The sequence below is a fragment of the Larkinella insperata genome (assembly GCF_026248825.1).
Taxonomy (GTDB): domain Bacteria; phylum Bacteroidota; class Bacteroidia; order Cytophagales; family Spirosomataceae; genus Larkinella; species Larkinella insperata.
On record NZ_CP110973.1, the window covers coordinates 5,368,018 to 5,425,688 of the forward strand.

Genomic DNA, 57,671 nt, shown 5'->3' on the forward strand with positions numbered 1-57,671 from the left:
TTGAATCCGACGAGGTTGAAGCAGAAAACAGCTTTTTGATTCGCGGGGTTATTATGATTCAGACGGGGTTTTCGGCGCCAAACGGCCACTCCCCGGGCGAGTACAACAGGCGTAAAACCGACCACACAGGAGCATGAATGAAGAATTTGAAAATCCGATATCGGTTGACAAAGTAACCGACCGGCCCGGCCTGCTCGAATACGCGCACTCCGTCGGCAGTGCCATCATCAAGCCCGAAGACAAGGGTAAAATGAAAGGCCGCGCCGTGACGGCCATGCGGGAACAAACCGATCTGCAACTCTCACAGTTATACCGGCAAATGCAGTTGCTGGCCGAGCAAGCCACCGCCATCCGCAACCGGGTGGAAGTATCGGAACGGATTTATAACGCGCAGATGGGCTTTGAGCCGATTGTTGGCCACACCTATTATTTCTACGAGAAAAAAGACGGTACCGATGTGCTGTCAATGATTGCCCCCCACGAATGGGGTCGCGTTAATCCGTTCCGACGCTGCGTCGCCACCGTACGCATGATGGCCGACCACACCTGGGACGTTGCCTATCACGACAGTGACTATTCGGAAGAATAAACGGCGGGATTGAGACTTTATCTAGCCAACCGATTGATGCCGAGCTCACACGGCTTTAACCAATTCAACCATCCAACGACTTGAACCATTAAATTTCATACGCACATGCAGAGTAAGTATCCCTGGGAAACCATTAAAGAATACCGCGAGATTTTGTTTCAGTATTACGAGGGCGTTGCCAAAATCAGCATCAACCGGCCCGAAAAACACAATGCATTCACGCCTTTGACGGTCAAAGAGATGAGCGAAGCCATGGAACTGGCCCGGCAGGACGAGCGCGTGGGTGTGGTTATCCTGACCGGCGAAGGAGGCAAGGCGTTCTGCAGCGGGGGTGACCAGTCGGTGCGGGGACACGGTGGCTACGTGGGTGAAGATAGCGTACCGCGCCTGAACGTGCTCGACCTCCAGATGCAGATCCGGCGTATTCCGAAGCCCGTCGTGGCCATGGTGGCGGGTTGGGCCATCGGCGGAGGCCACGTCCTGCACGTCATCTGCGACCTGACCATTGCCGCCGAAAACGCCCGCTTCGGACAAACCGGCCCGAAAGTCGGAAGTTTTGACGGGGGTTTTGGTGCTTCGTACCTGGCCCGGATCGTTGGGCAGAAAAAAGCCCGTGAAATCTGGTACCTATGCGACCAGTACGACGCCCAGGAGGCCCTGGACATGGGACTGGTTAACAAAGTAGTGCCGCTGGAGCAACTGGAAGAAACCACGCTGGAATGGTGCCGCAAAATGCTGGAGAAGAGCCCGATTGCACTCCGGATGCTGAAAGCCGCCTTCAACGCCGAACTGGACGGCCAGGCGGGAATCCAGCAACTGGCGGGCGATGCTACCTTACTATATTATTTATCCGATGAAGCGAAAGAGGGTAAAAATGCGTTTCTTGAAAAACGTAAACCCGATTTCGGTCAGTTCCCTAAATTTCCTTAAACCGTAACTATGATTGATCTGCACATTGAATCGCAGTCGAGCGTTCCCAAATACCGTCAGATCGTTAACGCGGTGATCAACGGCATTGAAATTGGTACTTTGAAAAGAGACCAGCAATTACCGTCGATTAACGAGCTGAGTGAAGAATATTACCTGGCCCGCGATACGGTCGAGAAAGCCTATAATTACCTCAAAAAGGAAGGCATTATTCAGGCCGTGCAGGGCAAAGGATTTTTTATTCGGCGCGACGGCCCCGGGCAATTGCGCGTGTTGCTGCTGATCAACAAATTCAGCGCTTACAAAAAAATTATCTATTACGCGATGGTGAACGCGCTGGGTCCCAATGCCGTAGTCGATCTGCGCATTCACCACCACAGCGCCCAACGGTTTAAAAAGTTATTGGAAGAAAACCTGGGGCAATACCATTATTACGTGGTGATGCCCCACTTCTACGAGGAAACGGAGCAGGTGAACGTCGTGAAGCTGCTTGAACAGATTCCGGCCAACGAACTGATTATTCTCGACCGCGAAGTTCCGGAGCTAAAAGGCGAATACTCCGTGGTTTACCAGCAATTTGACCGCGACATTTATGAAGCGCTGGAATCGGGACTAGATGTCCTGGAAAAGTACCAGAAAATAACGCTGGTTTTCCCGAAGGAAGTGTATTACCCACGGGATATTGTGCGCGGGTTCCGCAATTTCTGTGTTCACTACCAGAAAGAATTTGAACTGCTCGACACGCTGATGGGCCGCGAACTTCAGCCCGGCACAGCGTATATTGTGCTGGAAGACGGCGATCTGGTTGAACTGGTCCGGCAGGCTAAACAGCGCGGCTGGCAACTGGGCCAGGACATTGGCGTGCTGGCCTTTAACGAAACGCCCCTGAAAGAAGTTCTGGCCGATGGCATTGCCGTGATTTCAACGGATCACGAAAAAATGGGTGAAACTGCCGCCCGGTTGATTCAGGAGAAACGGCACGAAAAGGTTAAAAACCCGTTTCAGTTGATCCGGCGGGCATCGCTGTAAGCCATCGTTGGCGGTACGGTTTCTTTCAACCGCGCCACCCGAATGCCCGAAAACTGCGGGTTTCTTTTGATGTACTCGGCCAGCGGCTGCTCCGAAATGGCCACTTCGCCGTATTGTGACGAAGCGTGCAACAGGTGCGCCCGGCGCGTACCGTCCTCGTCCGTTTGCCAGACCACCATGCCGACGTGTTTCATGTCCAGGCCGGGCCGGGCCGCCATCATCATAACAATATCGCCTTCTTGGAGGCAATTTTCAATGGTCCGAATCTGCCCTCTGGGAATAAACCAGTACCGCTGCTGGCTTATCGCCAGTTCGACCTGCGCGATTTGCTTCCGGATTGCCGGTTTTGCAAGCTGCGGGTATTTGTAGGTATATTGGGTCATGTAGGAGATCGGTTTCTTCACCCGGATTCCGCCAATCTGACCGGTTACATCTTCAACAATGCCTTTCTGCTCATTATCCAACAGCCATTCCGAGAAATAATGCAGGCGGCTGGCAAACCCATCGATCTGGCCGTTGCGGTACCGGATGCGCGTCAGATTCTCCCGGAAAAGCCGGTCAAACTGGGCGGTATCTTTTTCATTCGTTAGCTGATGCCGCGACAGGGCCAGCGCCAGGGTGGTTTCCAGAAACGTGGTGCAGTCGAACGCCCGAAAATCGACTACGAGCTGTTCGGTCTCGTTCTCGTCAAGCGTGTTGCCCGCATAGGGCCGACCCTGGAATGACTTGCTGATGGCCACGGCGGTTTCGGCCGGGGTTGGTGCGGGCGCTACCTTTACCTGACGGAGCGAAAAATCGGTAATCGAACGCTGGGCAAATGTATGGGTAAATGGTATGACAGCAACCAGACAGGTAAACAGTTTCTTCATTCAGCTACGGTGGTTAAGAAGGCCGTAAGATTAACCGTGAAAATACGAAAAAACGTCAAAGCCTGCAATTTTCTCCTATGTTACGACCCAGAAAGCCAGTTCAAGTCACATCCGAACGGAAGCTTTTCCTTGCTGCCCGCTGCCGGACCGGTACCAAATCAAATAAGCTGGCTCGTTGCCCTCCGGTTTTCCGTCGACACCCCGTTTGCTGCTGAAATTCACCGGCTCTTATTTGATCTCCAGCACAAGCACGCTCAGTGGTGGCAACTCCACCGGCACTCCGGCATTGGCAGCTGCTTTCAACTTGGTCTTGGTCCGGAAAATATCCGTGAAGGAATAGTTTTTTGTGCCGTCCAACTTCATGGTTTTCCAGGCTTCGATGGGAATGCGGACCGTCGTTTTTGCCGGTTTCTCTTTGTCAAAATTACAGACGATCAAGAGCTTTTGCTTGTCCGAATGCCGCAGGTAGCTATATAACCGCTGCGGATTGTAGCCCGCACTCTGGCCGTTGTTATTAACGTATTGAAGGTCGTAAAAAGCCCCGGTCCGGATGGCGTGACTGCCGTTAACCAACTGGTTGAGCTGCTGGTAGAATTTGCGCAGCTCCTTCTGGTTGTCGGTCAGTTTGCCGCCGTTGAACAGGCCGGGTTTGCCTTCGCTGCCGTTGGTCCAGGCCTGGTATTCCGGAATGCCCCAATAATCGAAAATGGTTGTGCGGCCGTCTTCGCCCTGAAAACCCTCGGCCTGCGTCGGGTTCACGCCCAACTCCTGCCCGAAATAAATCATCATCGGGCCGGTATGCAGCGTGGCCGACAGGGTCATGGCCGGAACCGCCGTCCACGGATCGTGGGCGAAAAAGCGGGACGCAATGCGCTGTTCATCGTGGTTTTCCAGAAACCGCAGCATGTGGTTTGCGTAGTCGCCCGATTCCTGCTGCCACACACGGGTGATGTTCTCCGTTGTGCCCTTGCCCTCCATGAGTTCCCGAACCGCATCGTACAGCCCGACTTTGTCGTAGAGGTAATCGAACTTGCCGGTAAAAATATAGTTGCGGTATTGCTGCGGATTGTAAATTTCGGCGATAAAAATGATGCCCGGCCTGGCGGCTTTTACCTGCGGAATGGCCCAGCCCCAGAATTCGACCGGCACCATCTCGGCCATGTCGCACCGAAAACCATCGACACCCTTTCCGGCCCAGAACAACAGAATGTCCCGCATTTTGGTCCAGGTCGACGGCACGGGCTCGAAGTGGGCCTGGCGGTTGTTGAGGTAATCGACGCCGTAGTTGAGCTTGGTGGTTTCAAACCAGTCGTTGATGCCCGGTTGGGCACTAAATACGTCGTTACCGGTCGCTTTGGCCGGGTTCTCCCCGTAGGGCGCATCCGGCGTTTCGGGCGTAACGACACCCGCCGGAACCTGAAACGGTTGACCGGGCAGGTAGTAAAAATTATTCTGCGGATCGAACGCTTTGCCCGCATCGTCTCCCTCGCCCAGATCCTGAACCCCCGCGGGTTTGGCATCCGAATAGTACTGCCGGGCCACGTGGTTGGGCACGAAATCAATAATAACCTTCAGATCGTTGGCGTGCGAACGCTTCAGCAAATCTTCAAACTCCTGCATCCGGTTCTTAACGTCAACGGCCAGATCGGGATTGACATCGTAGTAATCCTTGATGGCGTACGGCGAACCGGCCCGCCCTTTCACCACCGCCGGATGGTCTTTCCGAATCCCGAAAGCCGAGTAGTCGGTCATCAGCGCGTGTTCAACAATGCCGGTGTACCACACGTGCGAGACGCCAAACTTTTTCAGTTCCTGCAGGGCTTTGGCCGTGATGTCGTTGAACTTCCCAACACCGTTTTCATCCCGACTGCCCCAGGGCTTGTTGGTCGTGTTCTGGTTGCCGAAAAGACGCGTGAAAATTTGGTAGATAACGAGTTTGTCTGATTTCTCTTCTTGCGGTTCGGAGGTATCCATGCGAAACAGAATGGGTTCATGAGCCAGGCCCGCAACGGTTTGCAGCAGGCCCGTGGCAACCAGCGCGGAGGTAAACGTCCGTCGGTTGATGGTTAACGATTGGTCGACCGGTTTACGGGTCTTCATGGTCAAGATACAAATTTGTGCCTAGCTCCCAGACCCGTCTGGTCGGATTCGGTTGCAAATTCGAAAACTACTGGCAAAATGAAAAGAATTCCTTTATTTTGACATATTGTTGGCCTAATTGCCAACACCTGCTAACCGTATGAATCGTTTTTTTATCGCCCTTTTTTTCCTTACTCTGCTAGCCATTGCTGGCTCCCGCGCCCAAACCGCATCCATTCAGCGCATCGATCCGACCAATTGGTGGGTGGGCATGAAAAACCAAAATCTACAACTGATGGTCTACGGCCCCCAAGCCGGGGCCATGACGTACACCATCAACTATCCGGGCGTCAAACTGATTAAAACGCACAAAGCCGAAAACCCCGATTTTGCCTTTCTGGACGTGGTAATCTCCCCGACTGCCAAGCCCGGCACGTTTCGGGTAACCGGAAAAAACGGCTCTCAAACCGTATCCCGCCCGTATGAACTGAAACCCCGGACTACCGGCCCCAAAGGTCAGGGCGTTTCGGCCGCGGATTTCATCTACCTGATCATGCCCGACCGCTTTGCCAACGGCGACCCCTCTAACGATGCCTTTCCCGACATGCTCGACCCGAAAGCCGACCGGTCGGTCCCCCACCTGCGGCACGGTGGCGACTTGCAGGGCATTGCCAACCACCTCGACTATTTGCAGGATCTGGGCGTCACGGCGGTCTGGATGACGCCAGTGCTGGTCAACGACGAATCGCTGAAGCAGGAAGCTCCCGACCGGATGCAGGCTGGCTACCACGGTTACCATTTTACGGATCATTACCAGATCGACAAGCGGTTTGGCGGCAGCGAGGGCTACCGGAAGTTCGCCCAGACGCTCCACCAGCGCGGCCTGAAACTCGTGCAGGATGCCGTCTACAACCACGTCAGCGACGACCACTGGCTCTATAAGCATCAACCGTTCAAAGACTGGTTCAATCAGTGGCCCGGCTACACCGGCAGCTCACACAAGGAACAGGCGCTGTATGACCCCTACGCATCAGCTGCGGACCGTAAACTGCTCCTTGATGGCTGGTTTACCCCGTTTCTGCCCGATTTGAACCTGCGCAATCCGTTTCTGGCCACGTACCTGATTCAGCACGCCATCTGGTGTACGGAGCTGTTTTCGCTGGATGCCTGGCGGGTTGACACCTACAAATACAACGATCTGAACTTCCTGAACCGCTGCAACCAGGCTTTAATGACGGAATTTCCCCGAATCCACATTTTTGGTGAATCCTGGGTGGGCAGCCCGGTTGCGCAGGCGTTTTTTGTCAAAAATAAAATTGACCAGCCGTTCAAATCCAATCAGCCGGGCGGCCTGGATTTTGTGCTGTACGACGCAACCCATGCCGCCCTGCGCGAAGAGTTTGGCTGGGATACGGGCGTCAACCGGTTTTATCAGGCCCTGACAACGGACGGTTTGTACGCCGATCCACAGAAACTGGTTACCTTCCTGGAAAATCACGATACCGACCGGTTTTTGTCGGTGATTGGGGAGGATCTGGAAAAATATAAAATGGGCGTGACCTGGCTGCTCACCACCCGCGGAATTCCGTCCTGGTATTACGGCACGGAGGTGCTGATGAAAAACACCAAGAATCCGTCGGATGCGGAGGTGCGCCGGGATTTTCCGGGCGGTTTCCCCGGCGACAAAGAGGATAAGTTTACCGTTGCCGGACGGAATAAAAGGGAAAACGAAGCCTTCGACTTTGTAAAAAAACTGGCGAATTACCGGAAGACCACCCCGACGCTGCAAACCGGCAAACTGATGCAGTACGTTCCCCAGTTAGGGACCTACGTCTATTTCCGGTACGACAACGCCAAAACCGTTATGGTTGCGACCAATTCGACCCATCAGGAAATTGAACTGGATACGAAACGGTTTGCCGAGCGGATGACGGGCTTTACCAAAGCGCGCAACGTGCTAACCGATGAAACGATTGACAACCTTTCGTTCGTGAAATTACCCGCCAGAACGGCGGTGGTGCTGGAATTGAGCAAATAAGAAGGCCCTGATAAAAAGTGTGAACGGGATTTGAAAGTCTGTTTTTATCACTTTATTGCGGCATTCAACCTGAACGAACCACAAATGCCCATAAAAGCCTTACTGTTTGACCTTGACGGCGTCATTGTCGATACCGCCATTTTTCATTACCAGGCCTGGCGACGCATGGCCAACAGCCTCGGATTTGACATTACGGAGGAATTCAATGAACAGTTGAAGGGCATCAGCCGCACCGAATCGCTGGACATTATTCTGGCGCACGGCGGACTGGTACTTTCCGACGAGAAGAAAGCCGAACTGGCCGCCCAGAAAAACGAGTGGTACCTCGAACTGGTTTCGCAGATGACCCCCGCGAACATTCTGCCGGGGGTGACGGACTTCTTCGCCCAGGTCAAAGCCGCCGGGCTGAAAACGGCCCTGGGGTCGGTGAGCAAAAACGCCCGGCTGATTCTGGAGCGCATCGGAATGCTCGACGACTTCGACGCCATTATTGACGGTACTAAGATCAGCCGCGGCAAACCCGACCCCGAGGTGTTTCTGAAAGGTGCCGCCGAAACCAAGGCGCAGCCGGACGAATGCGTGGTGTTTGAAGACGCCGTAGCCGGAATTGAAGCGGCCAAACGGGGCGGTATGCTGGCCGTAGGCATTGGCGAACCAGCGGTTCTGACGTGGGCGGATCTGGTCGTTGGCTCCCTGGCGGACCTTACCCTGGACGAAGTGTTAACGCTAGCGCCCACGCATCGCTAGCGGTATCAAAAGAAACGAAAACCATGCAAAAACTCGAAACGGCCCAACAGCTTCAGGAGCGAATCAGGGCGGTTCTGGCGACCGTTGAGCGGGAGTTTCGGCCCCTGAGCGACGAGCAACTCAACTGGAAACCGGATACGCGGCAGTGGAGCATTACCCAGTGTTTGCAGCACCTGAACCTGGCCGAACGGTTTTACATCCGCAACCTCCAGAAAAAAGTCGACGACCTGGGTCTGATCCAAACCAACCCGACCGATCAGGCGCTACAAGCCGGTCTGGCGGGCCGGTTGCTGCGCTACGCTGTCGATCCGAACACCACCATGAAATTGCCCACGGTTTCGTTTATGAAGCCCCGCCATGATCTGAACGCCCGGGACGTAATGCAGCAGTTTATCGAATTGCAGCAGCTCTTGCACGATTTACTCGATAAAGCCACGTACCTCGACTGGAACCGTGAAAGGCTGATGACGCTGTTTGGCAACTGGCTTAAAATCAACCTGGGGGATGCCTTTCTGATGCTTGTTGCCCACAGCGAACGGCACATCAATCAGGCCCTGCGGGTGAAACAACAGGCCGCCGGAACCTCATCAAACTAGTCGTTGAACGTGCCGATTGGCCGCTAAATTGCAGAATACCGTCTATGGATGGCTTGTCACCCAAAGATTTTATAAACCCAGTATTCGGATGAAACAGTATTTGAAGCACGACCCCTGGTTAATTATTGAAGAAGATTTCCACCGCAACTACAACGAAATCACGGAAAGCGTCATGAGTCTAGGCAACGGACGCATGGGCCAACGGGGCAATTTTGAGGAACATTTCTCGGGTAAAACCTTGCAGGGCAACTACGTTGCGGGCGTGTATTACCCCGACAAAACCCGGGTGGGCTGGTGGAAAAACGGATATCCCGAATACTTCGCCAAAGTCCTGAACGCGGCCAACTGGATCGGTATCGACATCACGGTTGAATACGAAACCCTCGACCTGAACACCTGCGAAGTGCGCGATTTTCGGCGGGTGCTGAACATGCGGGAAGGGTACCTCGAACGGTCGTTCGTGGCGATTCTGAGGAGCGGAAAAGAGCTTCAGGTGAACGTTAAACGGTTTTGCTCGATTGTCGACGACGAAGCCGGGGCCATTCGCTACAGCCTGACGCCCCTGAACTTTGACGCCAAGATTACCGTCGAACCGTACATCGACGGCAACATCCGCAACCGGGATTCCAACTACGACGAGACATTCTGGGACGAGGTGCGGAAGGAAACCGCCTACGGTGAAGGCTACATCGAACTGCGCACCCGCAAAACCGGCTTCCACGTCTGCTCGGGCATGTGCGTCGAAATTGAGCAGGACGGCGTTCGGATTGATTTTCAGTCGCAGCCCATTCGCCGGGAAAAATACGTGGCCAACCGCATGACGCTCGATTGCCAGCAGGGCCAGGAAACCGTTCTTTATAAATACGCCGTCAACCTGTCGTCGCTCAATTACGATTCGGATTATATTGTTGCCGAGGCCCACAAATCCATTCAGCGCATCACCCGGAAAGGGTTTGACCGGATGCTGCTCGATCAGCAGCAGGCCTGGGCCGACAAATGGAAGACGAATGACATTACCATTGAAGGGGACGCTGCGGCCCAGCAGGGCATCCGGTTCTGCATTTTCCAGCTCAACCAGACGTATACCGGCGAAGACGAGCGTTTGAACATCGGTCCGAAAGGCTTCACCGGCGAAAAATACGGCGGCTCCACCTATTGGGACACCGAAGCCTACTGCCTGCCGTTCTACCTGTCTACCGCCGATCAGAAGGTGAGCCGTAACCTGTTGCGGTACCGGTACAAACACCTGGAAAAAGCCATCGAGAATGCCCGCAAGCTCGGATTCAAAGCCGGGGCTGCGCTTTACCCGATGGTGACGATGAACGGCGAGGAATGCCATAACGAGTGGGAAATCACGTTCGAAGAGATTCACCGCAACGGAGCCATTGCCCACGCCGTTTATGATTACGTGCGGTATACGGGCGATGAGAATTACCTGGTTGAATACGGTCTGGAAGTGCTGATTGCCATCAGCCGGTTCTGGAGCCAGCGCGTTAACTGGTCGGAAGCCAAGCAGCAGTACGTGATGCTGGGCGTTACCGGCCCGAATGAGTACGAAAACAACGTCAACAACAACTGGTACACCAACTACCTGGCCGCCTGGACGTTGCGCTACACCATCGAAACCGTCGGCCGCGTGAAGGAACTGAACCCTGAGAGGTTCAACGAGTTGTGCGACCGGATTCACTTCCGTGAAGAAAAGGAAATTGCGACAGCGAAGCACATCATCGACCACATGCACTTTCCCTACGACGAAAACCGGCAGGTGTTTCTGCAACAGGATTCGTTTCTGGACAAGGAACTGATGACCGTCAGCGAGATTCCCAAAGGCCAGCGGCCGCTCAACCAGCACTGGTCGTGGGATCGGATTCTGCGCTCGTGCTTCATCAAACAGGCCGATGTGCTGCAAGGCATTTACTTTTTCGAGGACGATTTCGACGAGGAAACCATTCGCCGGAACTTCGATTTCTACGAACCCATGACCGTTCACGAATCGTCGCTTTCGCCCTGCGTCCACTCGGTGCTGGCCTCGAAGCTGGGCATGAAAGACAAAGCCTACGAAATGTACCTGCGCACGGCCCGGCTGGACCTCGACGATTACAACAACGATACGGAAGACGGCTGCCACATAACCTCGATGGCCGGAAGCTGGCTGGCCGTGGTAAAAGGCTTCGGCGGCTTGCGGATCAAGGACGACCAGGTGGTGCTTACCCCCTACTGCCCGGACAATTGGGAATCACTGGCCTTCAAAATTCGCTTCCGGGGCGCTTTGCTGGAAGTGAAAGTAACGCAGAACGAGGTGTCGGTGGAGAATTTTTCGGGCCAAACGGCCGAGATTGTCGTCTTCGGCGAATCGATGTCGCTGGCCGGCAAGAGTCAGAAAGCGTTTAAACGATCGGCCCTCGCACCGGAATCGAACTAGTTTTCTTTGTGCTATTTTTCAATCATGCCCCCGGCGGTCACCCATCCGGGGGCATTTTATTTTAGCGACGAACCGGCAATGAATGCATCCTGACAGCTGGGTACGTGCGAGCGGCTTCAACGGTTTGGCAAGAAACAGACCCGCGAAATCCAGCGTACTTGTAACGCCGTGTTTTAGGCGCAGGGCCGTCTTTTCAGACCGACACGTGGGTTTGCAGCCGGAAACAACACCCCCGTTTTTACCTATGCATTCCGGTATTCTGTTTACTTTGCGGCCTGTCCGGCTGGCAATACCCATCCTACCAGGCAAGGCGACTTTTACCTAAACCGTCCGATGCGCATCTCATTTTTCCTCCTGACCACCCTGCTGTTTAGGGGTTTGTCCTTCATCTCCTCCCCCGATTTCGCCCAACCGCCGGTACCGGTTATTCTGGACACCGACATGGACTCGGATGTAGACGATGTGGGTGCACTGGCCATGCTCCACGCTTACGAACGGGCCGGGAAAGTCAACATACTGGGCGTGATTGTCACCAGTGACGAAGTAAACAGTGCCGCCTGTACGGACGCCATCAACACTTTCTTCGGACGGGGTACTCTTCCCATTGGGGTCAGTCAGCGGGATTCCCTGAAGAGTTTTTCGAAGTATACACAGGCCGTTGCGCAGGCGTTTCCGCATCAGATAACGAACCGCACGGCCGAAGCCGCCACGAGCGTGTACCGGCGTTTGCTGGCGGCCCAGCCCGACGGCAGCGTGGTCATCATCACCATTGGCCACCTGACGAGTCTGAGCCGGTTGCTTCATTCCGGCCCGGATGCCGCCAGTCCGCTGGATGGTCGGGCGCTGGTGGCTCGGAAAGTAAAACGTTGGTCGTGCATGGGTGGTCAGTTCCCCAACGGCAAGGAAGCCAACTTTTACCGCCCCGACCCCGCTTCGACCGTCGACTGCTTGAGTACGTGGACCCTGCCCGTAACGTTTGCGGGGTGGGAAGTGGGTCAGCAGATCGTGACCGGCGGCTCGGCTTTTCGGGAACGTTGCTCCGCTCAAAGTCCCGTTTACCGGGGATACGAACAATACAACGGTTTTCAGGGCCGGGCCAGTTGGGATCAGGTCGCCGTGCTGGAAGCCGTCGAAGGTCTTGAACCCTATTTTTCAGCCGAAAACGGGCAGTGCGTCGTGGCTGCGGACGGCAGCAACCAATGGCAGCCCACGTCCCAAACTAACCACCGGTATTTAAAAATTAAGGGTTCACCCGAAGCGATTCAAAAACGAATCGAAACGCTGATGCTGGGGGGGTGGTGACCGTCTCCTTATTTCTTCAACGAAGTATTTTTTGCCAGTTTTCCCAACACAACCCCCAACGTCACTTGAACGGAGGGCCGCCAGCCTTTCCGAAAGTTAGCCGTGACATTCCGCTTGTAATCCCAGGTCTGGTTGTCGTTCGTCCAGTAATACCCATTCCAGTAATCCGGATGTTGGGTAATGTTTTGGGTCGAGAACAGTTTAGCAATGGATTGAAACCCCAAGGCCCCGGCCAGCGTGACCCGCCGGAAAAGGTAAAATTTACCGCCCACTGAGAAATCGGCGGCCAACGAAAAACCAGCCGCGCGCAACGAGTCAGCGGGAATCGCATAACGCGGAACCTGTTCCAGTTGCAAAACCGAATAATCTCCCAGAACGCGCACGGAAGCAAACAAATCGAGGATGTTATTTTGCAGGTCGTAATACCGTCGATAACCGATTCCCAGTTTGGTAGCACGAAACCGGTCCACTCGGGGCGGCAATAAAAGGGCGTGACCGTGCTGGCTGCTGTTGTGATAGGCTGATATCACCACACTGTTCAGACGTCCAAGGTACCGTTCGTACTGAACCACCTGAAATTTTGGGTGAACAAATCCTACCGGTGAAACGGAAATTTCCTGACGCTGGGCCTGTGCTCCCCTTAGGGTCGCCACCAACAACAGGAGAATCAAGGAAAAATTCTTCATCATTCAAAAGGTAAGTGGATCGTTGAGCGCAACTTACGGTTTACGCCTGTCTTCCCAAACCAACATCGGGTTTTCGGCTTCTTTGGAAAACTCCGGGCAGCGACCATCCCCTTTGCCCGAAAAGCCGCCGTCGGGCGCACAAAGCGTGTCGCAGTTGGCAATCACCACGCCTGGAATATCGCAGCAGCGGGGCGGAATGTAATACACCTCCTGGCCTTTGAACGCATAGCGATAGACCTGCGCCGGAGGGTTCCAGACAGGCTCCTGCTTAATTTTTTCGATTACCTGCTGAATACAATCCGGGACCGTCTCCGGAGCGGGATTTTTATCCTCACAGCCGAGAATTAGCGTCAAAATGAGTATACTCACAAAGGTTTTCATGGCGCCTGCCGTTTTTCCAGTATAGACTCAAAATGAACCCGGAACGTTGGAGAGAATTTAGGATAAATTGCCTTAAATCATTTTTAGCTTTATTCCCTCTGCTCCTCTTTTCTTGTGAAAAACCAACGCCCAAACAACTAACACCCGCCTTTTATTACTGGCAGACCACTTATCAGCCCACGCCTGCCTACCTCCACTTGCTCCGGCAGATTCCACTTCAAAAACTTTATATACGGTATTTCGACGTGGACTGGGACGCGGCAACCCAATCGCCCAGGCCCAAAGCCGTGATTGAGTTTGTCCGGAAACCCACTGGCCTGACGGTGGTACCGGTCGTCTTCATTACCAACCAAACCCTGCTTCAGTGCCCTACCTCGCAGATTCCGGCCCTGTCGGAAAACATCTTCCGAAAAATCAGCCAGCTTAGCCAGCGGAACGGTATCTCTTTTCGGGAACTGCAACTCGATTGTGACTGGACCTCCCGCAGCCGCGATCGGTATTTTCAACTGCTTCGGGAAGTTAAAAACCGGTTTCGGGGTACGGTTTCGGCCACCATCCGGCTGCATCAGATTAAGTACCCCGAGCAGACCGGCATCCCGCCCACCGACCGGGGCATGTTGATGTTTTACAACATGGCCGACTGGAAACGGCCCGAAACCCGGAACTCCATTTTTGACCTGACGGTGGCGGGGCGGTATTTGGACCGACTCGAACACTATTCCCTGCCGCTGGACGTTGTATTACCGTTGTTTCGCTGGACGGTCGTTTACCGCAACAACCGGTTTCTAACCCTGCTCAACAACGTCGATCAACAAACGCTGACGGCGCTTCCGTTTTTGAAACCCGAAGGCGAAAACCGTTTCATGTCAATCCGGGACACCGCAGCGCTGGGCTTGTCCTTCCGCCGGGGCGACCTCTTGCGGGCCGAAGCGTGCCAACCCGACGACCTGACGCGAGCAAAAGAACTGTTGTTATCAAAAATTAGTAACCAAAAACTTACATTTGCCCTCTATCATCTCGACTCTACCGTTATTTCGCCGTATTCCAATGCGTTTATCCAGTCTCTTTTCCGTTCGTCTCCGTAGCCTCCTGCTGTCACTTGCCATCCTGATCGGTTTCGCCTGCGGTCCGAGCACTTACGATATCAATGAGTTCATGAGCTTTTTCATGCCGGAAAGCAGTCAGGCTTCGGCTCGCGATCAGATTTATCATTTTACTCCATTGCTGTACCGGTACGAGGACGGTTTTGGTCCGAAAAAAGATTCGCTGCAACCCGACCCGAACGTACTGTCCTGGGAAACGTACACGCAGCATAAGGTACCGCAACCCGAAATCGTCAACGCGCTTTACAACCGCGATATGAAAACGTCGAACGGACTGGTGCGCTGGGCTTCGACCTCCAATCCCGCAGCTTTGGTTTATCTGAACCTGGCCTGGCGGGTTGAGGAAGCCGCCCCCAAACCCCGCAATAGCTGGGAAACCGATACAACTCCACCGGACACCTCGACGGCTCCGCTAACGGCTCTGCTGAAGGAAGCTCGCACGGGATATTCTGCCACGCGGGACGGTTTTCTGAAAGAACGGTACGCGTTCCAAGCCGTTAAACTGGCGGCCCTGGCGAAAAAGTTTGAGCAGAGCCGCGACTTATATGATGAGCTGGTTCGTCCGCTGTCGAAAAAAACGTTTCTCAGTGATTGGGCCTACAGTCGACACGCCGGGGCGACGCTGGCCCTGGGAGACACGGCCCGGGCGATTTACGAATTTGCCCAGGTTTTCGATCGCTGTCCCTCGCGTCGGCGGGAAGCGGAAGCCAGCCTGCGGATTCACGGAATCCGGTTTCGGGAGAAAGCCCTTGAGTATTGCGCCAACAACCGCGAAAAGGCCGCGGTGTACGCCCTCTGCGCCATTCAGCCGAAGCAGGATGCCCTGCCTTTTCTGAAGGAAATGACACGGCTGAATCCGGAAAATTCATTGATTGAACTGGTAATGGCGCGGGAAATTAACCGCAATGAATACTTTTTCTTTCAGGATGGCGCGCCCCTATACGGGTACGACGATGCCAGCCGGGCCGACTCCCTCCGGTTCATAAACCGCCAAAAAGAAGCTCCTGATTATTTTGAACAGCTGAGAAGTTTCGCACTCGAATCGGCGGAAAACAAAGCGTTGAAAAATCAGGCCTTCTGGTATACGGCCACCGCTTACCTGGATTACCTCGGGAAAGCATACGATCAGGCCAAAACGCACCTGGATTTAGCCAGCCAGCAACCGACGGCAAATCCGATCTTGAAAAAGCAGATTGCCCTCCAACAAATGCTCCTGCTGACGGCTCAAACCGATGCCATCACACCGGAAGCTGAAAGTCAACTTATCGGCTATCTCGAAAAGTTTGGCAATTCGCTGAATTTTTACATGACGAATGCCTTTGTGGAAACCTGCAAGCAATGGGCGGCCAAATACGGTTACAGAAAGGAATCGACCAAAGAATCGGGCGGCTTTCTGGCCGGCTGTTTCCGCTCGAAAAGCTCTTCTGTGGACGAAAACAACCTGGCCAAAGCGTTCCTGCTGACGGCTTTAACTTCGTCGCAACTCAACAAAAACGAGATTTACTTTAACAGCCATTCGGATTTATACGACATCGAAGATACCACATCGGCGGCCACCGTTCGAGGAGTTGTTGAGTTTGCGTCCCGGGCCAACCCGACTGATTTTGACAGACGGCTGCTCCGGCTGAGCGGTTTTACGCCCGATGCGTTGAACGTTCTCTACGGCAGAAGGTTACTGGCGGAAAATCAATATGCCCAGGCCGCTGAAGCGTTCGCCAAAGTCGATCCGAAAGTGTGGCAAAATGAGCCGTTTAAAACGTATTTCAACGAAGACCCTTTTGTTGTAAACCTGATCGGCAAAAAAACCAGTACCCCTACCGCGAACCCTTACACTCCGGTGACATTTCTTCAGAAGCTGGTAGCGCTGGAAAAACAGGCACAAAACGCATCCGGCGACGCGGCCGCCAACCTGTATTATCAGCTAGGCTGCGGAACGTTTAACCTGAGCTGGTTTGGCAACGCCTGGATTCTGGAACGCGCGCGCTGGAGCCGGGCCGAGCCTACTTTATACCAGTATACCTACCATCAGGTCCAGAATCCACAACGGAATCAGACGCTCGATTCGTTGAATAAACAGGTTTATTACACCACCGCCGACGCCAAGGCTTATTTTGAAAAAGCCATTTCAGCGGCACAAAATCCGGAACTAGCCGCCAAAGCCTGTTATATGGCCGCCCGTTGTGAGCAGAACGCGTTCTGGACACGCCAGGAAACCGAACTATCCAAACGAGGGTACTCAGCCGACCCGGAACCGTTCAACGCCGAAATGAAAAAGCTCCGCCGGTCGGAATACACCAACTATCTATCAAAATTATCGCAGCAATACCGCCAAACCCAGTTTCACCGGGATGCCATTCGGGAGTGCGCAACGTACGCGGACTTTTTAGCCGGAAAGTAATTTTGAGCTTATCGTTTCTTGAAACGTTCGCCGAAATAGCAATTTATACCAACGGCCAGATAGCCCCATTTATCGGAGCTATTTTTGCCGTAATGATTTCCTTCGGTAAAGGCCAGGCTGCCCGGCTGCATAATTTGGTTGTTGCCATCCAGGGTGGCATCCAACTTGTCGGTCCGAACGAAATTAAACCGGATGTCGCCAAACACGCTCATTCGCCGGGCTAGGGCCGTCGACACCCGAATGCCCGTCAGCCAGACCAGCTCGTGCGTATTTCGGATGCCCGATTTTCCGCGGGGTTCAATGCCGTCGCGGCTCCGGTGGCTGTTCTGGTTGTTGGTCAGCCGCTGCAACGCCCCCGTGGTCAGATCATGCGCTTCAGCCCGAAAAAACAGCAGACCGGTCCCCGCATAAGGACGTACCTCCACCAGTCGCTGCTCCTGGCGAAACCAGGGCAAAACATCCACCGAAACGGCCAGGGCCACCTGGGTAAACCGGGCGCTGGATGCTGAATGATAAAATTCATCCTGCTGTGCTTTCAACGTTCCAAAATCAAACGGAACTTCAACCGATACAGTTTGGGTAACGGGAATCACCAACGAAGCCCCTAAAAAGGGCGTTGATTGCAGGTCTTTGAGATCGCCAAACAGTTGGGTTAGACCGCCCCGGATCGCCAGGCTGGCGGGCTGCGAATTTTCCCAGCGGCTTTGCGGACGACGCTGAGCCGATGCGGTCAGTGTGGTGAGAATTGTAAAAAGCAAACTGAACCCAAAGCGTACTTTCCTGTTCATTATGTGGTGTGGATATAGATTTCACGTTAGACGGCCCTTTGCTTAAAAAGTCATCCCCCATCCCACTTTTTTCACGCATGGCGAATCAACCAGTCGTTGACAACGGTTTCGACAGCATTGCTCCTTTTTACGATGCCCTTTCCCGGCTTGTGTTCGGGAACGCGTTGCGGAAGGCGCAGGCCTGCTGGCTCAACCAGATTCCACCAGGAGCCGAGATTCTGGTGTTTGGTGGCGGTTCGGGCTGGCTGTTAGCACGTCTTTTGGCCGTTTGCCATCCGCGTCACGTTAGTTACATCGACGCTTCAGCGGCCATGATAACGTTGGCGCGCCAAAAGGTAGATAACGACAGTCGCGTTGACTTTCGGACGGGCACGGAACTTTCCATCCAGCCGGGTGATAAAGTGGATGTGGTGATCACGCCCTTTGTTCTAGACCTGTTTGCGGAAGAACGCCTAAAAATCGTTGTTCTTCCCCGCTTATTTTCCAGTTTGAAACCCGGCGGACTATGGCTCTGCTGCGACTTTCTGGAGCCTCGTTGGTGGTGGCAAAAAATTCTGCTCTGGAGTGAATACCGATTTTTTCGTGCGATCAGCCGCATTGAAGCCGATCATTTGCCTAACTGGCAACATCTATTGGAAACGCATCTTCCGCTCAACCCCGGTCAGATGACTACCTTCTTTGGAGGGATGATCGGCAGTGGTTACTGGCGAAAGTAGTACCTGGATACGAATAGAAGTCGGTTCATTCGTAACGCATGAAACTTCCTCAATTTTAATAGTACATTTGGAATTTCATCTTTACCACCCAATTTTATTAGCCTAATCATAGCCACTAGTTTCTAAACCAATTCCCATGTGGAAGTTTTACCTTGGCTCCTCGCTTCTGGCCTCCGTTTTTTGCACCGCCTGCCTGATAACGTCCGGATCTTTCCCGCGGCCTGTCAACCAAACCCGGCCCGATACACTGGCTTGGCCGAAAACGTTTGGATTTGGCAAACCAGTAACCACTCAACAGCTTACCCGCCTGGATACTGATGTTCGTCCGGACGGTAAAGGTCTACCCGCCGGAAGCGGTACCGCCCGGCAGGGGAAGCCCATTTATGCGGCAAAATGTGCAAGTTGCCACGGCCCAACCGGAGTGGAAGGCCCGAATGATCAGCTCGTCATTATCAAGGGGTTGACAGATCCAGCTGCCAAGGCAAAAAACAAAGTCATCGGCAATTACTGGCCTTATGCAACAACCGTTTTTGATTACATCAAACGGGCGATGCCGTTCAATCAGCCGGGCTCGCTGAGCGATCCGGAGGTCTACAGCCTGACGGCTTTTCTGCTGCACGCCAACGGCATAATCAAAGAAACCGATGTGATGAATGCCCAGACCTTGCCCAACATTCAAATGCCCAACCGCGGCTCGTTCGTTCCCGATGATCGACTGAGCACCCCGGCGGTTCGTTAACAAAAGCCGTATTCCAATGACTACTAACGATAAAGACGAAGCTTCCCAACCTTCTAAAAAGATTCACCGGCGCACTCTGCTGGGCGGAATGGCAACGGCTGCGGTGGTGCTGGCCCAGACGGCGCACGGCAAGGCATTCCAGGCAGGTATTTCCCGCTCCGAATGGGTCAGTCCCGAAGACCCCACGAAAGTTCTCGGTGTTCCGCCCGGCCTGGTCGGCACCCGGTCACCGCACGTCAGGCTGGCCAAATTGCCTTCAGAAATATCTTCTCGAACACCCTTACAGGATTTATTCGGCACCATTACCCCCTCAGACCTCCATTTTGAACGGCACCACAACGGCGTACCGGCCATCGATCCGGCCCGGTACGAACTGGTTATCCACGGTATGGTTGCCCGGCCGACGACGTTCACCCTGGCCGATCTTAAACGTTTCCCCTCGGTTTCGCGCATCTGTTTTCTGGAATGTTCGGGCAATTACCGTGGCCAGGATGATGGGAAAATCGCGCCCCAGCAAATCTGCGGGCTCACCAGCCAGAGTGAGTGGACTGGCGTTAAGCTTTCCACCTTGTTTCGGGAAGTGGGGGTTGATCCCAAATCAACCTGGTTTCTGGCCGAGGGCGGAGATTCGGCGGTCATGACCCGCAGCATTCCGACGAGCAAGGGTTGGGAGGACGCCATTCTGGCTTATGCTCAAAACGGCGAAGCCGTGCGTCCCGAGCAGGGCTACCCGGTCCGGTTGCTGCTTCCGGGCTGGGAAGGCAACGCCAACGTAAAATGGCTGCGACGCCTTGAATTATCCGACCAACCTTACCATACCCGGCAGGAAACGTCTAAATACACGGAAGCCATTGGTGGCGGGAAAATTCGTCAATTCAGTTTTGTGATGGACGCCCGGTCAATTATTACCTACCCGGCTTACCCGGCGAAAGTGGAAAAGGGATGGATCGAAATTCGGGGCATTGCCTGGAGCGGCCGGGGCAAGATTGCCAGGGTGGAAGTTAGCGTTAATGCGGGCAAAACCTGGCAAACCGCCGAACTCCAGGAACCGGTTCTGGACAAAGCCCACGTCGTTTTCCGGTACCTATGGCACTGGAACGGCCAGCCAACCGAAATCATGAGCCGGGCCGTGGATGAAACCGATTATACCCAGCCGACTTTAAAAGAACTGGTGGCTGCCCGGGGTGGAAATATGGGCTATCACCTCAACCCGATTACGGCCTGGTCCCTGCAACCGGATGGACAGGTGTTGTTTAAAGCCACCTGACGGGATTGAGGTTTCAGCCCGCCTAAAAAAGAAGCCCGGAAGCGATTTGCTTCCGGGCTTCAGTATGAATGCGTACCGATTATTTTACTTCTTCAAACGGTACATCCGAAACGTTATCCTGCTGACCGGCTGACTGACCATTCTGGCCGTTGTCCGGACCGCCCTGGCCGGCAAAACCGTCCGCCGGGTTGGGACCTTGTGCACCGCCCGTGGCGTTGTACAGTTCCTGCGAAGCGGCCGCCCAGGCAGCGTTCAGTTTTTCGATACCCGCATCGATTGAGGCTGCATCACGGCTGCTGTGGGCCGTACGCAATTCGCTCAGCGCACCTTCGATTGCCGTTTTATTGCCTTCAGAAAGTTTGTCGCCGTATTCTTTCAGTTGTTTTTCCGTTTGGAAAATCAGTGAGTCGGCCTGGTTTACTTTCTCGATTTTCTCGCGTTCGGCTTTATCCGCAGCTTCGTTGGCTTTGGCTTCTTCGCGCATCCGGTTGATTTCGGAATCACTCAGACCACTCGACGCTTCAATCCGGATTTTCTGCTCTTTGCCGGTGCCTTTGTCGCGGGCCGTTACGTGCAGAATACCGTTGGCATCGATATCGAACGTTACTTCAATTTGCGGCACACCGCGCGGAGCCGGTGGAATACCGTCGAGGTGGAATCGACCGAGGGAACGGTTTTGAGCCGCCATCGGACGTTCGCCCTGCAGAATATGGATTTCGACGCTCGGCTGGTTGTCGGAAGCCGTTGAGAACGTTTCTGATTTCTTGGTCGGAATCGTCGTGTTGGCGTCGATCAGGCGGGTCAAGACGCCACCCATCGTTTCAATACCCAGCGACAGCGGGATAACGTCCAGCAGCAGTACGTCTTTTACTTCACCGGTCAAGACCCCACCCTGAATCGCGGCACCGATGGCCACGGCTTCGTCGGGGTTGACATTTTTCGACGGTTTTTTACCAAACAGTTTTTCAACTTCTTCTTGCACGCGCGGAATCCGGGTTGAACCACCGACCAGGATGACTTCATCAATCTGGTTGGCCGATAGACCGGAGTTTTTCAGCGCCCGGCGGCAGGGTTCCAGACTGCGTTGAATCAGCGAGTCGGACAGTTGCTCAAATTTCGCCCGGCTCAGCGTCCGAACTAAGTGCTTGGGAATACCGTTCACCGGCATGATGTACGGCAGGTTTATTTCCGTAGAGCTCGAGCTCGACAGTTCCACTTTGGCTTTTTCAGCGGCTTCTTTCAACCGTTGCAGCGCCATTGGGTCCTGACGCAGGTCGATGCCTTCGTCATTTTTGAACTCCTGCGCCAACCAGTCGATGATTACCTGATCAAAGTCGTCACCACCCAGGTGCGTATCACCGTCGGTTGATTTTACTTCGAATACGCCATCGCCCAGTTCCAGAATTGAAATATCAAACGTACCGCCACCTAAATCGAATACGGCGATTTTCATGTCCTGGTGCGTTTTGTCCAGACCGTACGCCAGAGCGGCAGCCGTCGGCTCGTTGATGATCCGTTTCACATCCAGACCCGCAATCTGACCGGCTTCTTTAGTAGCCTGACGCTCAGCGTCGTTGAAGTAAGCAGGCACCGTAATAACGGCTTCCGTTACCGTTTGCCCCAGGTAATCTTCGGCGGTCTGCTTCATTTTTTGCAGAATCAGAGCCGAAATTTCCTGCGGTGTATATTGCCGATCACCAATCCGGACGCGTGGCGTGTCATTGGGGCCACGTTCTACGGAATAGGCAACCGTATTGATTTCGTTTTGAACTTCGTTGAACCGTTTTCCCATGAACCGTTTGATCGACGAGATCGTGTTCTTGGGGTTGGTGATGGCCTGACGTTTCGCCGGATCACCGACCTTCCGCTCGCCGTTGCCGTTGTCCATGAAGGCGACAACCGACGGCGTAGTCCGACGGCCTTCGCTGTTAGCGATTACCACCGGCTCGTTACCTTCCATAACGGCCACGCACGAGTTGGTTGTTCCTAAGTCAATTCCTATAATCTTTCCCATGATACTTTTTACGAATGTCTTGCTTTAAGTCGTTTGACAAACTACAATGGCTATTAAACAAGTTCGGTGCCAGCTCCGGAAAAAGCTATGAAATGTGACAGATTGACAGCTAAAGCTGACTGAATGGCTTTTAATCCGCTTTTCAACGCAAATAACCTGACACGATGGAAACGCATTACCCGTCAAATCGATTACCGGTGGCATTTTTAAGCGGGTGGTAAAAGCAAAAAGGCGGATTTCACAACCCGCCTTCCTGTTAATTGCCAAATAAGCCACCCAGCATTCCGCCCAGGCCCCCACTCCCCGACTGGTTTTGTTTGTTGGTATTTCCCCCGCCCATCAAGCCACCTGCTACCCGCATTAAATCGCTCATGTCCAGTTTACCGTCGGCCATTGCCGAACTAGCCGCTCCCATCCAGTCAACCCCTTGCTGACCCGTTGCATGTCCCAGAATTTCGTTCCCGTTTACACTGCTGTCGTTTGTATCGCGCGCTTTATTCATAAACTTATTCAACACCATCGGAACCACCACGGTGGCAATCGACATCGCTACCTGCGGAGAAATGCCCAACCGTTCCATCAGGCTTTTCTGTACATTTTGCTGGACTCCCTGCGTAACTGGACTCGTGCTCACATTTGCGTCGCTTCCCTGTCCCGTTACCATGCTCAGCAGACTGCCCAGATTACCGCCCTGCGCCTGCTGCTGCAAACCGCCTAGTATTCCGCTCGAAATGGCCTGTACAGCGTCTTCGTTTTGGTTATTGGGAATAGCCGGATTGTTAATGACTGCATCGCCCGTCTGCTGGCGAATTAAGTTCATGAGGGTCTCCATCATGATTGAAAAAGAGTTTGATTGGGTAATGAATACCGTGAATAATCAGGACAACCTGTTTCTTTGTAAGTGTAACTAACCGCGCAAGAATCAGTTTTATTAAGACGCAATTATTTACCAATTGTAACCGATGCCAGGCGAAGAACCGACCCCCGAACTTTCTTTTTCCGAATTGCTGAAGGACCTCTATTATCCCAGCGAATCCGATGAACCCGTGGAGTTTGTAAATTATCCCGTCCAGTTCGATCCCCCGTTAACAAGCGGGCATATGCGGGATTTGCTACTGGTTACCCCAGAAGTTTACGTTGAAGAAATACCGGAAACGGAATTTTGGGAACCTGTCGTGACCGATCAGGACTGGTACGACGAAGAGGAGAAAAGAAGAACCGCCCGTTTTAGCGAACTGCAGAAGCGCATTGAATTGGTTTTGACAGACCGGCAGGCTTTTCGGGTTGGCGACGTGGAAGTGGGTTTATACCTGCTCGGACGGAAAGCCGACGGCTTTTGGGCGGGACTTCGAACGACGGTTGTAGAGACAACCTAAAAAAACAGGCAGCCCTTGGGGCTGCCTGCTATACTATTTATTTCACAGTTTCAACAACGGCTTTGAAAGCCTCGGGATGGTTCATGGCCAGGTCAGCCAGAACTTTTCTGTTCAATTCGATACCGGATGCGTTGATTTTACCCATCAATGCTGAATAGGAAAGACCGTTTAGACGCGCACCGGCGTTAATCCGCTGAATCCAGAGGGCGCGGAAATCCCGTTTTTTCTGGCGACGGTCGCGGAACGAATAAACGAGGCCTTTCTCAACCGCGTTTTTCGCTACCGTCCAAACATTTTTACGACGACCAAAGTATCCTTTGGCCAGTTTCATTACTTTTTTGCGACGTGCCCGGGAGGCAACGTGGTTCACTGAACGTGGCATTTTTTAGTTAGTTTGTTTTTGACGACAGGCGACAAAATCAGTGAAAAGGTATGAGTGAAGAGTTAGCGTAGCGCTATTGAAAAAACTCTTACTTCTCAACTCTTGCTTCTTAACTCCTTTGTGCTTTAGGCCTGTAATCGGGTTGAACATGAAACCGCGCGGGGAAACCGCGAAAGCCAGGCAATTACGCTAGGCCGAGCATTACCTGAATCCGACGCTCATCCCCTTTAAACACCAGCGCGTCGTGAACGAGGTTGCGCTTGCGTTTGGTTGATTTCTTCGTCAGGATGTGGCTGTGGAAAGCGTGTTTCCGTTTGATTTTACCGGTACCCGTCAGCTTGAACCGCTTCTTGGCGCCCGAATTGGTTTTAATTTTTGGCATTGTTGTAAAACAGAAAAGTTGCTGATTGTGAAACAGGGCGCAAAGTTAGGAAAAATAAAGCAGAAAAGGAAGAATAAAGAAAGAGGCTTCAAGAAGATAACCCGATCCGCCCAACGGCGACCGCTTACCCTCTTGAGGCCTCTTTTCTATGTTTCCTAAAACTTATTTTTTCGGTGTAAGTACCTTTGGAGCCAGAAACATGATCATCCGTTTGCCTTCGAGCTTCGGTTCAGCCTCCACTTTGCCGATGTCTTCCAGTCCTTTGGCAAACCGCGCCAGCAGTTCGAAGCCGCGCTCTTTGAAAACAATCGAGCGACCGACAAACTGTACGTAGGCTTTTACTTTGGAGCCTTCTTTCAGGAAGCTAATGGCGTGTTTGAGTTTAAATTCGAAATCGTGATCGTCGGTGTTCGGACCGAACCGGATTTCTTTAATAACGACTTTCTGCGCCTTCGCCTTAATTTCCTTTTGCTTCTTCTTTTGTTCGTACTTGAACTTGGAGTAGTCAACAATGCGGCAAACGGGCGGAACGGCATTCGGTGATATCTCGACAAGGTCCAAGTTCTGAGCCTGGGCTAGTGCCAGAGCCTGCTGAATCTCGTAAATTCCCTGTTCGACGTTTTCACCAACTACCCGAACCTGGCGGGCTTGAATACGGCCGTTGATCCGATACGGTTCTTCGACCACACGCGGGGGGCGCATGGGTCTGCGCTGTAATGCCATAGATAATGTTTAGAGTTGAAAATAAATCCGCGAAAGCGGTTGATTACGTGGCTATAACGTAATGCTGTTTATAAAGTTTCCGGTAAAATAAAGATTTTGAGTATCCGGAACAAATTTTTGAGTCAACAAGGCAGAATGACCCACAAAAAACCGTCGTGACGGCCATTTGAATGTCTTTGCGTGGGTTATTCTGCCTTGTTTCTCCCGAATTAAACTACAGGTGCTGCCGTTGGTTTGATTTCATTCTGAAAAAACTCCACAAATTCGGTCAGCGACATCGACCCGACATCGCCTTCGCCTTTGCGACGGACGGAAACCCGGCCTTCTGATTGCTCTTTTTCCCCCAGAATCAGCATGAACGGCACTTTGCTCAGCTCGGAATCCCGGATCTTGCGGCCAATTTTTTCGTCGCGGTGATCGACGTAGCCCCGAATGTCGTTTTCCTGAAGCATCAGAAAAACTTCGTTGGCGTAATCTTCGTATTTTTCCGAAATCGGCAGCACCGCAATTTGATCCGGCGACAGCCAGAGCGGAAAGTTCCCGGCCGTATTCTCGATCAGAATCGCAATAAACCGTTCCAGGGAGCCAAAAGGCGCGCGGTGAATCATGACCGGACGGTACTTCTGATTATCCGAGCCCGTATACTCCAGTTCAAAGCGTTCCGGCAGGTTATAATCGACCTGTACGGTTCCGAGCTGCCATTTCCGGCCCAGAGCATCTTTCACCATAAAATCGAGCTTCGGTCCGTAGAAAGCCGCTTCGCCCAGTTCGGTTACGGTGCGCAGGCCCTTTTCGGCGGCTGCTTCCACAATGGCGGCTTCGGCTTTCTCCCATACTTCGTCGGTACCGATGTATTTCTGCTTGTTCTCCGGATCGCGGAGGGAAATTTGGGCCATATAATCGTTGAAGCCGAGCGACCGGAACACGTACAGCACCAGATCGATCACCTTCATGAACTCTTCTTTGACCTGATCCGGCCGGCAGAAAATGTGGGCGTCGTCCTGGGTGAAACCGCGCACCCGGGTCAACCCGTGCAACTCCCCGCTTTGTTCGTACCGGTACACCGTTCCAAACTCGGCCAACCGCAGCGGCAGATCACGGTATGAACGCGGCTTGGTTTTATAAATCTCGCAGTGATGCGGGCAGTTCATGGGCTTCAACAGAAACTCCTCACCGGCTTCGGGCGTCAGAATGGGCTTGAACGAATCTTCGCCGTATTTTTCCCAGTGGCCCGACGTTACATACAACTGTTTGGCGCCGATGTGCGGAGTAACCACCGGCGAGTAACCCGCCCGGACCTGCGCTTTCCGCAGGAAGTTTTCGAGCCGCTCGCGCAGCATGGTACCTTTTGGCAGCCAGAGGGGAAGCCCCGCTCCAACTTTCTCCGAGAACGCAAACAGTTCCAGTTCTTTACCCAGCTTGCGATGGTCGCGTTTTTTGGCTTCCTCCAGCAAGTACAGGTAGTCGTCGAGTTCCTTCTGTTTCGGGAAGGTTACGGCGTAGACGCGGGTCAGCATCTTATTTTTTTCGTCACCGCGCCAGTAGGCTCCGGCCACGTTCATGATCTTGGCCGCTTTGATAAAACCGGTATTCGGAATGTGGGGTCCGCGGCAGAGATCGGTAAAATTGCCCTGTCTGTAAAAGGTGATGGTTCCGTCGTCGAGCCCTTCCAGCAGGTCGAGTTTGTAGGGGTCGCCTTTTTCTTCAAAATACGCTACGGCTTCGGCTTTGCTGATCGGCTGACGCACAAACTCCTGTTTCTGACGCGCCAGTTCAAGCATTTTATCCTCTACCTTTTTAAAATCTTCCTGCGAGAAATGCTGCCCGTTCAGGTCTACGTCATAGTAAAACCCTTTCTCGATCGGCGGACCAATACCAAATTTGATGCCCGGATACAAGGCTTCCAGAGCTTCGGCCAGCAAGTGCGCCGAGGAGTGCCAGAATGTCGCTTTTCCTTCGGGGTCGTTCCACGTCAACAGCGTAACCGTCGCATCCGCGGTGATGGGGCGCGTTGCATCCTGCACCGTTCCGTTCACTTTAGCGGCCAGCACATTGCGCGCCAGCCCTTCGCTGATGCTCATGGCAATTTCCAGACTGGTTACTCCGTTGGGATACTCCCGGACACTGCCGTCGGGCAGCGTAATACGAATTTGGTCACTCATTTTAGTATTGATTTATACATTGGTATTTCAAGTGGCAATTTTCCACAAAAGGACGCTGAAAGCAAGGAAATGCGATTAATTTCTGGTCGAATCCCGGCCTATACGGGTCCGGGGCTGAATCATCATCACACGAACCCGCGTCGTGTCCAGAACGGAACGCGGGCCGTTGGTGCCGCTCGAACCATTTTCGGCGGACAGATCGGTTCCGTAGCCATACTCATTCCGTTTACGAACCCGCCAGTAGCCATAGTAAGCCTGCTGATCGCCCGCGTTCTCCTGCATGGCTAACGCATAAAGGCTAATGGCTTGTTCCCACTGCCGCATTTGTTCATAACACATCGCCCGGTAGAAATTAATCCGGGGGTATTTGGGGTCCAGCTTCAAAACCTGATCGAAGTGAACCAGGGCCTGGGGCATGTTCCGAATCTTCATCATGACCAGCCCCGACTGCAACTGGGCCGCAATCATCGTTGGCTGCAGTTGAAGCGCCCTGCGGTAATAATGATAGGCACTGTCTTCCACGGAAGTTTGCTGGTAGATCCGGCCCAGGGCATACATTAAACCGGGGTCATTCGGAAAATAAGCAGTTCCGCGCTTGTTGTAGGCGATGGCGGCCGGGTAATTTCCCCGAACGCCGTGGATAACCGACAACTGCACATAAGGCTCCAGAAACCGGGGCTTTAGCGTCAGGGCCCGGTTGTAAAACGAAACAGCCCGGGCCGTATCTCCCGATTTGGCGGCTACCAGTCCGTTCAGATAAAACGCTTCGCCTTCATAAGGTGCCATTTGCAGGGCTTTTACCAGGTAAAACCGGGCGCGGTCCAGTTCCTTCTGCTGCTGCAGCAAGTCCCCGATAACTATGTACAGTTCCGGGGTATTTACGCCCAACCCCTCGGCCCGCAGCGCGCTTTCCAGTCCGTCTTCGTATAACTGCCGTTTCCGCAGCACCTTGGCTTTGACAAAGTGGTACCGCCCTTCGTTGTCATCGCGGTCGAGAGCCTCGTTGATGTCGGAGAGTGCTTCCCCGGTTTTCCCGAGGTCCATGTACAACGCGGCCCGTTTGGCGTAGGCCGACGCCGGACTGCTTTGGTTGATGGCCCGCGTCAGGGCTTCCAGGGCCGCCTGATTCCGGATGTCGCCCGAATTTTGCGGAACCGCCGGGATGCGGGTATGCCGCTGATCCTCGCCGGAACATGCCACCAGCAAACAACATCCCATCAACCACCAGAGGCTTACGAATCTGCCCATCCTATCTCTCATGAAAAACATCAATTCCACTCGTGCCAACGCCTTTGAAAGGCATCAGCACGGCTGAATTTCCTACTGCAAATATAGGTTTTAGATGGAAGAAAACCGATAAAAGACGCCCAGCGGCAGGCGTTTCGCAAAACCGTCGGCGAGGTACAATTCGCCAAATTCGGTATTGGGGCGCTCGCCAAAATGGGCGCGCATCAGGTTTTCGAGTATCAGCGCCGAAAAGCCGAGGGAATACAGATTAATGATCAGAAAATAGTTTTGCCGATCCAGCAGTTCCGCACAAACCTGCAGCAAGTCGCTCAGGTGTTCTTCCAGCAGCCACTTCTCGCCTTCGGGTCCGCGGCCGTAGGCGGGCGGGTCCAGAATCAGACCGTTATAGGTGTTACCCCGCCGGACTTCGCGCCGGACAAACTTCAGGGCGTCTTCCACCACCCAGCGAATGTTGTCGAGCCCGCTGGCTTCCATGTTTTCCCGCGACCAGGTGATCACCTGCTTAACGGCATCAACGTGGGTGACGTCGGCCCCGGCCTGCCGGGCGGCCAGCGAAGCCGCCCCGGTGTAGGCAAACAAATTCAGAACCCGCGGTTTTTCAACCGGCAACTGCTCAACTTTCTGGTGAATGTAAGGCCAGTTGACGGCCTGTTCCGGAAAAATGCCGACGTGTTTAAACGAGGAAAGCGACAGTTTGAAGGTTAGATCCAGCCCGCTCGACTGGTACGGGATAAACCACTTTTCGTCCATTTTCGAACGAAGCACCCATTCGCCTTTTTCCTGCGATCCTTTGTCGCGTTTGAAAACGGCGTGCGAACGGTGCTGCCAGTCGGCGTCGGTCAACGACTTGGGCCAGATGGCCTGCGGTTCGGGGCGGCTGAGAATAAACGAGCCGAACCGTTCCAGTTTTTCGAAACCGCCGGTATCAATCAATTCATAGGAGGACCAGCTTTCGGGAGTCAGCAGTTCCAGTTGGTTACTTTGCATGCGCCAGGGCTAAAATACACTCAAATTCATTCGGACTAACGGGCACCACCGACAACCGGGATTGCCGGATCAGGGCCAGGTTTTGCAGCAACGGTTCGGCTTTAAGCTGTTGCAAGGAAACCCGTTTCGGAAAACCCGTGACGGGTTCCAGCTCCACCACGACCCAGCGCGGGTCGTCGGGGATGGTGGGGTCTGGGTACGATTCGCAGCACACCTTCGCCAGCCCGACAACTTCCTTGCCCGTTACACTGTGGTAAAACAACACCTGATCGCCCACCCGCATGGAAGCCAGGTTGTTGCGGGCCTGGTAGTTGCGCACACCGTCCCATATGGCTTTTCCCTGTTTAACAAAATCGTCCCACGAGTAGGCGTCCGGTTCCGACTTAACAAGCCAGTAATTCAATGATTTAGAAGGTTGAAATGATCGATTGGTTTGAAAGGCGACGGGCAGGAATTAATAATTATCGAAGTCGTCGCCGTAGCTGGAACCGTATTCATCGCGCGACAGATCGTCGTCCAGCCCTTTAAATTTCAACCCTTTTTTGATGAGCGAGATTTGCCCCGAATGGTAGGTGTCATGGTTGATCACCCCGTGCAGCATATCGTAATACGTATAGTCGCGACCGGGAACGATATCTTCCAGAAATTCGTCGTCGTCGCGCTTGTCGAGTTCGTTAATTAGCTCTTCCTGGCTCAGGCTCAATTCCATCTGGAGAGCTTCCCATTCAAAATCGTCGATCGTCTGAAACGACCCGAAGTTTTTCTCGGGCGTTTTGATGTCAAAATCTTTATCGCCCTGCATTTTCTTGACGCAGAAAATACGCCAGCTCGTCAGGTGAAAGACCAGTTCGGCAATCGAGTGGGTGTTGGGTGTCAGCCGGTGTCCGGCCATTTCGGGGGAAACACCACTCAATACCTCCACCAGCGAGGGGCCGTGCCACGCTTCTTCACCTTCGTATGTGGTGTTGAGTAAATCAATGATTCGTATTAATTCGTCGTTCTGTACCATTTTCTACCGGATGTGATTTGGAGAGGATGTACCTTCTTTCTCATTTTTTAACAAAGGTAAGAGGGTTTGGTCATTATTCATTACATCCTTATTTAGTTTATCAAAACGAGCAAAATATAAATTATTAAAGAATCTTCATGAAAGCATACGGTACTCAAAATAACCTCAATCCAAGCCAGCATTTTTTCTACACTTTAGATCTGCCGCACGTCGCACGTTCGCTGCGTTCTATAAAAATATAACATTATAAAGATGCTCATTGGAATACTATATTACGGCTTGACATTTGTATAACCAAACAATAGATTTGAACCGTTGAGCAAAGGCTCAGTATTACTACTCAAAGAGTCAGCCTCCTCTTTGTGTTCGATACATAGTTCACAAGTCTCTGTTAACTATTAATCCTATGAACACCAACCGTCACACCGACGAGGAGCTGGTACGGTATTACCTAGCTACCCAACAAAGCGATTATTTTGGTCAGCTTTACAAACGCTATTCCAACAAAGTGTACCGTCGATGTTTGACCATTACCAAGGACCCTTCCGATGCGGAGGATTACATGCAGGACATTTTTATCCGGGTCATGTCGGGACTGCACAACTTCAAGGAGAGATCTTCTTTTTCAACTTGGTTGTACACCGTATCGACCAATTACTGCATGGACCGTATGAAAATGGGCCGTCGTCAGAACGACCGCGTTGAACTGGACGGCGAAATCATGAAAACGCTGGCCGAGAACAACGACTCAGCCGGGATGGAAGAACGGTATGAAATGGTGGACCTAATCCTGAAAAAAATCGCCCCCATCGAGTCCAAATACCTACGGATGAAGTATGAAGAAAACATGAACATTAAAGAGATGGCAATACTATTACAAGTAAAGGACAGTGCCGTAAAAATGCGACTGAAACGAGTCCGCGACAAAGTCAAAGACATTTTGGTTTTTTACCAGCAGTATTAATTTACCAAGATGTAGATTAGCGCAGATTGGGGCGGTTGAGGCTACTCCAATCTGCGTACTTTACTTTTTTTCAATGACGCTGATGTTACCGCTGCCCTCCAGGTAGCACATCTTGACGTTTTGATAATGCTCAACCCCTTTTTCCCGCAGGATGCTGACCAGTTCGTCTTCAGTAATCATTTCCCGCTTCATGTTCTGCCGCATCAGCTGGCCGTTGCGGACGAGTAAAACCGAGTCGGGCTGGGCCAGGTGCTGGAAAAACACCGAACGGTACCCCAGCCAGTCGATGCCGTAATCCCAAAAAACCAGGGTTCCTACCAGCACCAGACCTTCCGTGACGGACTCGTACGGCCCCGCCATTGCATTCTGGGCGGCATCCGAAATCATGGTGATCAGCAGCAGGTCGCTCAGATTCAGTTGCCCGGTCCCCCGCCGGAAAAAACGCAGATACAGAAAAATAAACCAATAGGTCAATGTTCCCCGAATGATCATTTCCAGTGCGGAAGTATTGGGGATAAAAACCGAATGCCAGTCTACTTCGAGAATCTTTTGCATTTTATCTAAGTTATAGAACTGTAAATAAAGCGGAAATATAGCGTGATTAGCCCCGCAAGTGAAACCGGCTTTTGACAGTTTTTAATTTTAGACGTAACTTCACGCCATGAAGCGCATTCAAATTCGTACGGCATCGTTGACGGCCATTGTTTTGCTGACGGCCCTGAGTCGGCTGCTCCCGCATCCTTATAATTTCACGCCCATTGCCGCCCTGGCGTTGTTTGGTGCGGCCACGTTCGAGCGCAAATCGCTCGGCCTGATCGTTCCGCTGGCAGCTATGTTGCTGAGCGACGTCCTGATCGGTTTTCACAGCGGGATGGGTGCAGTCTACGGATCCTTCACCGTCATCTGGGCGCTGGGTCTGGTGTTTCTACGAAAAATTACCGTTCCCCGGGTAGCGGGCGTTTCGATTTTGTCGTCCCTGCTGTTTTACCTGATCACCAACTTTGCCGTGTGGTACGGCAGCTCTTTTTACCCCCAGACTCCCCAGGGATTGCTGGCGAGCTACGCGGCTGGTCTGGCGTTTTACAACGGACAGTCTTTTTTTCTGAACGGGGTATTGGGTGACCTGACGTTTAGCGGTCTTCTGTTCGGTAGTTATTATTTGCTGCAACGGCAATTCCCGGTTTTGAAACTGGCCCGGTAATTCCTGCAAGGCTCAATCTTTAGACTATAGTAGACAGAACTTCAGAAGAGGTTCTGTCTTTTTTTTGTGAGTAACCCGCTTAAAATCAGGATGCGGTCAAAGTTCAAAAAGGCAGTCTACAATAAACGGGCTGGGTTTTCAGTTTTATCGACGAAGCGTTGAAGAATATGTGTCGCCGAATCCTGCCCATCGTTTTTATTTTGTTTTTCAGCGTTGGCCTGAAGCCCCCGACTGCGGTATTTCTGCCCGCCGATAATTACAGCCGGATTGATGCTTACGCCCGCAATACTCCGGACGCGTACGCCCGAAACATTGCCGCCTTATCGGATTACCTGACGACTCCGGCCCGCACGGACATGGACAAAGTACGGGTGATCTATGCCTGGATGGTTTCCCACATCCGCTACGATATGGCCGCCGTCAACAACCGGGGGTCGCAACGGTACTACTCCGAATTGGAATACGCTAACCGGGTGTTGCGCCAGCGTAAAGGGCTCTGCACGGGGTATTCGCTACTTTTTAAATATCTGCTCAAACGGGCCGGGGTTGAAGCGATTACTATCCGGGGTTACGCCCGAACCGAAGACCGGGAAGCGGGCAATCCAGTCAAGATGATCGACCACGAGTGGAATGCCGTCAATATTGAAGATGAATGGTTTTTGCTGGATCTGGCCTGGGCCGTAACAACGGCTTCGGAAGGGGAAGGTAGCAATGATTTTTATTTTTTGACCCCACCCGAACTCTTCGTTTCGCAGCACTTTCCGACCGACCCGCGCTGGCAACTGCTCGGGCAGCCGCTCACCAAAAGCGAGTTTGACCGGTTTCCGAAGCTCTACGACCCGTATTTTCAGTTGGGTTTCAGCCCCAACTTTCCGCGTGAAGGGCAGTTGCGGGTGCAGGGAACGGCCCAACTAACGCTCCAGAATGAGCAGTCGGTGGAATACCTCTGCACCATCAGTCGGTTTGGCCAATCGAAGGGAACCGAAGTGCCCGTAACGGTTTCGCGATCTGGCCTCCTCCAGCACCTCCAATTCCAGGTGCCGGTTCGGGGCTGGTCAACGTTACACATTTTTGCCCGGCCCCGCGGCTATACTCGGGTCCGAAAATACGACTGCATTGCGTCGTTCTCCGTTTATAATTCTTAGGGGAGATAAAGGAGGATAGACAAGAGAAAAAAGAATACCTCATTTCTCTTGTCTATTCTCTCTTGTCTGTCTACCGCATGCTAATCCGCAAATTTCGGAACGCATCCATGCGGGCGTAACTTTTCTCACGCATTACCACCGTTGTCTCCGGCCCCTCAACAATGGCCGGTCCCGAAAGCGTGTCATCGGTACGAATACCGGCGCGGTCGTAAATGGGGCACCCGCAGGGCGTCAAATCTTTCTCATAATACACCGATCGGTAGCCCTTCAGGGCGTGAAAATCGCCCGATCGCCGGGTTGGGTTGTAATAACCGGCCCGATGCATGGCTTTTGGTATTTGCCAATCGGGGTCATTTTCGGCCATGACCAGCAAGTACCCCAACGCGGAAGAAACCCCCGCTCCAACCGGAACAACCATCTGGGATATGCCCACCATCCGGGCTATTTCACAGCCGTGTACCGGACCGGCGCCCCCAAACGCCAGCAGGCTATACGACTCCAGGGTGCGGGTATGGGTGCCAGTCAGCTGGCGAATGTGATCTGCAATGGTGGCATCCACTCCCGAAGAAACCCGCATGGCGGCCTCCTCCACGGAAATATTGAGGGGCGTCGCCAGGTGCTTGAGGATGGCTTTTTTTGCCAATTCGATTTTCAATGGAATGGCGCCGTAGAGAAAGTAGTCTTTGTTCAGATAGCCCAGCACCAGGTCGGCATCGGTCAGTGTTGGCAACTCCCCGCCCCGATCAAAGCAGGCCGGACCGGGGCCGGGCGTGGCGTGTTCAGGCAATAAAAAAAGTTCGCCTTTGTCATTGAGCCCAATGTAGCTGTTACCCCCTAACGGAAGGCTCAGACCGTAGCCTTCCAGCGATTGATCAAGCGTGTCCATCGACCGGGCCGACAGCTCGGTTTGTAACGATAAAAATGCGGAAGATCCCCCGATGCGTAGCACCACCAGGTTTTTCTGACCCATTTGCTCGCCGAAATACCGTCCGGTCATCAAACCACCAATCCGTGGCGCCATGATGTTCTCCGGATTTTCGGCCGCTTCGTCGATGCGCAGCAGTTGCCCATGATTGGTTACCAGTTGAAGCGGACAAATCAACCCATATGCCAACAGTTGCTGTTCCAGATCACGGGCGCAGCCAATGGCCTTGTCCGGCGGTATTTGTACGCTCATGCCCGCAACCAACACCTCAATGTTGGCGATTTCTATCTTACATTCCGACACGAAAAAGACCAACTCTTCGGCCAGTTTGCGGACAGAGTCGTGAATCGTGGCCGGTATTTTCTTGATGGACAACCGGCCTGTGTCATCCAGTAAAACAAAATCGGTAAAGGTTTCTCCCAAATCAATGCTAAAACGGTATCGACTCATGATAATCCGATGGATAGTTGAACGGTGTTTACTTCGACGTTATTCGCATTTCGGTTATCCGCCATTTACCGTCCGGTCCCTTCCGAAGCTGGCTTGTTGCCGTAGCGGTTTTTGGAGTAGAACCCGTTGTTGCGTCCGGCGCAATCGTGTAAACTTCAACGGCCTGAGCCTGGCTCTCGTTTATTTCCAGCTTCCGGACCCGGTAATTCCGATAGGTCTGTTTACCAGTAGACGCCTGGTACTCCGCCGGTGTTTTCGCATTGCCGTCTGCATCCGAAATGCGGGCATCTTCCGTAAACCAGGCTGTCAGAGGACTGGCCTGCCCTGTTCCGGGGTTTAAAACGGCCATTCGATTTCTGAGCAGTACCAGGATGGAATCGCGCTCGGGATACAGTTTGGTGGTCGTGGTGCGGGTTTCGGTTCGACGGAGCCGTCGCTGGGTCTGTTCCGACGCGGCTTTTGACGAATCCAACGAGGTCTGCTGGGCCAGAACCGATCCGGTTGTGATCAGGCCCAGCAGCAGCGCTAAAAACTGTATTTTCATCGTTTATTTAGGTTGATTCGGGTACAAAGCCGGTTATATGACTCTACAGTAGGCCAGAACCGGCGTTAAAAGTAAAATTTTTCAGCTAACCGAAACGTATTACAGTGCGCTTCCACAATGTCGGCCATACGGGGTGAATAACCACCGCCCATTGAAACCGTTATGGGTAATCCGTGGCGAAGTGCCTGTTCAAAGACAAATGCATCGCGTTGTTTACAGCCTTCCCGGGAAATTTTCAGCTTCCCGAGCCGGTCGGACTCCAGAATATCAACGCCGGAAATATAAAACAGAAAATCGGGCTTTTGTTTTTTTATTACATTGGGTAACGTATCAGACAACCGGTTCAGATAGGCTTCATCGGTCATCCCGGTTGGTAGTTCAACATCCAGATCCGAGTGTTCTTTGTGCAGTGGATAGTTATCTTTACCATGCATACTCAGCGTAAAGACGCGCGGGTCCCCTTGAAAAATAACCGCCGTGCCATTGCCCTGGTGAACATCGAGATCAATGATAAGAATCTTGGATGCAAGCCGGTTCTCCAGCAGATACCGGGCGGCCACGGCCACGTCATTGAGCAGGCAAAACCCCTCGCCCCGGTCCGGATAGGCGTGGTGCGTGCCTCCGGCGATGTTCAGGGCGACCCCATCTTTTAAGGCAATCCGGCTGCAATCGATGGTTCCCTGCGTAATAACCCATTCCCGGTGCACCAGCCCGGCGGATAGCGGAAACCCAATGCGACGCATCATCACTGCCGGAACCGTCAGCGTTTTCAATTGCTGAACATAATCGGCCGTATGCACGGTCAGCACCCAGCGGTCATCCACCGGCTCGGGCGAAAAAAAATTATCCGGTCCACACGTTCCTTCGTACACCAACTGGTCGTGAATCAGTTCGTATTTCGCCATCGGAAAACGGTGGCCTTCGGGCAGAGGGTGTCGGTAGATAGAATTGTAAGCAATTTTCAACATTCGTCGGTAAGTTAGCAGACCGTTGTATTTACGTATCCGCTTATGCAAACAGTTATCGTTACGGGAGGAGCCCAGGGTATTGGTCGTGTTACTACGCAGTATCTCCTGACCCACGGCTACCAGGTGGCCATCTGGGAAAACGACACGGAGGCTCTCAAGGATTTTTCGGAGACGCTACAGGGAACAAACGCGCAAGCCCAGGTTATCCCTTGTGACATCACCTCCGAAATCGCCATCAAAGATGCGGTACGGGAAACCCTTGACCGGTTTGGTCAGATTAACCACCTCGTCAACAATGCGGCCGTCATGGTCGAGAAGCCGCTCGACCGGTTTTCGCTCGATGACTGGAATACGGTTATTAGCACGAACTTAACCGGCCCCTTCCTATGCGCCAAATATACCGCCCCTCACCTGGCCGAACAACACGGCAGCATCGTTAATCTGTGCTCCACCCGGGCTTTCCAATCCGAACCGGACACCTTTGCCTACTCTGCTTCCAAAGGCGGAATCTTTGCTTTAACCCATTCGCTGGCGATTAGTTTAGGGCCCGATGTTCGGGTGAACTGCATCAGTCCGGGCTGGATCGACGTGTCGGCTCTCAAGAAAAAAGGGAAAGCGCACAAAGAAGCGTTACGTCCCGAAGACCACGCCCAGCACCCGGTTGGACGGGTTGGTCAGGCGGACGATATTGCCCGCATGGTTTTATTTCTGATTTATGACGCCAATTCGTTCATCACCGGCCAAAACTTCACCATCGACGGAGGAATGACGCGGAAAATGATTTATGTGCCTTAATGCCGATGATTCACCCTGGTATTATCGTAGAATAAGACATCCTGTAATCAGACCAAAAAGTAAATCGAAAGTTGTAAAAGAAGATGGAGCTTTTCCAGTCGTAAGACGACAAGGAAAGCTGTGTATGTAAAATCTAAACCGTTCTGATAAATAGTCTCCTTGGTGAGGGAAATACGGGTACTTTTCAAAAAATTAGCCCCCATTTCTTTTAATTGTAAAAATACCTATGTAGTTTTACGCAACGATAAAATAAACCAGACGATATCAATCGGATAGCTTTTAAAATGGTGCACAACATGGATACTAATTTACCAAATCACACGGTTATAGAGAACCGTTGGTTGGCGATGGTGAATGAAATCCAACAACAGCATACCATCTTGCTCGATTTAATTGAAAAGATGGAGCAAAATCCGACTGCTAACCCCAAGACGGTCTTTAAACTAACCAGACTTCAGCAGCATGTACTGGACACATTGAACGCCCTCTTGGCCGAGTCCCTTACTGAAGGCGAATCCGCTTCACAATCTCAGTATCCAGAACGATTGCATAAAAAGTACACCCACAGCCAAATTCTGGTGCAACTTAAACATCAGATCGATCAGGAGTTGGATATCCTGAACTGTTAGCGAGCGCCTTTCATCCTCAGCCTCCTTTAGCATTTTCTCTGTACTATATCATACTTCTCTGCCCTGTCAATGAAAAACCCCGGCTATCTGTCCGGGGTTTCATGTATGCACAAGTAATAAACGTTTTTCAACGGGCATTTCCCCTTACTGGCTGCTCTTTCCGCTGTATCATTTTACCTTGTTCGATCAACTCCTGATACGTAAAATCTTCATTTCTTCTGTCATTGATCTCGTTTTCCACCGTTGCCCGGTTAAAAGCTGAACGGCTAGCCGAATCGGCATGTTCGGCCATTACTTCCGAGTAATTTTCTTTATCATACTTTTTGTCCAGTGGATCACAACTTATCAATGTGACAGAAACAAATAACGTGAGAACTACTGCCAAGCTTTTTTTCATGGTAACCAGCGTTTTGAGACCAACTTGATCATGTATGGTAAAACCAACTAATAGCCTTTTTGATTTAAAAATATGATTTCAAATTCATAACCCTGGTTTGCAATTCGGCTAAAGTAATGCGCTACTTCACCTATCTCCGATTTTGAACAAAAAACAACCCCGGCGCTTAAGCGCCGGGGTTGTTGATAAGATTACATTAGGTCCAAGATTACAATTTTGATAGTCGGGGTGCGCAGTTGATGCATCCTTTCTTATACAACCGTCACCTGAATTGTGTCCGGATTGTAGGCAGTTGGTGCGTGAGTCTCCAGCCATTCTTCAAACTGGATGCGCGCTCCTTCCTCTCTATACGCATAGAAGTAGCGACTGGCCAGCGGTGCTCCGTTTTCGGTAAAAACCGTACATCGGAATTTGATTCGATTAGGAGTACGGCGAAGCCTGCGTTCGATTGGTGCCATTAAGAATGTTAGTTTACGGTAGGTGGATACTATTCAAGAACTGCAGCTTAGGCGGATTGATCCTTATTTGATGTAGAAATGAAGGTATCTGAAGCCCAAAGCCAGATCGGGTTATGACTTAATCTACTCTATCGATTCAGCTACTTCTGATCAATGAGCTCGATTATGTACTCCAAATTTGAATCTGGAAGCGGCAAAATCGTGTCAAACAAGGAAAATTCAGCCCAGAAAGTGGTAGTAATAAAGTTCATACAACAGACAGTGACAGAGTTGGTTAATTCCAAGCAAAAACCAAACCAACTTGCCGGCCTACATAGGTTATTTTGCTCAATCAAAAGTGCATGATGATCGCAGATTACCTATCCGAATTTTGTCTGATAAATACTTACTTTTCAACTTTACCTTTCTTCCGTAACATTATATGAGCAATCCACCTCACGGAAGCGTAATTGTATACTGGCTACCAGACGGTGCCGGTGTTCCGGGAACGGGCACTGGTATTTTCTCAAAGACAGTATTGGCAGCCGAATTGATCTTTTTGATCCCGGCAATTAAAGTGTAGTACGTACCCGTGCCGAGAGAAACGGGTTTCTCTGCATTGTAAACCGTGCAATCCTGGATAATCGTACCTAAAATGAGAGGGACACCGTTCTCTTTAAAGTAAGAATCAGGATTTTTTCCGGTCGATGTTTTCCGGAAATAGGTCATATAGGCATTAAATGAAGGATAATAGTCATCATCAACAACTACCAGTTGATTTGGAATTTGCTGGCGCAGCGTATTACCCTTCATTCGCAACCCGATGCAACCTGTTCCCCAGGTCAGCGGAATCTTGTTCTGAACAAGCTGTAGCCCCATTGAACACCCTTTATAGGGATCGGAAACCGAGGAGCCTTTGTTTCCAATTATATCGACATCATAAACAGGTATAAACTGCAACGTTTTTCCACTGTTGCGGATGTTCTGCGTGGGTTGTAGATCAATTGCTCCGGAATTAATCAGGGTATTATTCACCAAACTTATCCGACACAGGGCAGCCTTGTAAAGCGTAATGCCCCGTTGCTGGTTTTCGAATTTGTTGTTGTAATAAACGACGTTTTGTAGACCAAAACAGAATGTGGTATACACACTGGTCTGATCGGGTGTAACATCCCACGCCTTTTCCAGGGTCAAGGTTGTACCCGTTACCGAAGTGATTTTGCGTACCTGCCCCATACCTTTTCCTCGAATAATAGAGACGTAGGGCGAATCATTGATGGCTTCGAAACGCTGATCAGTATCCGTCAGGGTTGTAGCGGTTGCGTTGGTTACATCACCTTTATACAGAAAGGGTGGCTTCGGACCTCCTCCCTCACAAATGATACTTTCCCCGTCATTATTTCGGACCTTGGTCCGGTGACCGTTGGGATCCCGACCGGCAATGCGCGCTATGGATCCATTGTCTACCAAAAACGAGTTTCCAGCGACCAGCGAATTCGACATAAACTCGTTGGTAACAATGTGCATCGTCGTGGGGGTACCTTGATCAATGGGAATGCCGTTATTGCGGATAAATTTATTATTCTCAATGAAATACCGGTCAGCGTTCACAAACTGAACTGCCTGCGCCAGCGAAAACTCAGAATCCCGAACAGTTGCATACAAACAGCCGCTGACGCGCAAAGGCCCACCTAATCCAACTTTAGTCTGAGTAGCTTTTAAATTTTGAATAATTACTTTTTTACTCCCCCGAACAAAGACCCTGTCACCCACGCCGATGTTCCAGCGAACGTTCTTAATAAAAAGTACATCATTGTTTAATATTCCTGCCGCCGATTTAATAGCCGTCTCGTCTGCAGCATCCCTGTTAATCAGCCCGATGTTGGCGAGCCCGATGGTACTGCTTGACGCCTGACTGAAAAGAAATCGGCTCGAAAAACCGTTGTATTCGAGCGTGGTGGCATCCTGCCCGGCTCCCTCTAAAATCACGTTGGATTTCATGGTCAGGCCGGTTCCTGACGTCCCCGTGCATTGATAGGTTCCTTTGGGAAGCTTGACCACCCCACCCCCGTCGGCATTGGCCTGATCGATAGCCGCCTGAATCACATCCCGGTAATTGGTCTTAGCATCTCCCGCCCTTATCCGGGTCTTCAGCCGGTTATCAGTGGTCAGGTCATAGACATTGTTGACAATTGCTGCCGTAAAATTGGCGTGAAAGCCCACTTCCAACTGATAATAATCGGTAGCCGGAGCAATGGCCGTCAGCACATCATTTACCTGAGATTCCCCCAGTCCATTGTTGACAAAAACCCTGTATTTTTTTCCCGCAACCAGCCCCTTGGGCGCCTTAATGTTGAGCTTAAAGCCGTAGCTTCCATTCGGCTCGTACGTTGCGTAACTGACGGAACCGTTGCCTTGCTGAACAAACCGGATGATTGGCGTTAAATCCGAACCGGGCATCATCAAATCGCGCCCCTTAATGACCATACTGGCCCCGCTGTACACTTGAGGTGAGTTAAAGCATTCGGGAACTGGTTTATTTACATACTTTGCCTCTGAACGGAGAGTAGCGCTTTTTACAAACAATTCATACTGTCCAAGCCGGAGGTCAGGCGGGATACGGGTCTGGAATATCCCGTCTCCCTGTTGAATCGGACGCAATAGAATGTAATTCTTTTGGTCAATCACCCGTAGACCTACTTCGGCATCGGCGGGAAAGTGACCCTGCAGAGCGATGTAATCTCCCGGCACGGCCGACTCGGTATGGTGGAAAATATACAGTGCATTTGAGATAGTCAGATCGGCATAGGCGGTGGTAGATGGTCCTATGATAGTCGCTACGTCCTCCTGCTGGTTTTTCTTCGGAATAAGCTGTAATTGATTGATTACAGTTGAGGTCAGCAATCGGCTTTTCGCTTCAATTCCTACCAGACTGCCCAATAAAATCAGGAATGTAATCCAGCTGTTTTTCATCATTTTATCTTTTGCCACCCGGCGCGTTTGTCTTTCTTGGGTAGCTTTTATGGTTTGTTACGGCCTTTTCACTTACTACAACCCACTCAGGATATTGTGGTTTAATTTGCTTTAATTACCGGACAGCAAAAACTCTTTTACCGAACAACCTCCTTTATTTGTAAACAATGCATACCAGAGCATATTTTATAATTGAATAAGCGCAGCTATTCCCCTCCACTCCTACTTGCTGCTTTTATTTTCACACTGTAAACAGCAATCTTTTCAATGTTTTTTCCACTCTATTAACCTAATTACCAATGCACGAGCACAACAGCTTCTCCTGTTTCAAGGAAAAGCCTGGATTCAACACCTTATTGCTTAGAATGCATTGGATATTAGATCGATGGAAACAGACTGTGTACTAACGCTCTTTTGATATCTACTACGATCTAAGTGGATGGCATTGAAAGGTTAACTTTAAGTTACTCTCTGCTTATTAATCAATTTTTAACGTATAAAGCCACACGTATTTCAACACTATGTAACCAATGTACCCATATTCCGTTGATTAATAGACACATAACCGAAAAAGAACAATAAGTATAAATACTTTTCCTTGGTATGGTATTTGTACCGTAAATACTATCCCATCACTCATTAATAACCTAACTCACGTGTTGCTAGAAATAACCAGCGAAGAACAATATTGCAGTGCCAAGCAGCGGTTCAGCGAACTCGAAAAATGGATCGACAAAATGGAAAACTTTTCAAAGTGGGGTACCCTTCAGCTTGAAGCAATTTCCGAATACAGTGATCTCAATACCGCCTTAGCCCTTTACGAAGGAAACCAGTTCAAGAAGAGCTTGTCTTTGTTTTAGAACACAGTTAATAAGACAAAATATCTTTACTAGCCTAAACTAAACGATTGCCAATCTATCTCGACACGAATCTGGCCTTGGTCTGAAAAGAGCTTTTCCACATGGGATTGCTCGGCAGAAGACATCGTACAGTAACCCTACAATCTATAAGGCAGCCTACCCCATTATTTGCCGGCTCAGTAGGATAAGAAAGCCAGCTCTTTCCTACCTCTCAAGATGCTAAGCACAATGTTTGCCATTCGATAGGGATCCAGCAATCTTTAAAAAACGAAACCCGGCCTAATAGGTCGGGTCGTAAGATCTTTTCTCTGTCCTTTCATCTATCAACAGATAGACTTGTTAGTATTCGTGCAAATAAGGTGCCAATGTTACTGTTATTTATTATAAGTGACTATAAGTTTTTAGTATCTCTTCTTCCCTTTCAAAACATTTATTAATCATTTCTTGTGGACAAACAGGTGAGTATGCGAAATTATTTAGCTATTTTTCTTTTCGAACCATTTACTCACAAAATAGGCTCTTGACGAAAAGCATCATTGGTTATCATACCCTTTAGACAGGTCAAAAAATTAATAAGAAGGAATAACTAGATGAATACTTTCCATCTATTTTATCAACAATTTATGGGCGAATCAACAAGCAGTAGGATTTGACCGCAGAAACGCTGATTTTTCGGTCAGTTTAACATGCCGAATGCGCTGCTCCTCTTCAACAGGCAAACACTTTCCTGACTTTACTTTTTAAAAAAAACAAACCCAGCTGCAGGGCAGTCGGGCTGTTAGCATTATCATCTATCTTTTGTAAACTTTAGTATGTACGTTGTCTGATAATAAATGGATTTATTCTTTCAATTTTCGCCTATGCTACAACCGTTTTTAGGATGAAATGGGCACGATTATTGACTTATGGAAACAAAGAGAATCGGTATCCAAGTATCAATCATTACACCCAACCGTCAATACAACTTAAAGACCCATGAGAAAGTACAGCCTTCTGTTAGCAGCCCTTGCTTTCCTTTTTGCTTTTTTTGGTATCATTGCCAGCGGTTTTGTTAGCATACTTTGCGGTTTATTTGCTCTTACTCTTGGGATTTGCGCCGGGGTTACTCTTTCAAACGCCCAGGTAGATGCTGATTACAACCCAATTCCGAAAGATACTCCCACCGTTCAACGAGCAAAACTTACCGAGTTACCTGTCTGAAACCCCGGGGACACTTTCTGTGCCATAAATAAAAAAAACAAGTATTCGGTAAACCCTTTACCTGATAGCTATATTCTTACCCATTATAAAAAAACCACATACTAGAAAGATCAATAATTTTTAGTTAACACAAAGTAGCCGGGTTTTTCAATCCGGTTGCTTTCCGTCTAGATGACTAGGTTTATTAAGAACAAATTGCTTCCCCCTATAAGCCGTTATCAATCGATTTCATCTATTTCGAATAGACGCTGGATCACGGAATAGAAGTTTCAAATACGCAACGACCTAGTTGCCTCCTCCTTATAGCACGCTGGTCCAGATAACAGTTTTAGATTTTTGACTTTAATTTATTTGGGGAATTTGTAAGCATGCTTCCCGCTCAACTCAATCAATTGAATATTGACGGCAAAAGCTTAAAAATCAGCCAATCAATTCGTAAAAACAAAACCCAGCCAACAGCCGGGAATGTTACTACTATCTAACATTACTATTTTAGGCCAAGTTAATCTTCAATGAGAAGGAATGCCTTAAAATATACGTGAGGAGAGACTTTTTGTATGCAAAACTCCGGGAAACGTATGCAAATGACTTCTCTAATAATCATCTTTTGAGAAAAAGTACAATCATTGATAGCCTTTCGTCAACAGCACTTCCACGGATCAACTAAACATTATAGTATCTATAAAAGCGAGCGCCATTCAACTAGCAGCTCATGAAGATTTTAGAATTAATTTGTACGTTTTCTCCAGTTTCGAAAGGTGCTCAATTATTGACGTTCCATCAAAGGCTTCTACGGGCAGCATCGTAACCTCTCCATTTAGGGTAGTAAGTTGAGCCGATTGCACCGGGAAACCATATGCGACGAATGAATTCAGCACCTCAAGTTGCTGCTCAAACTCATTGGCATAAACGGAAAATGTCCGCAAGTCGCCCAGCGGGGTTACAAAGGTTATATGAAGTAGCATGGTTGAGAGGTGTTGATAGCAGCCGCAATGCTACCTTCCCCGCATTAAGGCTGACTTAACCCCTTATTAAAGTTTAATCTAACTTGGCTGTTTTCATTAACATGCATTAAAGTAACATTAAACTTAATGAATCTGAAAATCCCTCTGATACTGTAGGTATGGGCATGAATGAATTGTATCAAAAGTGAGGGTTCGATGATCTGGCCTATTAATCATATAAAATAAAATCCGCCAAATTCTGGCGGATTCGTCAAACACAGTTTGTGTAATCCTAATAAAATCACTCCCGTCATGAAGACGACAATCTTAAAATAATCCTAAACATGAAACAGAGTTATTCGCTTGGGAAGAACTTTAAGAGACTATTACGGCGATACTGAATACACCAAAAAGTGCCATAAAAACTAAAACGACCCATAAGACGTATTGATCGAGCGTAGAATTACGTTGATGCATAATTATTTAAGGTTGATACGATGAGTAAAGTGCACTGCAAATTTAAGAATAAATAGCACAAAATCCGCTGTCTGTTAGTGCAATACAACATTTCCAATGTCTGTCAATTTGCTAAATCTGTAGCAGTCACATCTTTCTTGAAACTTCGAAATTAGCAACTCTCTAATTTTGATACCGTTAATCAGGAAATCATTTGGAACAGGTACGGCTATGCAACTTGATACACCAACAGCCTCAACAATAAGTTATTGTATCACCAACAATGACTCGCTATAACTAGTCTATCATCCTTCTTCAATATTGATTAAGATTTCGCAATCGTACGAAGACAGATTCTTTCCTCCATCACCATGTTTACCCATCTTGAATCGCCAGTATTTCAGCCAAAAATTGCTGAGTTCTTTTGCAACTATATCAGACCTGTGGGAATCATTAAGTTGTAACAATGAAGTACGCCCTTGGGCAGATCCGGGAACATAATAGACAGAATATACACTATGTGAGTAATGCCCGGTAGCTTTGCATCCGGGCATTTTTGTTGGCTCCTCCGAGTATACTTTTGCTGACATCACGACAAGCCTAAATTGAATCGTGAAATCAAGTTGACGGAAACGTATTCGCCCATTCAATGACTGTACTGTTTTATCCTCTTTCGCCCCCTGCCTAAAGCAGCATACTAGGTTTGTTCGACGGCCTTTGCCCGCTTGCGATCTTTTCTCTGCAAGGCATCTTCGTGCGCTTCAGAAAGCTGCTGAAGTTTGTCATAATTTGAAAGCCTTTGACTGGTATTGAAAGACTCCATAAGCCATATCACCGAGAAGCGCCACAATCAGAATGGCTTGTTTCATGCATAATTTCATGAAGTGATAGACAGAGATAGTGTTAGCAAGAATACTCTTCTATCTCTTAATAAATTAAGAATAAGCGGCTTTCTGAGCTTTCGTTTGACCAACAAAAAATTCCAGTTTTCAAAGCTCTTATTCTACCCGCTTCTAAACAGCAAAGCCCGGATGCTTGATCCGGGCAAATGCAAGGCGATAAGTCAGAGAAATGGGTAATAATATTTAAACAGAGGGACAAGAATCGTACCATCGAAATACGACCGTAGTGTTCAAGATATGCTCTATGACTATTTTAGCTCCTATCTGTTCTTACAGGATCAATTCTCTCAGGTAGTAAGGAATAGTATGGCTGACAAAGCCCTTTTGTGCAGCTAAGAGAGAGATCAATTTGTCCCTTCGAATACTTTTAGTTCACTTCTTATTTCTGTTGTTCGTTAATAAAAGAAACAGGAATAATTACCTGTGTAAACCTCCTTCCTTTCCCATCCATCAATTTGTAAAATTTCGCTTCACAGGTAGAAGATATTTTCTTGATTAACAGGACACATACATGAATGCATGTCAAGAAGAAAATTTATTAAAATCGATTTACAGGACACCTGGAGGTAAATTCCTGCATAAATCTACCAAATAATCACATTCTGATAAATAAACCTCTACTCATTAATCCTTGTGATAACCGCTTCCCGTATATTGGTAACAAATACTCAATTTCAACTAGTAAAATATTTAACACTAAGCTATGAAAGAAAAACCTCAGCCCAGATGGCCCGCTCTCATCACCCCGGAGTTGACCCATTTATCCTCCTGCGATAACTATACCTATCTTCACTACAAGGACGGTAGTAAAAAGCTTATGTCGCGCACGTTGAAAGAGTGGCAGCAACGCCTGCCGCATTTCCTGCGTATTGGTAGAAGGTTTTTAGTGGCTCCAGATCACATTACCGGATGGTCGGACGACTTTACCACCGGCTACATCAACAACCAACCGTTTAAGGTTTCCAGGCGAGCCGCCGGGACGCTTCGTAAAGAGGGGCCCACTTCCACCCTACATCGCTTTTGACACCAATGCTTATGTGAGACCAATACAACTACCATCCATTCTCTGTTCTACACCCGAGTATGAGTACCAACTCGTAGCCGCAGCATTCGTACTTTACGCTGCGGCTCTTCTCCTAAAACCGTAGATACATAACTCCTTTTGTGAGATAAATAAACAAAAAAGCACCTTTAACAAAGGTGCCTGCCGGTTACGTTAAAAGTGTTTCCTACTGTTTAATCTATGGGCGCGATCGTGGTCCAGGACGGCTCTTTTTGTGTTTATGGGTAAGCTTAAGGTATCACCACCGAAACTTGTCAGATCCAGCTTGCAGTATAGTAAACACCAACGTTCTGATTATAACAACAGTGCCGTATTTTATTGAAAATGACCAGCCAAACACAGGTCTCTAGCGAGAATACACCATTCCTGAAAGCTAAACGGCTTTGATGTAACTTCATACACCCCCATATTTTGAGCCCTATCGATCAACTCCTTGGACATAAATTGGCTAAATAAAACCACTTTAAGTGAGCTGGTATGAGGATTATGTTTAATCCTTTCAATCAACTCCAATCCATCCATACCGGGCATTGAATAATCGACCATCAGCATCGTTGGAAGCTTTGCTTTTTCCAGGTTCGCAATGATTGCATTGGCGTCGGTGAAACCCGCAATCTGACAACTCAACTGCTGCTTTTTAAATGCCTGTTTGATAATCTCGATGATTGCCTGGTCATCGTCAACAAGCCAAATTGTAGGTTGTTCATTCATCTCGCGTATGGGTTTGACTCTATAACCAACTGAAAAGCTAATTAATTGCATAACACCGTAGAAGGTAGCAATATTGCAAAACTATCTCTTCAGCATTTTGGCAAATGCAAGGAGTATTTAATAATCTTCCTCCCGGTGCTTTGGGTACGGATTATCGTCTAGCCGCAGGCACAAATAAACTACGAAAGAAATACCCGAGATGATACCACAGCAGAACAAGACTGCAGCCGTAAGTAACATAGCTATTGACGTTTAAAATCTGCAACGGGCGCCAGAAAAAGGCCAGCGGGGTGAACGTTGTCCAGAACTCTTTTGGTTTTGCTACTAAAAACGGACCACAGGTTACCGTCAGATTGACGATTACGATTCGTATATAAACTCAGACGCCAGTTATGAACGCGGTCCAAGTGTTCAATGGTGTTATTTATCATAGCTGATCCTGGTGATGGAGTTGTCTACTACTTTGGTTGTATCATCAGGACCCTCAACCCGTTTGAATCGGTTGTAAAGCGATTGGAGAAAATTATGCTTAGCAACTATTTTAGCCTGCTGAACGGAGGCCATAATATCCCAAACCGTATAATTGCTACGTTATAACAACGCCAATCCTTACGGGGCAGGGCACCAACCTGATCAGGATTTCCACCTTTATTATGGGGATACGATTCCAGACGATCACTGTCGGCAAGGCTACTGCCTGTCACTTTAGCGGTCAGCTTAGTTCATCATTTCAAGATCAATATCAATTGCTTCTAAATCTTCCTGGGTCAAGGGGCCCCGACGCAACGTTGAGTAATAAGTATGTCCAATTTTGCGGGCATACTCCTTGTCAGTTCCCCGGAGGGCTTTTTCGTACTCGTGAGCGTAGTGCTTAATTTTCTCGTGATAAAGCAGCCAATTGCTGCAGTAGCGAAATGTAAGGGCAATCATGCAACCTAGCAGCCCAAGTATAAGAATAGCAATTATCATTTAACGTATGAACAGAGAATGTATATTGATTTACGGTACGTTGCTGGTTTTCTTTGATGCTGAGCAGCAACACTATACGCTTATCAATCAAGCCGTTGGGGAGATTGTACCTACGATTTAGACTATTGATCCTGCTATTCTCTGCTTGTCTTGTCCATACGTTCACCTACTGGTGGTGCCGAATCCATCGTCTACCTAATGCGCTTGATTGGCTACTAAGGGAAGTCGGGCAATTGTTAAACCGCTGATGGGTCAGCTTTCGGCGGTTGTGAACAAATTCAGATCCAGGTGAAACTCGAAAAGGGTCATCAGCCCCGTCAACAGCAAATTTGCCAGTGGGCGTAGACAATCAGGAATGAATAGAAAATCTCCCCGGCGCTTGAAAAGCGTCGAATGCACAGGCCGACAGAGAGGCTGTCGGCAAAAAATCGTCATCAGGGGGGAGTAAGTTGCAGCATAGTTTTACTAGTACGGCTACAAAGATCACAAGGAAATGATACAATGCAAGGGAATGTCCTATAAATGAAGATTACGGTACTAGTACGATCAGCAGTAATCTACAAGTCGGTGTTGGATTGCTATGGGGATGTACGCAGACCCGGTTTTCCTAAGGTCAAAAATCGTCTATATTCCTATTTTGCAGGTTGTGGTTTAACTCATTAATAAATTCGCGGATAGCCCTGTTAACGTTTCTTTTTCCTGCTTTGCCGTTATTTCTTGCCCACTCTTCCAGCGGTTCGTCATTGGCCGTTTTTTCCACCAGCACGTATAAGTACGACTTGAGAATAGGTGATCAGACGAGGATCCGGATTAATTGGAAAGCGGTCTGCATCGCCCTGAGCCAAACTGGAAAAGCTCAGTAGCAGATAAAGAAGCGTATTTAAGCGTCTCATGCTGTGCCTGGTGTAAGGATTCTATCCTATAACCCGACCGTTTTGCTGCCATGACGCAAAGCAAGGTGGTTCAACTGGGGCTGAAGAACAATAATACCGATGGGAGAAAGCAACAAGGCCACAAAGACCGGGGCTAAGGGTCCAGTATAACGCTGGTCCAACGGCTGGTTTTTCAAGTAACGGGTAATAAAATAAGCCCGGTAGAAGATCGCCAGGAGAAGTAGAAGCAGAAACCGATCGGACAAGCCGTCCAAGGGTATCTTATGAAGCGACGAAGGGGAAAAGAATTGTTGCAACAGCGTAATCAGATCCAAACATTCAATGAACACCATTGCCAGCAAGCTAACTTTGAATAGCGGTAGTTCCCAAACTTTAATCTTCCGGGACCGTCTGGATAAGAAGTGACCAACCTCCCAAAACCAGATTACGAGACCGGTCTGTATCCAAAAGCCTCTGAGAAATTGAAGCGTCGCAATCAGTATCTTGTCCTGGATGACCCAGAAGCCTACGGCAAATGCCATCGCTGGTCCATAGATCAGCAGGATAATCTGCCAGTGTTTGAGGTAGAAGAGTTTGGGCATAGTTTGCTGGATGATCCGATGCAAGTTAAATAGATAGAGAATTTAATGGGGCATTTAACCGCGACTTTATTCCCTTCCCCATCAGCTGCAGCGAAAGGATCAGTTCGGCGTCCCAATTACCTACCGCCAACTTGCCGGACAGTTACCTGCTATTTCACTTTCTCTCTCCGAAATTAGTAACCGTAGAAATCATGGTTTAGATACCCTCCGGCTTTCCAGAACCGAGTTCATTGACTGTCCCCTAAAGCCGATGCACGAAGTTTAATCAAATATATTTTACACTTTTTTTTAGTATCTAGCAAGACCTTTCAGCACGAAATAGAAAAGGATATCGCCGTAATTTACGTCAAAATCAAACCACCACTTTATCAAGCCAAAAAATAATTTATAAAATTACTCAGTATTTAAACTTAAGTAATTTCATATTTTTGTCAATCTGATGATAACAACCATGATCTTACTCTCTGTCCTTTTTTTAATGACTCTTTCCGGCTTTATGCTCATTCAGCTACGAAACCGGGCGCTCAAGCAACTCGCCCGAACGAAGGCGGTCACCGACTTTCGAAGGTGGGTAATGGACCTGGATCGTCAACGATTTTACCGTACCGGAGAGCCGGGCTTTCCGTACCTGGAGCGGCTGCCACCGTATGAAATAATGCTCTTAGAAAAACTGCCGCTGAAGCTGGATACCTATTTCCATGACAGCGAGATACGGAAACTATTGGGAGTAGAGAAAGGGAGTGAAGTGTAAACCGGTTATTCGACGGCAGAAAAAATGTTTAGCGAAGATAATCTTAAACGCAGCCAAAAGCTATTTTCTGAAGCCTTTCAAACGCTAACCGACTCTAGGATGAGGCAAGACAATGGACAAGGGCGTTTCAGCAACAGCGCTCAGCTTCAATCGTTGATCGCCTTAGTAAACGAGCACAAAAAGGCCGTTTTGCGCGCCGAACTGGCTTACTGCAGTGAGCTTTATGACAGACTTAAGGCCCTTCAATTGACAATGGGCCGTGCGCATTATGCCATCCAGGACGACTATGTAAATCGAATTGGTTCCAGTAATTTTAACCGATTTTCTTCTGAACCCTATCAAGCCTCTGAAATCCAATACCGAAACCGTACAGAAAAATTAAAACAGCTTTATGGCGGAATCAGATCTTGGCAGGATCGTAGCCGAAAGTGTCTGGAAGATTTAAATGAAGACCGTATTTCAACTAACCCACATTTATAAAATAAGTAGTTAAAGGCTTTTGATTGGCGTGAAAGCTTAGCAATATTTTAGGCTCGCCTTTGTAACAATACGCCCAAAACCGGTCTATCGGCTCACTTGTAAGACACGACCCGTTACTTACATCAAAAAAACTAATTTTTAAATAGCTGGTGAACGAATGGGTACTGCTCAAATTTTAGAGAAAATTCACGAGCAAACTCCGAGCGAAATTAGTTTGGTTGGGCATTATCCGCTTCGGCCTGCCAGCGGTATAATACTTCTATTACTACAGGCTAGAAGATAGATTGAGATAGATTCAGTAAAACTCTCAGCATAGCTTTTGAATATGACCTACCTAAGTTTTTTAGTCATTTGAATAAAAGCAACAGCTTGGTCGACCATAGTTATTGCCCTGATTATTAGCTAATTCGAGTCATCTATACTTGTTTTAATCTATTTTATCCCTGAATGCAACGCAAGAAGATGTTTTGACTATATATACACTATACTACAAAAACTGTGTTTTTAACAAAAATCCCCACACAAGACTGTGTGGGGATTCAAACCACCGTAACTTATACTAATTTATTTCAAATATACTAAATGCATTCGCTTTAGAAAAATGTTCTAGAAGACAAATATTCTCAAGGAATAGTAAAATTTAAAACTTCGGAAAAGAGGTGAACGCACTTACCTTCTACGCTTAAACCTTCCCTAAGTCAGTCAATTTTATTCCAGGCTGATACCAGCCTTTATGATAACCCTCAAAACAATTATCAATAGACAGACTTATTCTTCCATTAATGAGCCTTAACCAAATTCCGAATAGTAAATACGTTCAATGCTTCGGGAATAGTCTATGATTGGTCTCTTTCGATGGCCTTCGTATCCTTTTGCGAAAAAAGTTTTTCGTACCCCAGGTAAGCGAACTCCACTTGCTTGACGGTATTTGTATACGTAAAAACTCTTCTATTCTTATTCAAAAGTCTTTGTATATAATTCAAAAAGTGAGCAAAACGATTCATTAACTTAAGTTGGATGCGTCCGGCTATATCCAAGCTGACAAACGCGACGCGACCTCTCGGGTTTCATTTAAATTTTCACGGCCATAAATTAGTCCTTCTCTCTGCTTAAATGATAGCAATTGCCTATTGCATTACATTTACATTCTTACCCTCTTGCTATTACCTCCATAACTTTCTAATCAGGATACCAGAGATTCATTGTCAACGACAATGCCGAGTACCGCCAACTTTTCAGAGAGCTTTCGAGGAGGTGTGCTACAAATTGGGGTAAAATTTTTCGTCTCCGGACGATGCTTAGGGATTACTAGTGCAACCCTGTAGCTTTCTTACCAGATCCGGTTGAATGTTGAGACATCCGGGATGGACGGGTTAGAATTAATCTTACTTAAATGCTTTCTACGTGAACGTATTAACGTCTAAATCATTAGAGCAACTTATTTCAATAGTAACACTAGTGCCATGAGAAATATCTACTTTTAGACAAGGCATTTAATTTCCGGTATGCTTGAAATAATCTGTCAATTTAATTGCACTCAAAATTCGACTGCCTCCGTCTACTATCAGGCGGCCATTGTTGCTTCACTTGGTAATACCACCTCCTTATTTTTTTGAACGAAGTCAAATTTCTCTATTTTCATTAAAGCGACATCATTCTTGATAGCTTCTTCGTCCCTGTCAGTTACCTTGCCCCTTCGTAGCGCAGAATAATAAAATTGTCCGGCGGCCCTCGCGTATCCTTTGTTGTTTTCCCGCAGGGCTTTTTCGTACTCGGCGGCAAAAAACTGCACTTTCCTTTCGGTCAACACACTATCGATACAGTATTTGATTGCTATATACATTATAGCCAACAGAAATATTGCGATCAAAATAAGCTGTGTCATGGTAGTTGGTCGTACGGTGGTATTTATTCAATGATCACGTAATATATGTAACCGTTAGTTAACTCGAGCATAAAAATAATACTTTCTCACTAAACAACTTACTTCATAGTTCAATAAAAGCTTAACTTATTTTTCGGCGAATCTCACCTCTCGAATACAAAATTGATTTATCAACTAAAATATGAGTAGTCAATTTTAAGGATCACGGCTTTCCTACATGCATTAAATTCTTGTGATTAGGGCTATAGATAAAACGTATATTAGAGAGTTACTATTTGCTGCTCCTCTCGTTTACTTATCAGTTTTCACACATCGGTACTGTACTTACCAGCCTTCACTTTTCCATTGTTCAGAACAACAAGTGCTTAACGAAGAACTTATTGGCTAGTTAATTCAATCTTGTGTTCTAAAACGTCAACCCTGATTTCCTCTAAATGGCACCTGTCTCTCTTCCATTCTACCTTTGAATACTTTATTCAAAGACTATCACAACGTTTGCTTTAGGCACAAAACAATGTAAGACGTTGATGCTTATATAAGAAAACCATATGTCAGACATGATCTTTATCATAAACATTTGTCCATCAACAGGTAACCAAATATTTACATGAATACTTATATTAGCCCCTAATTATTTATATTCCTCATATGTCCGTCCGAAAAGCAGCCGTGCGAGAGTACACAATATGGACAATTCTAATTATCCAGGCCCTTATTGGCTTGTTTTTCATATTATTCCTGCTGATTTGATTTATCTATCGTATTACAACCTTTAAGTGAGTAAGAAGTAGTAATAACGACAAATCCGACCTAATTAGGTCGGATTTTGTTTTTGAGAATAGATTGATACAGGTACCGTTACCTGAAACATTTACAATAAATATCACCAAATATGTACTTTATTTTAAATATTTAGTCTGATCGGAAGCTCAACGAGCATTGACGATAGAACTGAGAAATGGCTTACCTCTTGATCGAGCCGTTTTTATGAATCAGTTCGTTAACAGATTTAAGCATTAAAACTTTAAGAATCTATATGGCCCAGCCACCTGGCGCCGGTCTTCCTAAAAAAATACGGTTAGTTATTTATCCAATTTTCATTTCCTACTTACGCTATCCAGGTACCAGGTTCAAACCTCTGGAACAAATGCAGTTTCAAAAAGCGCTGAAATAGGTTGTGATTTGCAGGAGTAAAATATACCGCCGGAATTACAATTCAGAAAACCAGCCTAACAATCTTCGAAGACCTCTAAGTTGCAAATAATGATGCCTTATACTTACGTCACTGTATCTTTAGTTAAGACTTGTTTTGATTGGTAGCTGAAGCGTTTTGATTTGCTCAGAAACCATAAGAGCAATATCGCTTTCAATGTGTTCTTCATCTTCTTTCGACCTTTTTCCTCCGCGAAGAACATCAAAGTAAGATCGGCCGGCTGCTAGAGCATAATTCTTATCATTCCCGCGCAGTGCCCGTTCGTATTCTGCGGCAAAGAACTGCAGTCTTTCCCGGGCTAATATCCATTTCGTACAATAGCGAAATACCATACCGGCCATAGTTCCCAAAAGGCCTATAATTAACAGTGCATACGCCATTGTGACCTTTGTGAATTAGATAGAATTTTCTTTCGCGACCACTTATACGCCAACTCAAGTCGTTACAAAAAGGTAATATTATAATTTTAAGCCTACTTATTATAATAAATACTTAATTATATTTTCTACTATACAAGAAGCTAATTTTACTTAAGAAGAACATCGGTGGTCAATCGGCATAATTATAATTAGTAAATATTTACTTGCTTGACGGTTAAAGACCTGAAAATAGAGTCCGACCTTCCGGCCGGACTCTATTTTCAGGTATGCATGTACTTAGTGCTCTTTTGATCAACGGGCCAATCAGTGAGATGGCCCAACGGGTTCATTCAGGCAGATAAACACAAAAAGTGGCTCCCTCGCCGGGTTGACTATTGGCGGTAATGGCCCCACCGTGATTTTCGGCGACCCGCTGGCAGATGGCCAGGCCAATGCCCGTGCCGCTATATTCACTCCTGCCGTGCAATCGCTGGAATAACTGAAAAATACGATCCTGGTATTTGTTGTCGAAACCAATGCCTTGGTCGATCACACAAATCTGGTAAAATACCTGCGCATAACCTGTGGGCCTGACTTGTGCTGGAAGATCCTGGCGCTTGATCTGGAATACCCTAATATGAATTCTGGGTGCTATGCCGGGGCGGGTAAATTTCAAGGCATTGGTTAGCAAGTTCTGAAATAGTTGCCTCAACTGCATCGGATCGCCTTTTAGTACGGGCAAAGGTTGATCGATCTCGACCAGAGCCCGGGTTTGCTCAAGCTGGAACTCGAGGGTCTGCAACACTTCATCAAATACACTTTGTAGCGCCAAAGGAGCGAAACTCTCTTGCCGGGTGGATACTTTCGAATACGTTAGCAGATCCCGGATCAGCGATGACATGCGCTCAGCGGCCCCCTGGATTCGCTCCAGATAATCAAGCCCCATTTCACTTAACTGCTCGGCATACTGCCTTTGTAGTAAATTACTAAAGGACTGAACCTTACGTAACGGTTCCTGCAAATCGTGCGAAGCAATGTAGGCGAATTGCTGTAAATTTTCGTTGGACCGACGCAGGTCGTCTACCGAAACGCGAAGCTGTTCATTAATCTGCCCCACCTCTTCGTTTGATAAATAAAGTTCTTCGTTCGATGCCTGGAGTTCTTCGTTCGATGCCTGAAGCTCTTCGTTGGACGCCTGAAGCTCTTCGTTGGATGCCTGAAGTTCTTCGTTTGCTGCCGCTAGCTGCTCGGTTCGTTCCTGGAGTTGGCTTTCCAACTCCCATTGTAACTGCCGTTGCAGAGTTACATCCTGCGCCGTTCCCGTAATACGGTAAGCATGCCCTTGGGCATCCCGTAAAGCGCGCCCTTGTACATGCAGAATGCGCTGTTTGGCCATTCGGCTTGTATTAACTTTATACTCCACGTCATAAATTCCGTCTGTACCCGTAGCAATAGCGTGTAGCATGGCCCGCTGTACCCGTTCCCGGTCCGACTCGCTTATCACCTCGAAACCCCGCTCTACCGTAATGACTTCATCATCGGATAAACCAAACCATTCGCGAAGGCGCGGGGAATAATTTACTACTTGAGCGGACAGATCGATGCTCCAGTTTCCTAGTTGAGCCAGTTCAATAGCGCTTCTGAGTACGGCGTCGGTTTCTTCTAACTCTTGTTGGGCTAACACCTGATCCGTGACGTCGATAGCCATGTTCATAATGGCATATACTTGCCCCAGCTCATTAAATAAAGGCTTATAAGTAAAATCAAAGTAAAACGTGCGTGGCTCGCCATCAACGACCAATCGGGCTTTTGCTCCCTGCTGCTGGTGGGTTTTACCAGTAGCAAGAATGTCTTCCAGAATCTGAAGGAAAGGCTGTCCGGCCAGTTCGGGCAGGGCTTGGGCCAGAGGTTTTCCGAGCGGCAGATCACCTTTGCCCCAAAAAGCCAGCATGGGCGCATTGGCCACTTCAATCCGAAACTCGGGCCCAACATAGAGTGAAGTAGCAACGGGAGCTTC

At 49.3% G+C, this 57,671-nt stretch carries 49 protein-coding genes (1 of these 49 running past the window's edge); 23 read left to right on the top strand and 26 right to left on the bottom strand.

Annotated features, from left to right (window positions below):
- Window positions 1–133: 133 nt before the first annotated feature.
- From OQ371_RS21630 to OQ371_RS21640, 3 genes are all read left to right on the top strand, one after another.
- Window positions 134–589 (top strand): DUF2452 domain-containing protein, encoded by a 456-nt coding sequence (locus OQ371_RS21630; RefSeq protein ID WP_265990412.1) that lies wholly within the window; start codon window positions 134–136, stop codon window positions 587–589.
- A 105-nt stretch (window positions 590–694) separates the two neighbouring features.
- Entirely contained in the window at window positions 695–1,519 is an 825-nt protein-coding gene (menB, locus tag OQ371_RS21635; RefSeq protein WP_265990413.1) for a 1,4-dihydroxy-2-naphthoyl-CoA synthase, read from the top strand.
- Window positions 1,520–1,528: 9 nt separating this feature from the next.
- Window positions 1,529–2,545 (top strand): GntR family transcriptional regulator, encoded by a 1,017-nt coding sequence (locus OQ371_RS21640; RefSeq protein ID WP_265990414.1) that lies wholly within the window; start codon window positions 1,529–1,531, stop codon window positions 2,543–2,545.
- Here OQ371_RS21640 and OQ371_RS21645 read toward each other — a convergent pair.
- Window positions 2,518–3,414, bottom strand: a complete 897-nt coding sequence (locus OQ371_RS21645; protein WP_265990415.1) for an N-acetylmuramoyl-L-alanine amidase-like domain-containing protein — start codon at window positions 3,412–3,414, stop codon at window positions 2,518–2,520. The two genes, OQ371_RS21640 and OQ371_RS21645, sit on opposite strands and share 28 nt — an antisense overlap.
- 228 nt (window positions 3,415–3,642) lie before the next feature.
- Window positions 3,643–5,388, bottom strand: coding sequence for an alpha-amylase family glycosyl hydrolase (locus OQ371_RS21650; protein WP_265994348.1), 1,746 nt, complete (start codon window positions 5,386–5,388; stop codon window positions 3,643–3,645).
- A gap of 265 nt (window positions 5,389–5,653) precedes the next feature.
- Here OQ371_RS21650 and OQ371_RS21655 point away from each other — a divergent pair, with 265 nt between their 5' ends.
- The 5 genes from OQ371_RS21655 (at window position 5,654) to OQ371_RS21675 (ending at window position 12,598) form a co-directional block, all read left to right on the top strand.
- Entirely contained in the window at window positions 5,654–7,531 is a 1,878-nt protein-coding gene (locus OQ371_RS21655) for a glycoside hydrolase family 13 protein (protein ID WP_265990416.1), read from the top strand.
- Window positions 7,532–7,615: 84 nt separating this feature from the next.
- Window positions 7,616–8,278: a beta-phosphoglucomutase gene (pgmB, locus tag OQ371_RS21660; RefSeq protein WP_265990417.1), complete on the top strand. Its 663-nt coding sequence runs from the start codon at window positions 7,616–7,618 to the stop codon at window positions 8,276–8,278.
- A 23-nt stretch (window positions 8,279–8,301) separates the two neighbouring features.
- The gene (locus tag OQ371_RS21665) at window positions 8,302–8,874 is read left to right on the top strand and encodes a DinB family protein (protein WP_265990418.1); all 573 of its coding nucleotides are present in this window, start codon (window positions 8,302–8,304) and stop codon (window positions 8,872–8,874) included.
- A gap of 88 nt (window positions 8,875–8,962) precedes the next feature.
- Window positions 8,963–11,296, top strand: a complete 2,334-nt coding sequence (locus OQ371_RS21670) for a glycoside hydrolase family 65 protein (protein WP_265990419.1) — start codon at window positions 8,963–8,965, stop codon at window positions 11,294–11,296.
- Between the two features lie 333 nt (window positions 11,297–11,629).
- Window positions 11,630–12,598: a nucleoside hydrolase gene (locus tag OQ371_RS21675; RefSeq protein WP_265990420.1), complete on the top strand. Its 969-nt coding sequence runs from the start codon at window positions 11,630–11,632 to the stop codon at window positions 12,596–12,598.
- 8 nt (window positions 12,599–12,606) lie between these two features.
- On the opposite strand, the gene OQ371_RS21680 is transcribed toward OQ371_RS21675, so the two are convergent.
- Window positions 12,607–13,287 carry a hypothetical protein gene (locus OQ371_RS21680; RefSeq protein WP_265990421.1) on the bottom strand — a complete coding sequence of 227 codons (681 nt, stop codon included), beginning with the start codon at window positions 13,285–13,287 and terminating at the stop codon, window positions 12,607–12,609.
- Between the two features lie 30 nt (window positions 13,288–13,317).
- Entirely contained in the window at window positions 13,318–13,665 is a 348-nt protein-coding gene (locus tag OQ371_RS21685; RefSeq protein ID WP_265990422.1) for a DUF6970 domain-containing protein, read from the bottom strand.
- Between the two features lie 245 nt (window positions 13,666–13,910).
- Here OQ371_RS21685 and OQ371_RS21690 point away from each other — a divergent pair, with 245 nt between their 5' ends.
- Both OQ371_RS21690 and OQ371_RS21695 read left to right on the top strand, forming a co-directional pair.
- Complete coding sequence (locus tag OQ371_RS21690; protein ID WP_265990423.1) at window positions 13,911–14,750, top strand: hypothetical protein; 840 nt, start codon at window positions 13,911–13,913, stop codon at window positions 14,748–14,750.
- The gene (locus OQ371_RS21695; RefSeq protein ID WP_265990424.1) at window positions 14,713–17,166 is read left to right on the top strand and encodes a hypothetical protein; all 2,454 of its coding nucleotides are present in this window, start codon (window positions 14,713–14,715) and stop codon (window positions 17,164–17,166) included. Before OQ371_RS21690 ends, OQ371_RS21695 begins: the two co-directional genes overlap by 38 nt.
- Before the next feature lie 8 nt (window positions 17,167–17,174).
- On the opposite strand, the gene OQ371_RS21700 is transcribed toward OQ371_RS21695, so the two are convergent.
- Window positions 17,175–17,954: a hypothetical protein gene (locus tag OQ371_RS21700; RefSeq protein ID WP_265990425.1), complete on the bottom strand. Its 780-nt coding sequence runs from the start codon at window positions 17,952–17,954 to the stop codon at window positions 17,175–17,177.
- Between the two features lie 77 nt (window positions 17,955–18,031).
- Between OQ371_RS21700 and OQ371_RS21705 the strand changes: the two genes are divergently transcribed.
- The 3 genes from OQ371_RS21705 (at window position 18,032) to soxC (ending at window position 20,676) form a co-directional block, all read left to right on the top strand.
- A complete protein-coding gene (locus OQ371_RS21705; protein ID WP_265990426.1) occupies window positions 18,032–18,670 on the top strand; it encodes a class I SAM-dependent methyltransferase in 639 nt (212 codons plus the stop codon).
- A gap of 136 nt (window positions 18,671–18,806) precedes the next feature.
- Window positions 18,807–19,409 carry a c-type cytochrome gene (locus tag OQ371_RS21710; RefSeq protein WP_265990427.1) on the top strand — a complete coding sequence of 201 codons (603 nt, stop codon included), beginning with the start codon at window positions 18,807–18,809 and terminating at the stop codon, window positions 19,407–19,409.
- A gap of 16 nt (window positions 19,410–19,425) precedes the next feature.
- Window positions 19,426–20,676, top strand: coding sequence for a sulfite dehydrogenase (soxC, locus tag OQ371_RS21715; RefSeq protein WP_265990428.1), 1,251 nt, complete (start codon window positions 19,426–19,428; stop codon window positions 20,674–20,676).
- 79 nt (window positions 20,677–20,755) lie between these two features.
- Here the strand turns inward: soxC and dnaK are convergent, their stop codons facing one another.
- Entirely contained in the window at window positions 20,756–22,690 is a 1,935-nt protein-coding gene (gene dnaK / locus OQ371_RS21720; protein WP_265990429.1) for a molecular chaperone DnaK, read from the bottom strand.
- A 256-nt stretch (window positions 22,691–22,946) separates the two neighbouring features.
- The gene (locus OQ371_RS21725; RefSeq protein ID WP_265990430.1) at window positions 22,947–23,525 is read right to left on the bottom strand and encodes a hypothetical protein; all 579 of its coding nucleotides are present in this window, start codon (window positions 23,523–23,525) and stop codon (window positions 22,947–22,949) included.
- A 127-nt stretch (window positions 23,526–23,652) separates the two neighbouring features.
- On the opposite strand from OQ371_RS21725, the gene OQ371_RS21730 reads away from it, so the two are divergent.
- Entirely contained in the window at window positions 23,653–24,066 is a 414-nt protein-coding gene (locus OQ371_RS21730; RefSeq protein ID WP_265990431.1) for a nuclease A inhibitor family protein, read from the top strand.
- Window positions 24,067–24,103: 37 nt separating this feature from the next.
- Here OQ371_RS21730 and rplT read toward each other — a convergent pair whose 3' ends face one another.
- From rplT to OQ371_RS21770, 8 genes are all read right to left on the bottom strand, one after another.
- A complete protein-coding gene (rplT, locus tag OQ371_RS21735) occupies window positions 24,104–24,448 on the bottom strand; it encodes a 50S ribosomal protein L20 (RefSeq protein WP_111628079.1) in 345 nt (114 codons plus the stop codon).
- A gap of 184 nt (window positions 24,449–24,632) precedes the next feature.
- Entirely contained in the window at window positions 24,633–24,830 is a 198-nt protein-coding gene (gene rpmI / locus OQ371_RS21740; protein ID WP_111628078.1) for a 50S ribosomal protein L35, read from the bottom strand.
- Window positions 24,831–24,992: 162 nt separating this feature from the next.
- On the bottom strand, window positions 24,993–25,553 hold the full coding sequence (infC, locus tag OQ371_RS21745) for a translation initiation factor IF-3 (RefSeq protein WP_265990432.1): 561 nt from the start codon (window positions 25,551–25,553) through the stop codon (window positions 24,993–24,995).
- A 209-nt stretch (window positions 25,554–25,762) separates the two neighbouring features.
- On the bottom strand, window positions 25,763–27,715 hold the full coding sequence (gene thrS, locus OQ371_RS21750; RefSeq protein ID WP_265990433.1) for a threonine--tRNA ligase: 1,953 nt from the start codon (window positions 27,713–27,715) through the stop codon (window positions 25,763–25,765).
- A 75-nt stretch (window positions 27,716–27,790) separates the two neighbouring features.
- Window positions 27,791–28,963: a tetratricopeptide repeat protein gene (locus OQ371_RS21755; RefSeq protein WP_265990434.1), complete on the bottom strand. Its 1,173-nt coding sequence runs from the start codon at window positions 28,961–28,963 to the stop codon at window positions 27,791–27,793.
- A 90-nt stretch (window positions 28,964–29,053) separates the two neighbouring features.
- Window positions 29,054–29,950, bottom strand: a complete 897-nt coding sequence (locus tag OQ371_RS21760) for a class I SAM-dependent methyltransferase (protein WP_265990435.1) — start codon at window positions 29,948–29,950, stop codon at window positions 29,054–29,056.
- Window positions 29,940–30,353: an EVE domain-containing protein gene (locus OQ371_RS21765; protein ID WP_265990436.1), complete on the bottom strand. Its 414-nt coding sequence runs from the start codon at window positions 30,351–30,353 to the stop codon at window positions 29,940–29,942. Before OQ371_RS21765 ends, OQ371_RS21760 begins: the two co-directional genes overlap by 11 nt.
- Before the next feature lie 51 nt (window positions 30,354–30,404).
- Complete coding sequence (locus OQ371_RS21770) at window positions 30,405–30,959, bottom strand: DinB family protein (RefSeq protein ID WP_265990437.1); 555 nt, start codon at window positions 30,957–30,959, stop codon at window positions 30,405–30,407.
- 406 nt (window positions 30,960–31,365) lie between these two features.
- Between OQ371_RS21770 and OQ371_RS21775 the strand changes: the two genes are divergently transcribed.
- On the top strand, window positions 31,366–31,923 hold the full coding sequence (locus tag OQ371_RS21775; protein WP_265990438.1) for an RNA polymerase sigma factor: 558 nt from the start codon (window positions 31,366–31,368) through the stop codon (window positions 31,921–31,923).
- Window positions 31,924–31,983: 60 nt separating this feature from the next.
- Here OQ371_RS21775 and OQ371_RS21780 read toward each other — a convergent pair whose 3' ends face one another.
- Window positions 31,984–32,478 carry a DUF421 domain-containing protein gene (locus OQ371_RS21780; RefSeq protein WP_265990439.1) on the bottom strand — a complete coding sequence of 165 codons (495 nt, stop codon included), beginning with the start codon at window positions 32,476–32,478 and terminating at the stop codon, window positions 31,984–31,986.
- A 106-nt stretch (window positions 32,479–32,584) separates the two neighbouring features.
- On the opposite strand from OQ371_RS21780, the gene OQ371_RS21785 reads away from it, so the two are divergent.
- Together OQ371_RS21785 and OQ371_RS21790 are read left to right on the top strand one after the other, a co-directional pair.
- Entirely contained in the window at window positions 32,585–33,124 is a 540-nt protein-coding gene (locus OQ371_RS21785; protein WP_265990440.1) for a DUF6580 family putative transport protein, read from the top strand.
- A 167-nt stretch (window positions 33,125–33,291) separates the two neighbouring features.
- Window positions 33,292–34,269, top strand: coding sequence for a transglutaminase domain-containing protein (locus OQ371_RS21790; protein ID WP_265990441.1), 978 nt, complete (start codon window positions 33,292–33,294; stop codon window positions 34,267–34,269).
- A gap of 70 nt (window positions 34,270–34,339) precedes the next feature.
- Here OQ371_RS21790 and OQ371_RS21795 read toward each other — a convergent pair whose 3' ends face one another.
- The 3 genes from OQ371_RS21795 to OQ371_RS21805 all read right to left on the bottom strand — a co-directional run bounded on the left by OQ371_RS21795 (window position 34,340) and on the right by OQ371_RS21805 (window position 37,156).
- The gene (locus OQ371_RS21795; protein ID WP_265990442.1) at window positions 34,340–35,644 is read right to left on the bottom strand and encodes a hydantoinase/oxoprolinase family protein; all 1,305 of its coding nucleotides are present in this window, start codon (window positions 35,642–35,644) and stop codon (window positions 34,340–34,342) included.
- Between the two features lie 28 nt (window positions 35,645–35,672).
- Window positions 35,673–36,188 carry a Cif family virulence factor gene (locus tag OQ371_RS21800; RefSeq protein ID WP_265990443.1) on the bottom strand — a complete coding sequence of 172 codons (516 nt, stop codon included), beginning with the start codon at window positions 36,186–36,188 and terminating at the stop codon, window positions 35,673–35,675.
- A gap of 65 nt (window positions 36,189–36,253) precedes the next feature.
- A complete protein-coding gene (locus OQ371_RS21805; protein WP_265990444.1) occupies window positions 36,254–37,156 on the bottom strand; it encodes a histone deacetylase family protein in 903 nt (300 codons plus the stop codon).
- A gap of 42 nt (window positions 37,157–37,198) precedes the next feature.
- Here OQ371_RS21805 and OQ371_RS21810 point away from each other — a divergent pair, with 42 nt between their 5' ends.
- Both OQ371_RS21810 and OQ371_RS21815 read left to right on the top strand, forming a co-directional pair.
- On the top strand, window positions 37,199–37,951 hold the full coding sequence (locus OQ371_RS21810) for an SDR family oxidoreductase (protein WP_265990445.1): 753 nt from the start codon (window positions 37,199–37,201) through the stop codon (window positions 37,949–37,951).
- Between the two features lie 296 nt (window positions 37,952–38,247).
- Window positions 38,248–38,580, top strand: a complete 333-nt coding sequence (locus tag OQ371_RS21815) for a hypothetical protein (protein ID WP_265990446.1) — start codon at window positions 38,248–38,250, stop codon at window positions 38,578–38,580.
- A 127-nt stretch (window positions 38,581–38,707) separates the two neighbouring features.
- Here OQ371_RS21815 and OQ371_RS21820 read toward each other — a convergent pair whose 3' ends face one another.
- Window positions 38,708–38,977 carry a hypothetical protein gene (locus tag OQ371_RS21820; RefSeq protein WP_265990447.1) on the bottom strand — a complete coding sequence of 90 codons (270 nt, stop codon included), beginning with the start codon at window positions 38,975–38,977 and terminating at the stop codon, window positions 38,708–38,710.
- Window positions 38,978–39,870: 893 nt separating this feature from the next.
- Entirely contained in the window at window positions 39,871–42,405 is a 2,535-nt protein-coding gene (locus OQ371_RS21825) for a right-handed parallel beta-helix repeat-containing protein (protein ID WP_265990448.1), read from the bottom strand.
- A 1,817-nt stretch (window positions 42,406–44,222) separates the two neighbouring features.
- Here OQ371_RS21825 and OQ371_RS21830 point away from each other — a divergent pair.
- Entirely contained in the window at window positions 44,223–44,447 is a 225-nt protein-coding gene (locus tag OQ371_RS21830; protein ID WP_265990449.1) for a hypothetical protein, read from the top strand.
- A gap of 3,005 nt (window positions 44,448–47,452) precedes the next feature.
- A complete protein-coding gene (locus tag OQ371_RS21835; protein ID WP_265990450.1) occupies window positions 47,453–47,773 on the top strand; it encodes a LytTR family DNA-binding domain-containing protein in 321 nt (106 codons plus the stop codon).
- Between the two features lie 354 nt (window positions 47,774–48,127).
- Here OQ371_RS21835 and OQ371_RS21840 read toward each other — a convergent pair whose 3' ends face one another.
- A complete protein-coding gene (locus tag OQ371_RS21840; protein WP_265990451.1) occupies window positions 48,128–48,523 on the bottom strand; it encodes a response regulator in 396 nt (131 codons plus the stop codon).
- A gap of 1,888 nt (window positions 48,524–50,411) precedes the next feature.
- Complete coding sequence (locus tag OQ371_RS21845) at window positions 50,412–50,966, bottom strand: hypothetical protein (RefSeq protein WP_265990452.1); 555 nt, start codon at window positions 50,964–50,966, stop codon at window positions 50,412–50,414.
- Window positions 50,967–51,462: 496 nt separating this feature from the next.
- Between OQ371_RS21845 and OQ371_RS21850 the strand changes: the two genes are divergently transcribed.
- A complete protein-coding gene (locus OQ371_RS21850) occupies window positions 51,463–51,717 on the top strand; it encodes a hypothetical protein (protein WP_265990453.1) in 255 nt (84 codons plus the stop codon).
- Window positions 51,718–51,741: 24 nt separating this feature from the next.
- Complete coding sequence (locus OQ371_RS21855) at window positions 51,742–52,197, top strand: hypothetical protein (RefSeq protein WP_265990454.1); 456 nt, start codon at window positions 51,742–51,744, stop codon at window positions 52,195–52,197.
- A 1,564-nt stretch (window positions 52,198–53,761) separates the two neighbouring features.
- Here the strand turns inward: OQ371_RS21855 and OQ371_RS21860 are convergent.
- The 3 genes from OQ371_RS21860 to OQ371_RS21870 all read right to left on the bottom strand — a co-directional run.
- Window positions 53,762–54,082 (bottom strand): hypothetical protein, encoded by a 321-nt coding sequence (locus OQ371_RS21860; protein WP_265990455.1) that lies wholly within the window; start codon window positions 54,080–54,082, stop codon window positions 53,762–53,764.
- Between the two features lie 1,293 nt (window positions 54,083–55,375).
- A complete protein-coding gene (locus OQ371_RS21865) occupies window positions 55,376–55,675 on the bottom strand; it encodes a hypothetical protein (RefSeq protein ID WP_265990456.1) in 300 nt (99 codons plus the stop codon).
- 325 nt (window positions 55,676–56,000) lie between these two features.
- Window positions 56,001–57,671: the 3' portion of a PAS domain-containing sensor histidine kinase gene (locus OQ371_RS21870; protein WP_265990457.1), read on the bottom strand. Its footprint extends 378 nt past the window's final position; the window shows 1,671 of its 2,049 coding nt (coding positions 379–2,049); its start codon lies beyond the right edge, outside the window — the gene reads right to left on this strand; its stop codon occupies window positions 56,001–56,003.

What these genes read in the sequence shown, in the direction of transcription:
- OQ371_RS21630 (WP_265990412.1), top strand. Translation starts at nt 134, where the DNA reads ATGAATGAAGAATTTGAAAATCCGATATCGGTTGACAAAGTAACCGAC.
- menB (WP_265990413.1), top strand. Translation starts at nt 695, where the DNA reads ATGCAGAGTAAGTATCCCTGGGAAACCATTAAAGAATACCGCGAGATT.
- OQ371_RS21640 (WP_265990414.1), top strand. Translation starts at nt 1,529, where the DNA reads ATGATTGATCTGCACATTGAATCGCAGTCGAGCGTTCCCAAATACCGT.
- OQ371_RS21645 (WP_265990415.1), bottom strand. Translation starts at nt 3,414, where the DNA reads ATGAAGAAACTGTTTACCTGTCTGGTTGCTGTCATACCATTTACCCAT.
- OQ371_RS21650 (WP_265994348.1), bottom strand. Translation starts at nt 5,388, where the DNA reads ATGGATACCTCCGAACCGCAAGAAGAGAAATCAGACAAACTCGTTATC.
- OQ371_RS21655 (WP_265990416.1), top strand. Translation starts at nt 5,654, where the DNA reads ATGAATCGTTTTTTTATCGCCCTTTTTTTCCTTACTCTGCTAGCCATT.
- pgmB (WP_265990417.1), top strand. Translation starts at nt 7,616, where the DNA reads ATGCCCATAAAAGCCTTACTGTTTGACCTTGACGGCGTCATTGTCGAT.
- OQ371_RS21665 (WP_265990418.1), top strand. Translation starts at nt 8,302, where the DNA reads ATGCAAAAACTCGAAACGGCCCAACAGCTTCAGGAGCGAATCAGGGCG.
- OQ371_RS21670 (WP_265990419.1), top strand. Translation starts at nt 8,963, where the DNA reads ATGAAACAGTATTTGAAGCACGACCCCTGGTTAATTATTGAAGAAGAT.
- OQ371_RS21675 (WP_265990420.1), top strand. Translation starts at nt 11,630, where the DNA reads ATGCGCATCTCATTTTTCCTCCTGACCACCCTGCTGTTTAGGGGTTTG.
- OQ371_RS21680 (WP_265990421.1), bottom strand. Translation starts at nt 13,287, where the DNA reads ATGATGAAGAATTTTTCCTTGATTCTCCTGTTGTTGGTGGCGACCCTA.
- OQ371_RS21685 (WP_265990422.1), bottom strand. Translation starts at nt 13,665, where the DNA reads ATGAAAACCTTTGTGAGTATACTCATTTTGACGCTAATTCTCGGCTGT.
- OQ371_RS21695 (WP_265990424.1), top strand. Translation starts at nt 14,713, where the DNA reads ATGCGTTTATCCAGTCTCTTTTCCGTTCGTCTCCGTAGCCTCCTGCTG.
- OQ371_RS21700 (WP_265990425.1), bottom strand. Translation starts at nt 17,954, where the DNA reads ATGAACAGGAAAGTACGCTTTGGGTTCAGTTTGCTTTTTACAATTCTC.
- OQ371_RS21705 (WP_265990426.1), top strand. Translation starts at nt 18,032, where the DNA reads ATGGCGAATCAACCAGTCGTTGACAACGGTTTCGACAGCATTGCTCCT.
- OQ371_RS21710 (WP_265990427.1), top strand. Translation starts at nt 18,807, where the DNA reads ATGTGGAAGTTTTACCTTGGCTCCTCGCTTCTGGCCTCCGTTTTTTGC.
- soxC (WP_265990428.1), top strand. Translation starts at nt 19,426, where the DNA reads ATGACTACTAACGATAAAGACGAAGCTTCCCAACCTTCTAAAAAGATT.
- dnaK (WP_265990429.1), bottom strand. Translation starts at nt 22,690, where the DNA reads ATGGGAAAGATTATAGGAATTGACTTAGGAACAACCAACTCGTGCGTG.
- OQ371_RS21725 (WP_265990430.1), bottom strand. Translation starts at nt 23,525, where the DNA reads ATGATGGAGACCCTCATGAACTTAATTCGCCAGCAGACGGGCGATGCA.
- OQ371_RS21730 (WP_265990431.1), top strand. Translation starts at nt 23,653, where the DNA reads ATGCCAGGCGAAGAACCGACCCCCGAACTTTCTTTTTCCGAATTGCTG.
- rplT (WP_111628079.1), bottom strand. Translation starts at nt 24,448, where the DNA reads ATGCCACGTTCAGTGAACCACGTTGCCTCCCGGGCACGTCGCAAAAAA.
- rpmI (WP_111628078.1), bottom strand. Translation starts at nt 24,830, where the DNA reads ATGCCAAAAATTAAAACCAATTCGGGCGCCAAGAAGCGGTTCAAGCTG.
- infC (WP_265990432.1), bottom strand. Translation starts at nt 25,553, where the DNA reads ATGGCATTACAGCGCAGACCCATGCGCCCCCCGCGTGTGGTCGAAGAA.
- thrS (WP_265990433.1), bottom strand. Translation starts at nt 27,715, where the DNA reads ATGAGTGACCAAATTCGTATTACGCTGCCCGACGGCAGTGTCCGGGAG.
- OQ371_RS21755 (WP_265990434.1), bottom strand. Translation starts at nt 28,963, where the DNA reads ATGGGCAGATTCGTAAGCCTCTGGTGGTTGATGGGATGTTGTTTGCTG.
- OQ371_RS21760 (WP_265990435.1), bottom strand. Translation starts at nt 29,950, where the DNA reads ATGCAAAGTAACCAACTGGAACTGCTGACTCCCGAAAGCTGGTCCTCC.
- OQ371_RS21770 (WP_265990437.1), bottom strand. Translation starts at nt 30,959, where the DNA reads ATGGTACAGAACGACGAATTAATACGAATCATTGATTTACTCAACACC.
- OQ371_RS21775 (WP_265990438.1), top strand. Translation starts at nt 31,366, where the DNA reads ATGAACACCAACCGTCACACCGACGAGGAGCTGGTACGGTATTACCTA.
- OQ371_RS21780 (WP_265990439.1), bottom strand. Translation starts at nt 32,478, where the DNA reads ATGCAAAAGATTCTCGAAGTAGACTGGCATTCGGTTTTTATCCCCAAT.
- OQ371_RS21785 (WP_265990440.1), top strand. Translation starts at nt 32,585, where the DNA reads ATGAAGCGCATTCAAATTCGTACGGCATCGTTGACGGCCATTGTTTTG.
- OQ371_RS21790 (WP_265990441.1), top strand. Translation starts at nt 33,292, where the DNA reads ATGTGTCGCCGAATCCTGCCCATCGTTTTTATTTTGTTTTTCAGCGTT.
- OQ371_RS21795 (WP_265990442.1), bottom strand. Translation starts at nt 35,644, where the DNA reads ATGAGTCGATACCGTTTTAGCATTGATTTGGGAGAAACCTTTACCGAT.
- OQ371_RS21800 (WP_265990443.1), bottom strand. Translation starts at nt 36,188, where the DNA reads ATGAAAATACAGTTTTTAGCGCTGCTGCTGGGCCTGATCACAACCGGA.
- OQ371_RS21805 (WP_265990444.1), bottom strand. Translation starts at nt 37,156, where the DNA reads ATGTTGAAAATTGCTTACAATTCTATCTACCGACACCCTCTGCCCGAA.
- OQ371_RS21810 (WP_265990445.1), top strand. Translation starts at nt 37,199, where the DNA reads ATGCAAACAGTTATCGTTACGGGAGGAGCCCAGGGTATTGGTCGTGTT.
- OQ371_RS21815 (WP_265990446.1), top strand. Translation starts at nt 38,248, where the DNA reads ATGGATACTAATTTACCAAATCACACGGTTATAGAGAACCGTTGGTTG.
- OQ371_RS21820 (WP_265990447.1), bottom strand. Translation starts at nt 38,977, where the DNA reads ATGAAAAAAAGCTTGGCAGTAGTTCTCACGTTATTTGTTTCTGTCACA.
- OQ371_RS21830 (WP_265990449.1), top strand. Translation starts at nt 44,223, where the DNA reads ATGAGAAAGTACAGCCTTCTGTTAGCAGCCCTTGCTTTCCTTTTTGCT.
- OQ371_RS21835 (WP_265990450.1), top strand. Translation starts at nt 47,453, where the DNA reads ATGAAAGAAAAACCTCAGCCCAGATGGCCCGCTCTCATCACCCCGGAG.
- OQ371_RS21840 (WP_265990451.1), bottom strand. Translation starts at nt 48,523, where the DNA reads ATGAATGAACAACCTACAATTTGGCTTGTTGACGATGACCAGGCAATC.
- OQ371_RS21845 (WP_265990452.1), bottom strand. Translation starts at nt 50,966, where the DNA reads ATGCCCAAACTCTTCTACCTCAAACACTGGCAGATTATCCTGCTGATC.
- OQ371_RS21850 (WP_265990453.1), top strand. Translation starts at nt 51,463, where the DNA reads ATGCTCATTCAGCTACGAAACCGGGCGCTCAAGCAACTCGCCCGAACG.
- OQ371_RS21855 (WP_265990454.1), top strand. Translation starts at nt 51,742, where the DNA reads ATGTTTAGCGAAGATAATCTTAAACGCAGCCAAAAGCTATTTTCTGAA.
- OQ371_RS21860 (WP_265990455.1), bottom strand. Translation starts at nt 54,082, where the DNA reads ATGACACAGCTTATTTTGATCGCAATATTTCTGTTGGCTATAATGTAT.
- OQ371_RS21865 (WP_265990456.1), bottom strand. Translation starts at nt 55,675, where the DNA reads ATGGCGTATGCACTGTTAATTATAGGCCTTTTGGGAACTATGGCCGGT.